57 protein-coding genes (1 of these 57 running past the window's edge) are annotated in these 57,671 nt (G+C 39.6%); 24 read left to right on the top strand and 33 right to left on the bottom strand.

The window, feature by feature from the left end:
- The 5 genes in view from miaB to lnt are tightly spaced (at most 51 nt apart) and all read left to right on the top strand, a layout consistent with a single transcriptional unit that may run on beyond the window.
- Positions 1-227: the 3' portion of a tRNA (N6-isopentenyl adenosine(37)-C2)-methylthiotransferase MiaB gene (miaB, locus tag I6F53_RS11535; RefSeq protein ID WP_165728902.1), read on the top strand. 1,222 nt of this gene lie to the left of the window's left edge; 227 of the gene's 1,449 nt are visible here — the last part of the coding sequence; its start codon lies beyond the left edge, outside the window; the stop codon is at positions 225-227.
- A 51-nt stretch (positions 228-278) separates the two neighbouring features.
- On the top strand, positions 279-1,337 hold the full coding sequence (locus I6F53_RS11530; RefSeq protein ID WP_197239651.1) for a PhoH family protein: 1,059 nt from the start codon (positions 279-281) through the stop codon (positions 1,335-1,337).
- A gap of 4 nt (positions 1,338-1,341) precedes the next feature.
- Positions 1,342-1,800: an rRNA maturation RNase YbeY gene (gene ybeY / locus I6F53_RS11525; protein ID WP_002958542.1), complete on the top strand. Its 459-nt coding sequence runs from the start codon at positions 1,342-1,344 to the stop codon at positions 1,798-1,800.
- A 22-nt stretch (positions 1,801-1,822) separates the two neighbouring features.
- The gene (gene corC / locus I6F53_RS11520; protein ID WP_165728904.1) at positions 1,823-2,707 is read left to right on the top strand and encodes a CNNM family magnesium/cobalt transport protein CorC; all 885 of its coding nucleotides are present in this window, start codon (positions 1,823-1,825) and stop codon (positions 2,705-2,707) included.
- The gene (gene lnt / locus I6F53_RS11515) at positions 2,688-4,253 is read left to right on the top strand and encodes an apolipoprotein N-acyltransferase (RefSeq protein ID WP_197119584.1); all 1,566 of its coding nucleotides are present in this window, start codon (positions 2,688-2,690) and stop codon (positions 4,251-4,253) included. The genes corC and lnt overlap by 20 nt, the downstream gene beginning before the upstream one ends.
- 23 nt (positions 4,254-4,276) lie before the next feature.
- Here the strand turns inward: lnt and I6F53_RS11510 are convergent, their stop codons facing one another.
- The 3 genes from I6F53_RS11510 to I6F53_RS11500 all read right to left on the bottom strand — a co-directional run bounded on the left by I6F53_RS11510 (position 4,277) and on the right by I6F53_RS11500 (position 7,217).
- A complete protein-coding gene (locus I6F53_RS11510; RefSeq protein WP_197239650.1) occupies positions 4,277-5,026 on the bottom strand; it encodes a hypothetical protein in 750 nt (249 codons plus the stop codon).
- The gene (locus I6F53_RS11505; protein ID WP_231615225.1) at positions 5,019-6,131 is read right to left on the bottom strand and encodes an AAA family ATPase; all 1,113 of its coding nucleotides are present in this window, start codon (positions 6,129-6,131) and stop codon (positions 5,019-5,021) included. Before I6F53_RS11505 ends, I6F53_RS11510 begins: the two co-directional genes overlap by 8 nt.
- Positions 6,132-6,233: 102 nt before the next feature.
- Complete coding sequence (locus I6F53_RS11500) at positions 6,234-7,217, bottom strand: RDD family protein (protein ID WP_197119587.1); 984 nt, start codon at positions 7,215-7,217, stop codon at positions 6,234-6,236.
- A 157-nt stretch (positions 7,218-7,374) separates the two neighbouring features.
- On the opposite strand from I6F53_RS11500, the gene I6F53_RS11495 reads away from it, so the two are divergent.
- On the top strand, positions 7,375-8,157 hold the full coding sequence (locus tag I6F53_RS11495) for a hypothetical protein (protein ID WP_197119588.1): 783 nt from the start codon (positions 7,375-7,377) through the stop codon (positions 8,155-8,157).
- A 67-nt stretch (positions 8,158-8,224) separates the two neighbouring features.
- Positions 8,225-8,749: a CIA30 family protein gene (locus I6F53_RS11490; protein ID WP_197239649.1), complete on the top strand. Its 525-nt coding sequence runs from the start codon at positions 8,225-8,227 to the stop codon at positions 8,747-8,749.
- A gap of 21 nt (positions 8,750-8,770) precedes the next feature.
- Here I6F53_RS11490 and I6F53_RS11485 read toward each other — a convergent pair whose 3' ends face one another.
- The 4 genes from I6F53_RS11485 to I6F53_RS11470 all read right to left on the bottom strand — a co-directional run bounded on the left by I6F53_RS11485 (position 8,771) and on the right by I6F53_RS11470 (position 12,904).
- The gene (locus I6F53_RS11485) at positions 8,771-9,307 is read right to left on the bottom strand and encodes a hypothetical protein (RefSeq protein ID WP_197119590.1); all 537 of its coding nucleotides are present in this window, start codon (positions 9,305-9,307) and stop codon (positions 8,771-8,773) included.
- 143 nt (positions 9,308-9,450) lie between these two features.
- Positions 9,451-9,927 (bottom strand): FKBP-type peptidyl-prolyl cis-trans isomerase, encoded by a 477-nt coding sequence (locus I6F53_RS11480; RefSeq protein ID WP_197160109.1) that lies wholly within the window; start codon positions 9,925-9,927, stop codon positions 9,451-9,453.
- Between the two features lie 20 nt (positions 9,928-9,947).
- Complete coding sequence (locus I6F53_RS11475) at positions 9,948-12,368, bottom strand: Lon protease family protein (protein WP_231611901.1); 2,421 nt, start codon at positions 12,366-12,368, stop codon at positions 9,948-9,950.
- A 77-nt stretch (positions 12,369-12,445) separates the two neighbouring features.
- Positions 12,446-12,904 carry a zinc ribbon-containing protein gene (locus I6F53_RS11470; protein WP_007585575.1) on the bottom strand — a complete coding sequence of 153 codons (459 nt, stop codon included), beginning with the start codon at positions 12,902-12,904 and terminating at the stop codon, positions 12,446-12,448.
- 196 nt (positions 12,905-13,100) lie between these two features.
- On the opposite strand from I6F53_RS11470, the gene leuS reads away from it, so the two are divergent.
- From leuS to I6F53_RS11400, 14 genes are all read left to right on the top strand, one after another.
- Entirely contained in the window at positions 13,101-15,689 is a 2,589-nt protein-coding gene (leuS, locus tag I6F53_RS11465) for a leucine--tRNA ligase (RefSeq protein WP_197239648.1), read from the top strand.
- Position 15,690: 1 nt separating this feature from the next.
- Positions 15,691-16,182 (top strand): LPS-assembly lipoprotein LptE, encoded by a 492-nt coding sequence (locus I6F53_RS11460; protein WP_165744033.1) that lies wholly within the window; start codon positions 15,691-15,693, stop codon positions 16,180-16,182.
- Positions 16,182-17,219 (top strand): DNA polymerase III subunit delta, encoded by a 1,038-nt coding sequence (gene holA / locus I6F53_RS11455; RefSeq protein ID WP_197119593.1) that lies wholly within the window; start codon positions 16,182-16,184, stop codon positions 17,217-17,219. The genes I6F53_RS11460 and holA overlap by 1 nt, the downstream gene beginning before the upstream one ends.
- Positions 17,220-17,240: 21 nt before the next feature.
- Positions 17,241-17,876 carry a nicotinate-nucleotide adenylyltransferase gene (nadD, locus tag I6F53_RS11450; protein WP_197119594.1) on the top strand — a complete coding sequence of 212 codons (636 nt, stop codon included), beginning with the start codon at positions 17,241-17,243 and terminating at the stop codon, positions 17,874-17,876.
- Positions 17,877-17,931: 55 nt separating this feature from the next.
- Entirely contained in the window at positions 17,932-18,249 is a 318-nt protein-coding gene (gene rsfS, locus I6F53_RS11445) for a ribosome silencing factor (RefSeq protein WP_165728920.1), read from the top strand.
- A gap of 37 nt (positions 18,250-18,286) precedes the next feature.
- Positions 18,287-18,757: a 23S rRNA (pseudouridine(1915)-N(3))-methyltransferase RlmH gene (gene rlmH, locus I6F53_RS11440; RefSeq protein ID WP_007585562.1), complete on the top strand. Its 471-nt coding sequence runs from the start codon at positions 18,287-18,289 to the stop codon at positions 18,755-18,757.
- 9 nt (positions 18,758-18,766) lie between these two features.
- Positions 18,767-20,635: a penicillin-binding protein 2 gene (gene mrdA, locus I6F53_RS11435; RefSeq protein ID WP_197119596.1), complete on the top strand. Its 1,869-nt coding sequence runs from the start codon at positions 18,767-18,769 to the stop codon at positions 20,633-20,635.
- The gene (gene rodA, locus I6F53_RS11430; RefSeq protein ID WP_197119597.1) at positions 20,632-21,738 is read left to right on the top strand and encodes a rod shape-determining protein RodA; all 1,107 of its coding nucleotides are present in this window, start codon (positions 20,632-20,634) and stop codon (positions 21,736-21,738) included. The genes mrdA and rodA overlap by 4 nt, the downstream gene beginning before the upstream one ends.
- Positions 21,738-22,502 carry a septal ring lytic transglycosylase RlpA family protein gene (locus tag I6F53_RS11425; protein ID WP_197119598.1) on the top strand — a complete coding sequence of 255 codons (765 nt, stop codon included), beginning with the start codon at positions 21,738-21,740 and terminating at the stop codon, positions 22,500-22,502. The genes rodA and I6F53_RS11425 overlap by 1 nt, the downstream gene beginning before the upstream one ends.
- 99 nt (positions 22,503-22,601) lie before the next feature.
- Complete coding sequence (locus I6F53_RS11420) at positions 22,602-23,765, top strand: serine hydrolase (protein WP_165728924.1); 1,164 nt, start codon at positions 22,602-22,604, stop codon at positions 23,763-23,765.
- Positions 23,766-23,940: 175 nt separating this feature from the next.
- Positions 23,941-24,219 carry a DUF493 family protein YbeD gene (ybeD, locus tag I6F53_RS11415; RefSeq protein WP_002958517.1) on the top strand — a complete coding sequence of 93 codons (279 nt, stop codon included), beginning with the start codon at positions 23,941-23,943 and terminating at the stop codon, positions 24,217-24,219.
- 19 nt (positions 24,220-24,238) lie between these two features.
- Positions 24,239-24,892, top strand: coding sequence for a lipoyl(octanoyl) transferase LipB (gene lipB / locus I6F53_RS11410; RefSeq protein WP_165728925.1), 654 nt, complete (start codon positions 24,239-24,241; stop codon positions 24,890-24,892).
- Positions 24,889-25,854, top strand: a complete 966-nt coding sequence (gene lipA, locus I6F53_RS11405; protein ID WP_002958515.1) for a lipoyl synthase — start codon at positions 24,889-24,891, stop codon at positions 25,852-25,854. The genes lipB and lipA overlap by 4 nt, the downstream gene beginning before the upstream one ends.
- A 170-nt stretch (positions 25,855-26,024) precedes the next feature.
- The gene (locus I6F53_RS11400; protein ID WP_197239647.1) at positions 26,025-26,264 is read left to right on the top strand and encodes an RNA recognition motif domain-containing protein; all 240 of its coding nucleotides are present in this window, start codon (positions 26,025-26,027) and stop codon (positions 26,262-26,264) included.
- Between the two features lie 69 nt (positions 26,265-26,333).
- Here I6F53_RS11400 and I6F53_RS11395 read toward each other — a convergent pair whose 3' ends face one another.
- The gene (locus I6F53_RS11395; protein ID WP_197239646.1) at positions 26,334-26,927 is read right to left on the bottom strand and encodes a TetR/AcrR family transcriptional regulator; all 594 of its coding nucleotides are present in this window, start codon (positions 26,925-26,927) and stop codon (positions 26,334-26,336) included.
- 122 nt (positions 26,928-27,049) lie between these two features.
- On the opposite strand from I6F53_RS11395, the gene I6F53_RS11390 reads away from it, so the two are divergent.
- On the top strand, positions 27,050-28,144 hold the full coding sequence (locus I6F53_RS11390) for an MBL fold metallo-hydrolase (RefSeq protein ID WP_197239645.1): 1,095 nt from the start codon (positions 27,050-27,052) through the stop codon (positions 28,142-28,144).
- 13 nt (positions 28,145-28,157) lie between these two features.
- On the opposite strand, the gene I6F53_RS11385 is transcribed toward I6F53_RS11390, so the two are convergent.
- Positions 28,158-28,307, bottom strand: a complete 150-nt coding sequence (locus I6F53_RS11385; protein WP_007585545.1) for a hypothetical protein — start codon at positions 28,305-28,307, stop codon at positions 28,158-28,160.
- Between the two features lie 142 nt (positions 28,308-28,449).
- Between I6F53_RS11385 and I6F53_RS11380 the strand changes: the two genes are divergently transcribed.
- A complete protein-coding gene (locus tag I6F53_RS11380) occupies positions 28,450-30,066 on the top strand; it encodes a M28 family metallopeptidase (RefSeq protein WP_197239644.1) in 1,617 nt (538 codons plus the stop codon).
- A gap of 32 nt (positions 30,067-30,098) precedes the next feature.
- Here I6F53_RS11380 and I6F53_RS11375 read toward each other — a convergent pair whose 3' ends face one another.
- From I6F53_RS11375 to I6F53_RS11340, 8 genes are all read right to left on the bottom strand, one after another.
- Positions 30,099-31,046 (bottom strand): PDC sensor domain-containing protein, encoded by a 948-nt coding sequence (locus tag I6F53_RS11375; RefSeq protein ID WP_197239643.1) that lies wholly within the window; start codon positions 31,044-31,046, stop codon positions 30,099-30,101.
- A gap of 234 nt (positions 31,047-31,280) precedes the next feature.
- Entirely contained in the window at positions 31,281-31,496 is a 216-nt protein-coding gene (locus tag I6F53_RS11370) for an EF-hand domain-containing protein (protein ID WP_197239642.1), read from the bottom strand.
- A 95-nt stretch (positions 31,497-31,591) separates the two neighbouring features.
- The gene (locus I6F53_RS11365; RefSeq protein ID WP_197176537.1) at positions 31,592-31,798 is read right to left on the bottom strand and encodes a calmodulin; all 207 of its coding nucleotides are present in this window, start codon (positions 31,796-31,798) and stop codon (positions 31,592-31,594) included.
- Between the two features lie 169 nt (positions 31,799-31,967).
- Positions 31,968-32,180, bottom strand: coding sequence for a calmodulin (locus I6F53_RS11360; protein WP_007585535.1), 213 nt, complete (start codon positions 32,178-32,180; stop codon positions 31,968-31,970).
- A gap of 617 nt (positions 32,181-32,797) precedes the next feature.
- Positions 32,798-33,013: a TIGR02450 family Trp-rich protein gene (locus I6F53_RS11355; RefSeq protein ID WP_002958506.1), complete on the bottom strand. Its 216-nt coding sequence runs from the start codon at positions 33,011-33,013 to the stop codon at positions 32,798-32,800.
- A 75-nt stretch (positions 33,014-33,088) separates the two neighbouring features.
- Positions 33,089-33,442, bottom strand: a complete 354-nt coding sequence (locus tag I6F53_RS11350) for a cupredoxin domain-containing protein (RefSeq protein ID WP_197239641.1) — start codon at positions 33,440-33,442, stop codon at positions 33,089-33,091.
- Between the two features lie 20 nt (positions 33,443-33,462).
- Positions 33,463-35,709, bottom strand: a complete 2,247-nt coding sequence (locus I6F53_RS11345) for a heavy metal translocating P-type ATPase (RefSeq protein ID WP_197239640.1) — start codon at positions 35,707-35,709, stop codon at positions 33,463-33,465.
- Positions 35,699-36,142 (bottom strand): MerR family transcriptional regulator, encoded by a 444-nt coding sequence (locus tag I6F53_RS11340; RefSeq protein ID WP_165741484.1) that lies wholly within the window; start codon positions 36,140-36,142, stop codon positions 35,699-35,701. The genes I6F53_RS11345 and I6F53_RS11340 overlap by 11 nt, the downstream gene beginning before the upstream one ends.
- A 320-nt stretch (positions 36,143-36,462) precedes the next feature.
- Between I6F53_RS11340 and I6F53_RS11335 the strand changes: the two genes are divergently transcribed.
- On the top strand, positions 36,463-39,105 hold the full coding sequence (locus I6F53_RS11335) for an EAL domain-containing protein (RefSeq protein WP_197239639.1): 2,643 nt from the start codon (positions 36,463-36,465) through the stop codon (positions 39,103-39,105).
- 21 nt (positions 39,106-39,126) lie between these two features.
- Here I6F53_RS11335 and I6F53_RS11330 read toward each other — a convergent pair whose 3' ends face one another.
- From I6F53_RS11330 to rimP, 16 genes are all read right to left on the bottom strand, one after another.
- The gene (locus I6F53_RS11330; RefSeq protein ID WP_197239637.1) at positions 39,127-39,627 is read right to left on the bottom strand and encodes a DUF2059 domain-containing protein; all 501 of its coding nucleotides are present in this window, start codon (positions 39,625-39,627) and stop codon (positions 39,127-39,129) included.
- Between the two features lie 129 nt (positions 39,628-39,756).
- Positions 39,757-40,089, bottom strand: coding sequence for a Na+/H+ antiporter subunit G (locus tag I6F53_RS11325; protein WP_197239636.1), 333 nt, complete (start codon positions 40,087-40,089; stop codon positions 39,757-39,759).
- 9 nt (positions 40,090-40,098) lie between these two features.
- On the bottom strand, positions 40,099-40,368 hold the full coding sequence (locus tag I6F53_RS11320) for a K+/H+ antiporter subunit F (RefSeq protein WP_007378493.1): 270 nt from the start codon (positions 40,366-40,368) through the stop codon (positions 40,099-40,101).
- Complete coding sequence (locus I6F53_RS11315) at positions 40,362-40,898, bottom strand: Na+/H+ antiporter subunit E (protein WP_197178201.1); 537 nt, start codon at positions 40,896-40,898, stop codon at positions 40,362-40,364. Before I6F53_RS11315 ends, I6F53_RS11320 begins: the two co-directional genes overlap by 7 nt.
- The gene (locus tag I6F53_RS11310) at positions 40,898-42,415 is read right to left on the bottom strand and encodes a monovalent cation/H+ antiporter subunit D (RefSeq protein ID WP_197239634.1); all 1,518 of its coding nucleotides are present in this window, start codon (positions 42,413-42,415) and stop codon (positions 40,898-40,900) included. The genes I6F53_RS11315 and I6F53_RS11310 overlap by 1 nt, the downstream gene beginning before the upstream one ends.
- Positions 42,412-42,765, bottom strand: a complete 354-nt coding sequence (locus I6F53_RS11305; RefSeq protein WP_149594532.1) for a Na+/H+ antiporter subunit C — start codon at positions 42,763-42,765, stop codon at positions 42,412-42,414. Before I6F53_RS11305 ends, I6F53_RS11310 begins: the two co-directional genes overlap by 4 nt.
- Positions 42,765-45,557, bottom strand: a complete 2,793-nt coding sequence (locus I6F53_RS11300; RefSeq protein ID WP_197239633.1) for a monovalent cation/H+ antiporter subunit A — start codon at positions 45,555-45,557, stop codon at positions 42,765-42,767. The genes I6F53_RS11305 and I6F53_RS11300 overlap by 1 nt, the downstream gene beginning before the upstream one ends.
- Before the next feature lie 217 nt (positions 45,558-45,774).
- Positions 45,775-46,950: a hypothetical protein gene (locus tag I6F53_RS11295; RefSeq protein WP_197239631.1), complete on the bottom strand. Its 1,176-nt coding sequence runs from the start codon at positions 46,948-46,950 to the stop codon at positions 45,775-45,777.
- Entirely contained in the window at positions 46,937-47,815 is an 879-nt protein-coding gene (nlpI, locus tag I6F53_RS11290) for a lipoprotein NlpI (RefSeq protein WP_166419162.1), read from the bottom strand. The genes I6F53_RS11295 and nlpI overlap by 14 nt, the downstream gene beginning before the upstream one ends.
- Before the next feature lie 141 nt (positions 47,816-47,956).
- Positions 47,957-50,071: a polyribonucleotide nucleotidyltransferase gene (gene pnp, locus I6F53_RS11285; RefSeq protein ID WP_197239630.1), complete on the bottom strand. Its 2,115-nt coding sequence runs from the start codon at positions 50,069-50,071 to the stop codon at positions 47,957-47,959.
- A gap of 553 nt (positions 50,072-50,624) precedes the next feature.
- The gene (rpsO, locus tag I6F53_RS11280; RefSeq protein WP_007585509.1) at positions 50,625-50,894 is read right to left on the bottom strand and encodes a 30S ribosomal protein S15; all 270 of its coding nucleotides are present in this window, start codon (positions 50,892-50,894) and stop codon (positions 50,625-50,627) included.
- Between the two features lie 153 nt (positions 50,895-51,047).
- Positions 51,048-52,007: a tRNA pseudouridine(55) synthase TruB gene (gene truB, locus I6F53_RS11275; RefSeq protein ID WP_197239628.1), complete on the bottom strand. Its 960-nt coding sequence runs from the start codon at positions 52,005-52,007 to the stop codon at positions 51,048-51,050.
- Positions 51,991-52,476: a 30S ribosome-binding factor RbfA gene (rbfA, locus tag I6F53_RS11270; RefSeq protein WP_197239627.1), complete on the bottom strand. Its 486-nt coding sequence runs from the start codon at positions 52,474-52,476 to the stop codon at positions 51,991-51,993. Before rbfA ends, truB begins: the two co-directional genes overlap by 17 nt.
- 158 nt (positions 52,477-52,634) lie before the next feature.
- Positions 52,635-55,295, bottom strand: coding sequence for a translation initiation factor IF-2 (gene infB, locus I6F53_RS11265; protein ID WP_166419165.1), 2,661 nt, complete (start codon positions 55,293-55,295; stop codon positions 52,635-52,637).
- 25 nt (positions 55,296-55,320) lie between these two features.
- Positions 55,321-56,820: a transcription termination factor NusA gene (gene nusA, locus I6F53_RS11260; RefSeq protein ID WP_166419166.1), complete on the bottom strand. Its 1,500-nt coding sequence runs from the start codon at positions 56,818-56,820 to the stop codon at positions 55,321-55,323.
- Between the two features lie 39 nt (positions 56,821-56,859).
- Positions 56,860-57,315, bottom strand: a complete 456-nt coding sequence (gene rimP / locus I6F53_RS11255) for a ribosome maturation factor RimP (protein ID WP_149594524.1) — start codon at positions 57,313-57,315, stop codon at positions 56,860-56,862.
- Positions 57,316-57,671 lie beyond the last annotated feature (356 nt).

The raw sequence follows: 57,671 nt of genomic DNA, 5'->3' as shown, positions 1-57,671 counted from the left end.
ACCGTGTAGTAAATTTTGTTGGCCCACACACAGTGATCGGACAGTTTGTTGACGTACGTATTACCGAAGCACTACCTAATTCTTTACGTGGTGACTTAATTCGTACAGAATCAGAAATGAACTTACGACGTGAAATCGCGCCTTCAGCTATTTTAACTAAAGCTGCAGCTGCAGAGCCAAAACCAGACACTGTTAACGAAATTGGCGTAGCTACTTTCGTTCCTTAGTCAAAATTATTAGCGCCAGTTAACACTGGCGCAGTACTATAGGAAGCAATTTTGAGTAATCAGTTAAAAACGTTAGAGATTTATTTAGAACCTGCCGATAACAAACGCCTTTCTTCTTTATGTGGCCCGTTTGACGAAAACATCAAACAAATTGAACGCCATCTGGCTGTTGAAATAATTCACCGTGACAACTTTTTTAAAGTAACCGGCAAATTACACAACTGCGCCGGCGCTTTAGAAATCTTAAAAAACCTTTATGTTGATACTCAGCCAGTTCGTGGTGTGTTAGGCGAAATAGAACCCGACGCCGTTCATTTAGCTATTACCGAATCAAAAGCCTTAGAGCAAGACGCATCAAGCAGCGCTTATGGCAAAGAAATGGTGATTAAAACGCGCCGTGGTGTTATTAAACCACGTAACGATAACCAAGGTGTTTATGTGGCTAATATTTTAAACCACGACATTACCTTTGGTATTGGCCCTGCTGGTACTGGTAAAACCTACCTTGCCGTTGCTGCCGCCGTTGATGCCCTTGAGCGCCAAGAAATACGCCGTATATTACTAACGCGTCCTGCTGTAGAAGCCGGCGAAAAGCTTGGCTTTTTACCTGGCGATTTAAGTCAAAAAATAGACCCATACCTGCGTCCTCTTTACGACGCGCTTTTTGAAATGCTAGGTTTTGAAAAAGTAGAAAAGCTCATCGAAAAAAATATCATTGAAGTCGCTCCGCTTGCTTACATGCGCGGACGTACTTTAAACGATGCCTTTATTATTTTAGATGAAAGCCAAAATACCACCGCCGAGCAAATGAAAATGTTTTTAACTCGCATAGGGTTTAACTCAAAAGCGGTTATTACAGGCGATATTACACAGGTTGATTTACCACGTGGTACACGCTCAGGCCTTCGCCATGCAATGGAAGTACTTGATGGTGTAAACGAAATTAGCTTTAACTACTTTAAAGCCCAAGACGTAGTACGCCACCCTGTTGTAGCACGCATAGTTGAAGCCTACGAGCGTAACGACGAAAGCGAGCGACTAAAGCGCATTGAAAAGCAAAATGCAAAAGACGCACTTGCTGCTCTTCAACAGCCTACTACTAAAGAGTAATACTTTGACAACCGAACTTGATTTACAAATAGCGTGTGAGTTTGACAACCTCCCAAGCGAAGAGCAATTTGCACTGTGGGCCGACAAAGCCCTTAGCCAATATCGTGATGAGTCAGAGCTCAGTATTGTTATTAGTGACGAAGCGCAATCGCAACAGCTTAATAACGACTATCGTGGTAAAAATAAACCGACCAACGTACTGTCGTTCGAATTTGAAGCACCACCAGGAATAGATATTCCCTTGGTTGGTGATTTAATTATTTGCCCAGCCATTGTATTAGCTGAAGCAATTGAGCAAGAGAAGTCATTTCATGACCACTTTGCTCACATGGTTATTCACGGATGCTTGCATTTGCTTGGATTTGACCATATAAAGAGTGACGATGCTTTAGAGATGGAAAGCATAGAAAAGCAATTACTTGCAGAGCTGAACATAGCAGACCCATACCGGGACGATATTTAAATTAACGGAGCAATTAGACGCAATGAGCGACGGTAACTCGCAATCTAGCCAGGGTTCTTCTGGCAAAACGTGGTTGGGCAGAATAGCTCAAATGTTGCAAGGGGAACCCCAGAATAGAGAAGAGCTGGTCGAAGTTATTGCCGATGCGCAAGAACGAGACGTAATCGATCCAGAAACAAAAGAGATGATAGAAGGTGTGCTTGGCGTGTCTGAGCTTAAAGTGCGAGACATAATGGTTCCGCGCTCACAAATGATCACTCTTGAGATCGACAAACCGCTTGAAGAGCTAATTCCAATGATGGTTGACTCAACTCACTCACGCTTTCCGGTGGTGATTGAAGATAAAGATCATGTAGAAGGTTTTTTGCTCGCTAAAGATTTATTGCCACTGATCTTAAATAAAGACGAGCACTTACCATCAATACGCGATTATTTACGCCCAGCAATGGTAGTACCTGAAAGCAAACGTGTTGATACACTGCTAAACGAATTTCGTCAGCAACGCTACCATATGGCTGTTGTTATTGACGAATACGGCGGCGTATCGGGCTTAGTAACGATTGAAGATATTCTTGAAATAATTGTTGGCGAAATCGAAGATGAGCACGACGAAGAAGAAGAACATCAAGATATTCGTCGACTTGCTAAACATGTTCACGTAGTGCAAGCACTCACACCTGTAGATGACTTTAACGAGCATTTTAAAACAGGTTACAGCACAGACGAAGCCGATACTATTGGTGGAACTGTACTGCACGCATTTGGCCACATGCCAAGCCGTGGTGAAACGATTGACATAGAAGGTTACCAATTTAAAGTAACCAACGCCGACAATCGTCGTATTTTGCAACTGCAAGTCACCGTTCCTAAGGATGATGATAACGACAGTGAAGAAACTGCTAACTAGACTTACCCTATTAGCAAAAGATAAAAAAGCATGGCTCGCACTGGTTGCGGGCCTTGTTTTAACTTTTGGCTATGCCCCCTTTGAAATTTGGCCCATTGTATTTATTAGCCTTGGTGCCATAATTTTTTGCATTAACCCTAATAATACCGGTAAAGCACACGCAAAAACCGCTGCTAAATATGGCTTTATATTTGGTCTAGGTTGGTTTGGTGCAGGTATAAGCTGGGTCCATGTTTCTATTGCCACCTTTGGCGGAATGCCGCTTATAGCGTCACTCTCATTAATGGCTTTTTTGTGCGCCTACTTAGCGTTATTTCCCGCACTTGCCTTTTGGGCAACCACACGCTTTGCCACTGGCCCTAAAAGCTTTGGTGCATTACTCATTGCTTGCTTTGCAATTAGTGAATATTTACGCGGAACAGTACTTACAGGTTTTCCGTGGCTAAGTTTTGGCTACACACAAACCGACGGCCCACTAAGACTGCTTGCCCCTTATATTGGCGAGTTTGGCTTAACCCTCGTGTGTATAGCAATTGGTTTTGCACTTTATCGCTTAACCCAAAAAGATTTTAAAACCCCTGTTGTTACGGCCACTGCTGTTGCGCTTATTTTTACAGGCGCAAATACCACAGGCAGTATTAATTACACAGATAAAAACATGTCGGTATTACTCGTTCAAGGGAACATACAACAACACCTGCGTTTTGAGCCAAGTGAGTTTTGGACCACCATGAGTAAATATCAAGACATGACACGCCCACATTGGGATGCCGACTTAATAGTTTGGCCCGAAGCCGCAGTGCCTGAAATAGAAATGCTTGCCGACTCGTACCTAGCTAACTTAGACAGTGCAGCATCATTTAATAAAACCGCCCTTGTAACCGGTATTGTTGACTACCAACGCGATACTAAAAACATATTCAATACACTTATTGTGGTCGGTAATAAAGAACGCGACGACGAGCACGGGCATTACCATTACCTAGATAAAAACCGCTATCAAAAACACCAGCTATTACCCATTGGCGAATTTGTACCGTTTCAAGATTTACTGCGCCCTATTGCCCCGTTATTCGATTTACCTATGTCGTCGTTTACGCGTGGCGACAAAGTGCAAAACAACTTACGCGCCAATGGCTTTAACCTACTACCCGCTATTTGCTACGAAATTGTTTTTGCCGACTTAGTACGCGGTAATTACAAAAGCGACTCCGACCTACTCTTTACTGTAAGTAACGATGCCTGGTTTGGCGACTCCATTGGGCCTTTGCAACATATGCAAATAGCCCGTATGCGCGCGCTCGAACTACAACGCCCTCTAGTGCGTGTTACTAACAATGGTGTAAGCGCCGTATACGACCCTATAAGCCACACACAACAAACCATGCCTCAGTTTGAAGCTACTACATTAAAAGCCAACATTAAGCTTATAAAAGGCGACAGCGTGTACAGCCAATACGGCAATGTGTTTGTATGGGGATTTGTGTTGTTGCTGGGTGTTGTTGGGTTTGGGGCTAGGTTTAAAGTAAAAGACAAATCATTATAAAAAAGCTTCTTTTTTATAATGATTTAATCAAAATGTTCCATCAAACTTTTCCCATAATAATCATGTAGCATCAATGGGAAAGAGGATATTACTGCGACATTATTCTGCTCAAAATGCTTATCTTGTTGTTTGGAAAAAATCAAATCTTGCTTTAAAACAGACTCAGGTAACGTCAATGTGTCATTTACTAAAAAGTTTGCACGAGCCAAATGCTGCTTTATAATTTCAACCCATATTTGAGAGTCATATAGACCCCAATTATGATATTTTTTATCTAATTCACGTTCTTTTTTAACCCAGTTTTTATAGCTGTTTAGTTGACTCCTTGGATATAGTTCCTCTTGATAATCTGTATTTTTTTGATGTCTTATAGCTTCAACCATTGGGTAACTCACACATAATAATCCAAAGTCTTGCGGGTCATTAAATGTTTCAAGCATCTGTGCTAATTTTACATCATCAGCATTACTACAATGACAGTCATAGTCTAAAAATAAGTAAATATCACTTATTTTACTTGGATCATCTATGTCTAATACTTTAATTTCCTCAGGCCTTAAGTTCTCTCTAACTTTTAACTGTTCGACAATAATTCCATAAGTATCGAAATATTCATCTTTAGATATTTCTTTATGTAATTGGTATAAATTAAATCCGTAGGATGCACGAAGAATGACTTTATCATCTTCATTTAAAATATATTTACAAAGATTATTAGCAATATTTTGCTCTGTTACTTTTCCTTCAAAAATAAAGAGTACATAACTACTCATCAAAAGCTCCCGAACGGTACATTTTCTCTAAGTTATGAGCTTTTCTAATTTCTCTATCCGTTAGTTTATATAGTGGCTTCAAACTATTATCCTCCAAAACAAAGTAGCAATCGGGGCGTAAAATGCTATTAGACATTAAAGTACTATTATGCGTTGTTATGATAGTTTGGCACGAAGTGCTAGAAATAAGCTCGACAACTTGTCGTGACAGAGCGAAATGATAGTAAGCATCAAACTCATCTATGTAAGCAAAAGAAATGTCTCCCGATGTTAATTTAAGAAACCAATAATAAAAATTACCTAATGATATTGTGCCTGTTGAAGCTGCTTGAGAAAATTCAATACTTCGATTACCAAAGTCAAACTCAATTATTTCTTCACCTTTAGAGCCTGATTTTTTTAGTTTACATTCTACACCTGATTTATTTAGGAAACGCTCAAAATCATTAAGCTTACCTAGCTCTATTATTGCTTGTGATACACGTTGAGGAGTCACAGGTTGCCCATAAAACTCTTGTGATTTAGTAAGCGTTCTAAAGAAAACCATGCCATCAACAAACGTAATGAATTTTTCAAATATTAAGTTAATTGAATTTGAAGCTAGAAGAGCATTTGATTTTAGGAATTTTACAGGTGAAATGTTTTTACCCGTAAAGTCATTTTTTAAAGTTTCAGAGCCAATAAGGTGAAAGTCTGCAAATGGCGAACTTCTTCGATCAAATGATACAACTTCATTACCGTCGATGATTAGTTTTTCAAAAATAGTGAGGTCACACTTTTCTTTCCCATACTGATATATAACCTGTTTATTCTCTATTTCAAACTCATAAGTAAACTCTGCAAGTTCCTCTTTTGAGCTCGCATTTAGGTAATTCAGCTTCAACCCACTACTGGGGCTATTGTCAGTTAAATGATTAGTAATATCGAGCAGAGCAAGACCTAAATTTGACTTACCTCCGCCATTAACACCGTATATGACCCCATGCTCTACGATATCATTTTTAATAGCATGATTATTAAACTCGTAAGAGCGATTACTTCTAAGATCTATCTCAAATTGTTCTTTAAAATTTCGAAAGTTTTTTACTGTTAGTTTTACGAGCATATTGAACATCCCATCTACTTGCCTAAGTGAACTATAACATACGCAATTATTTGCCGTAAAAAAAATACGGCTCTACTGACAAAAAGTATAATTCTAAATTACTCATAAATACTCTATATGATTCAAGTTACCTTTAATAACCACTGTCGCTGATATTTTATCTTGAATAGCTTGTCTGTTTGGGTCCCAATATATCTGTAAAAACCCTAATAAGCCCGTTGCAAAGCCTGCGCCGTAGCCGCCGTAGCGACCAAAACAATCTAATAATCCTAATGGCTCACCGCTTAAGGCAACCACACGAATATTACATACCTTTTTACCCGGTGTTTGGCCGCGCCAAAGTAACGAGAACAACGTAAAGTAAACTGCAGCCCAGCCAAAACCTAAGCCCAAGTCTTGAATAATGCCTTTGCTCCACTGCAAAATACTATTTGTGCTTGTTTGTGCAGGTTTTTCTTCTATTAACTGTGCAGGCTTTATTTCGTTATTTTCACTGAGTACTAATAGTTGTAAAAGTACGGTAGCAAGTTGTGGGCTTTGTAGGTCGTCCATTTCTGCTAATTTGGGAACTTGCCCTATTAAATTATCAAGCGCGCTTTGTTGGCAAGGTTGCTCACAGCTGTCATCGGCTGTTTGCGCTAAATAAGTATTTACGCGTTGTTTTTCTGTGGCGGTAAGCTGTATTTCATCTTGTATTTTTACGCCCTGAACAGCTAAAGCTTGATCAGCGTTATCGCCTTCTAGGTAATCTATGCCAATTGAAAGCACAGTAAGTGCGCTTACAAATAAAAAACTTGCTGCAAAAATTTTTAGGGTTCTTCGCCAAAACGACGACATTTTAGGTAAGTACTGTTGCGCCGTACCTTTATAAAAAGCCATTGCAGCGACAAATGCTATTAAAGCCGCGCTGAGTTTGGCGGCTAAAAATATAAGTGCAACATCAATTATTATCGCTAATGCACGCCTACTTGGTGTAGCCAAAGGCAAGCCTAGTAAAGCACTGTCAATTTTAAAAGCGTAGGGTGTAATAACTTCTCGGGTTTCAGAATTTGATAATTCTAATTGTTCTATCTCTTTGGCTTTCATTTATATTCTTGTTATTAAAATAGGTAACCCGGTTAACTTACGCGTTTTTTATTTTTTGCTCAAGGTAAAGTAAATAAACTGATAACAACCCCTAACTATATGTGAACTAAATGCATTTTATTAACTCATAACATAGCTATTACGTTGAGGAATAAGTGTGAATAAAGGGAATGCATGGCCGTGGGCTATATCGTTATGTATACATGCTGTATTGCTGTACTTATTACTTTCGCAAAAAATAAAGGTTGAAGAGCCTCAAACAAAAAAAGATATCGTAATAAACGCTTATGTAATGGTTAACTTGTCAACACTGCCTAAGTTAAGCACCGTTAACACCACCACTAACGCACCGATCGTTGAGCCTACAAAGTTAGAGGTAAAAAAAGCACCTGAACTAGCTTCAGAACCTGTAAGCATTAATAAAGTATCTACAACTCAAACACAGACTATTAAAGCACCCAAACAACGTGACGAAAAACCAGTTGAGGTAGCAGAATCTACTATTACAAATAAACCTCAACCCACTCCCCAAACTATTGATACAAACACGCAGACGTTTAAAAAACTTAACCCGTATGCGCCTATTTATGGCGCGCCTATAAATAACTTAACACGTAAAAAAATGGTCACCTTTGGCGAAGCTGACAACTCAGATAGTACTGATGATGCAATAGCTGCCACGCCCACAATTAAATCACCGGTTAAATCATCGGTTAAATCATCGGTTAAATCACAAAAATCGGAAGTTATTAGCCAAAATACAATAGGCACACGACGATTAGAAAAATTTAACGGTAAATGCTATTTAATTGATACTTCAACCGTATTTGGTAGTAATGGCATGCCTCAAGGTAGCGGTAAACCCTGCCCTGAGGATAAAACTGATAAAGAAATTATGTTTGAAAAAATCATGAAAAAATGGAGCCGTAAAAATAATTAGCTTTAAATAAGTGAACAAATAATATGTTTATCCGTATTGATAAACTTAAAGTACTTAGGAGTAAGCCATGACCACCAAACAACTATCATCACTTTTTGTATTTAATTTATTAGTTGTAAGTGCACAAGCTAATGCAAACCAGCGCTGGTACGTTGTTAACGACTCAGTAATGGGTGGGGTATCAAATAGCCAAGTAAACCAAACTGCTAAAAGTTTAATATTTGAAGGCAATGTTTCGCTTGATAATAACGGCGGTTTTGCATCAATACGTACAGAGCTAAATACACAAAGCCAAAATATTAAAGCTATAGCGCTGCGTGTTAAGGGTGACGGGCAAACTTATCATCTTAGGCTCAGAACAACTAATTCTCTTGATGGCGCAGCGTACACTCATTCATTTAAAACAGTAAAAAATGAATGGGTAGATATAAACTTTGCTCCAAGTGATTTTACTTTAACGTATCGCGGTCGCATGCTTGAGCAACAACCAACTATTGATTTTGATGATATTAAACAACTAGGCTTTATGATTGCAGGCAAGCAAGAAGGTAAGTTTAAACTTGAAGTGGGTGAAATTGAGTTTAAAAGCTAGCCCACCAGCATGTTGGTGGCGCTAAATAGTATAGTCGTCGCCCCGTCTCTTCATTTCACTAATAACCAACTCAACCATTTGTTGCTTTACTGCCGCTTGCTCTGATTTCAACTCTCCAAGTTGCAGCTCTAGCATGTCTATTTGCTCTTGTTGTTGCGTATTTTTATATTTTTTAGAGCCTAGGTGCTCTGCATCTAAAGTTAAATTGGCATCACTTTTATTTATCTCATTGGCGCTGCTATCGATGGTTAAACTTCGCTGTGCTGGGCTTTGTTTAAGTTTGTTAATTTGTTCTTGCAGCGCAATAACTCGCCCAGTGAAGTGCTTGTATACTTTTTCGAGGTTTTTATATTGATTGCTAAACGTAGCGTTATCTTCACTGTATTCTTGCGCTTTGGTATCTAGAAACTTAGATAACACATATTTTGGCTCTTCCTCATTCTCTTCCCCGCTCTTTTCTTCACTCGCTTTTTCAACAGGTAGTTTATCTGATTGCGCTAAAGGTTGAGTATTAGAGCTGTTTACTTGGTATGGAATGGGAGTCGGTGAAATCTTCATTATTTTATCCCTAAAATAGCTCTGTAACTATTATAGGTATCGACCTCGTATTAAAATCCTTGAGTAAATTTTATTGTTAGCTAAAAGCAAAAAGCCCCACTTTATTAAAGTAGGGCTTTAGCAATTAATTACTTTGAATTAAATTACGACTCAATTGCCAGTAACTCTACTTCAAAAATAAGTACTGAGGCAGGAGGAATACTCCCTACCCGTTTTTCGCCGTACGCTAATTGATGCGGTACGTATAACGTGTATTTGTCGCCTGGGCTCATCAGTTGTAAGCCTTCAGTCCAGCCTTTAATAACTTGGTGCAAACCAAAGCTAATCGGTGTTTTACGCTCTACTGAGCTGTCAAACACAGTGCCGTCGATTAGTGTGCCGTGGTAATGCACGTTAACCATACTTTTTGGGGTTGGTGTGTTTTCACTATCGCTTTTATGGATTACTTTATACTGTAGGCCAGATGCGGTTTCGACCACGCCCTCTACTTTTGCGTTAGCCGCTAAGTAATCTGCCCCTATTTGTGCATTTATGCCTGCTTGTTGTTTTGCTTTTTTACTATTTTGAAATATTAAAAAACAAAAAATGGCGATAACTACCGCCAAAATTATATTGATCATCATTAACCTTTTTCGTTGTTTTACTTTTCGTTATCTGGCTCTTCGTCTTTTTCGTCGTCATCATCGCCATTAACTATATCGGCAATTTCTTTAAGACGAGCAAGCGCAATGCCATTTACTGAGTTTTCTGGATACTGGTCATCAATAATATCGCCAGCTTCTATATCCATTAACAAGTTAAGCGCTTGGTCTACGGTTTCTACTGCATAAATATTAAATTTACCCGCTTCAACCGCATTAAGTATTTCGTCATCAAGCACTAAGTTAACTTGGTTAGATTTAGGAATGATAACGCCTTGCGAACCTGTTAAACCACGCATTTTACATAGTTTAAAAAAGCCTTCTATTTTTTCGTTTACGCCACCAATGGCTTGTACATCGCCGTGTTGGTTAATAGAGCCTGTAAGCGCAATAGATTGGCTAATAGGTAGGCTTGTAATAGACGAAATAAGCGCACACAACTCTGCTAAAGATGCGCTATCGCCATCTATGTAACCATAGCTTTGCTCAATAGCAATATTAGCGCTAAGCGTTAGGCTAAAGTGCTGCGCATATTTATTACCAAGGTAGCCGGTAAGTAGCATAACGCCTTTTGAGTGAATTGCTTTACCAAGTTCGGCTTCGCGCTCTACATCTATTACGCCATCGGCGCCGGCATAAACGGTTGCGGTAATACGTGCTGGTGTACCAAACGAGGTATCGCCAATGTGTAATACGGTTAAGCCATTTACTTTACCAATGGCTTGGCCGTCGGTTGCAATAAGTGTGTGACCTTCTTTTATGTCACTGAGCATATTTTCGCTAATTTGGCCGGTACGGTATTGCTTACCTTCAATGGCTTCGTCAATATGGTGCGCGTCAATAACGGTTAATTTATCTTGTTTTGCGTAGTAACTCGCTTCTGCAATAAGCTCAAGTACATCAGCAAAACGCGCTGACAATTTATTTTGATGCTCTGCTTGGCGGTAACTAAATTTAAGTAAACGCACCATAGCAGCCTGCGTTGCAGTGCACTTTAATGTTTGCTCACAATACTCGGTTACTTTAGTAATAAACTGGTATTGCAATTTGTCGCTACTTGGCAAGTAGTAATCAAAGTCGGCTAATACTCTAAATAGCTCTGCAAATTCTTCGTCGTATTCACCTATGGTGTAGTACAACTCACGCGAACCTAATAAAATAATTTTAACATCAAGCGGTATAAGCTGCGGGCGAAGTGTAAAGCTCGTCCCTACTGTGCTGTCTTGGTACGGTAAATCGTTTTTAATTTGGTGTGTTTTTAACGCGAGCTTTAAACCATCCCACACTTGTGGGTTTGCCATGATTTTTTCAGCGTCCATAATTAAATAGCCGCCATTAGCACGGTGCAATGCACCTGCCTGAATTGAGCGATAACAAGTAATTAAAGAGCCTTGCGATGTTGAGTACTCAATTTTGCCAAATATATTGCCAAACGTTGGGTTAGGCTCGTACACAACCGGTGCTGCGTCGTCTTCTTTAAACTCAACTAAAATGTTAGGTGCAAAAAAGTCGGTAAGCATGCCTTTGCGGTCAAAGTCTTCTTTGCTTTCTTCACTTTCATCTTCGTCATCTAGCCATTCAAGTACCGCGTCTATAATTTCGACGCGAATATCTTTTAAATAACGCAGTACGCCAATATGAGTTGCGTATTTATGTTCTAAGTCTTTTAAAAGTGGTTTAGTGGCTTGCTCTGCTGTCGACTTTTTAAGGTTGCGTTGTTTTTCTTTTGATTCGCGTTTCCAACGTGGCAGCTCTATTAACGCTTCTATTAATGCATCTTCTAGCTTTTCAATTTTTTCAAAAAACTCTTCACGTAACGTTTCTTCAAGTTCGCCAAATTCGCTGTCGCTTAATTGTTTACCATCTACAAGTGGTGCAAACCCGACTGAATTTTTTTCTTCTACTAATGCAACGCTTTGCTCAAATGCTGCAATTTCTACTGCGGTAATAGCACTGTCGTAGGCGTCGTTAAATTCACGGTCGATTGATTTTTTCTTACGCTGATACGCTGGGTTATCAAATGCAGCAGGAAAAGTGTCGAGCACTTCATCTAAAAATGAATCTATGTCGTCACTAAGTTGCTTGCTTTGCCCTGGTTGCATAAACAATGCAATGGGCTCTCTGTGATCATCATAATTATTTACGTATAACCATTCGTTTGGCGTTGAGCGGTCTTTTGCGTGTTGCTTAAGTTTATCTTTAACAAGCGTAAAACGCCCGTGAGCGGCCTCGCCCATTACATAAACGTTGTAACCCGGCAGTTCCATCCCTAATGAAAAATCTAAAGCACTTTGGGCGCGTTGTTGGCCTATAAACGTAAGTTGCTCTGGGTATGGATTGCTCATGCACGTGTTTACGTGATTAGTAGATATACTAGGTGCGAGCTTTGAAACAGATAGTGGCAGCAATTTTTTCGTCATTCTAACTTCTTTTTTTACCAGCATATTCGCTGGCCTTTGGGCGTATTAAGTGGCCCGCAGCCACTTAATACTTATATTTAAGGGTGCAGTGCCTTACGACTAAAATAGATTCCATCACATTCAATACACGGTGTAATTTGTGTAGCGTGATAAACATCGTAACTATGGGTGCAATTCTTACATACTAATGTGCCCATGGCTATCCATTCGCCTGCGTGATACACACCATTGTGCTTAAAATCTTGACTTAAAGATTGCCACTCAAGCTGGGTTTTATCTTCTATATGCGAAAGTTCAAACCAAAGAGACTCTTTAAGCTCTTGCCATGCAAGCGAATTATAGTGTGATTCGTTCTCTACTATATGTTCAATATCATTCTTTAAATAGCTTTTATAGAGCTCATATCTTTCTTGACTTAAATCTTTAAGCGCCTGCTCAGATTCAACAAACCCAGAAACCACATCTTTTAAACCATGCTCTTTCACATCTTTTATCCAATGGGTAAAACTGCTAAGCCATGTTTTGTAATCAGTCATTTTTTACTCCTTCAAAATTGCTGTTAAATCAGTCTGTAACTTATGTCTTTAGCTAACCACACTATAAAAAAGCAGGTTAACCCGCACTGAAAGTTACAATTTAATAAAAGCATGTTTTTGACGCTGTGAATAGTGTTTTATTTGGGGTATCCTAACGGCAATTTTTTATTAGTTTGCAAGAAGTCTGGAACCATAGATGCAAGAGCAATATAACCCGCAAGATATAGAGTCAAAAGTACAAAGCTACTGGGAAGAAAACCAGGTATTTAAAGTCACTGAAGATGAGAGCAAAGAAAAGTATTACTGCCTTTCTATGTTCCCTTATCCGAGTGGTCGACTGCATATGGGTCATGTACGTAACTACACCATTGGTGATGTTGTTTCTCGTTTCCAGCGCCTGCAAGGCAAAAACGTAATGCAACCTATGGGTTGGGATGCGTTTGGTTTACCTGCAGAAAACGCTGCTATTAAAAACAAAACAGCACCCGCTAAGTGGACTTACGAAAATATTGATTACATGCGTACCCAACTTAAGCAATTAGGTTTTGGTTATGACTGGGATCGCGAAATTGCGACGTGTCATCCAGAATACTACAAGTGGGAGCAGTGGTTTTTCACTAAGCTTTACGAAAAAGGCCTAGTGTATAAAAAAATGTCGACGGTTAACTGGGATCCAGTGGATCAAACAGTACTCGCTAACGAGCAAGTTATTGACGGTCGCGGTTGGCGTTCAGGCGCTGTAGTTGAGCAAAAAGAAATTCCACAGTGGTTTATTAAAATTACCGACTACGCACAAGAGCTACTTGACGATTTAGACAAGTTAGAAGATTGGCCAGAGCAAGTTAAAACAATGCAGCGTAACTGGATTGGCCGCTCTGAAGGGTGTGATATTGAATTTAAACGCACCGATAACGACGAAACATTTAGCGTATACACAACACGTCCAGATACCTTTATGGGTGTTACGTATGTTGCTGTTGCCGGTGGTCACCCTATTGCACAAGAAGCCGCTAAAAATAGCGATGCTATTGCAATGTTTGTTGAAGAATGCAAAAACACCAAAGTTGCCGAAGCAGACATGGCAACAATGGAGAAAAAAGGCATAGCAACAGGCTTTTACGCCACTCACCCATTAACGGGCGAGCAAGTACCAATATGGGTCGCTAACTTTGTGTTAATGCATTATGGCTCAGGCGCTGTAATGGCAGTACCTGCACACGACCAACGTGATTTTGAGTTTGCAACGGCGTACGGCCTAGATATAAAACAAGTTATTGCACCTGCTGAGGGTTCAGACCTTGAAGTAAACCTAAAAGAAGAAGCGTTTACTGATAAAGGCGTACTTGTAAATTCGGGTGAATTTAATGGCCTTGATTTTGAAGCAGGTTTTAAAGCCATTGCCGACAAATTAGAAGCACTAGGCGTTGGTGAGCGTAAAGTAAACTTCCGCCTGCGTGACTGGGGTGTGAGCCGTCAGCGCTATTGGGGTTCTCCAATTCCAATGCTTAGCGATGAAGATGGTAAAGAACTTGCCGCAACAGAAGATATGCTACCTGTTCGACTACCAGAAGATGTAGTTATGAACGGTGTAACGTCACCGCTTAAAGCAGACCCAGAGTGGGCTAAAACAACCGTAAATGGCGCACCTGCGTTTCACGAAACTGATACGTTTGACACCTTTATGGAATCGTCTTGGTACTACGCACGCTACTGTAGCCCACGCTACGACGAAGGCATGCTAGATCCTGCGGCTGCTAACTACTGGTTACCAGTAAACCAATACATTGGTGGTATTGAGCATGCAATTTTACATTTATTGTACTCACGCTTTTTCCATAAATTATTACGTGACTTTGGTTTAGTTAATTCAGACGAGCCGTTTGACCGCTTACTTTGTCAAGGAATGGTACTTGCTGAAACATTTTATCGTAAAGATGAAAAAGGCGGCGATATTTGGATTTCGCCAACTGATGTAAACACCGAAACCGACGAAAAAGGCCGCGTTACTAAAGCATGGCACAAAGAAGATGGCGAACCGGTATTCTCATCAGGCATGAGCAAAATGTCTAAGTCTAAAAACAACGGTATAGACCCACAACATGTAATTGCCCAGTATGGTGCAGATACAGTGCGTTTATTCATGATGTTTACAGCACCACCAGAGCAAACGCTTGAATGGTCGGACTCGGGCGTAGAAGGCGCACACCGTTTCTTAAAACGTGTATGGAAATACGCGGTAGACGTTAAAACAGTAGGTTACCAAGCACTTGATAAATCAGCGCTAACAAACCCACAAAAAGTACTACGTCGCGACTTACACAAAGCAATTGCTAAAGTGACTGATGATGTTGAACGTCGTCAAACCTTTAACACCGCTATTGCCGCTATTATGGAGCTTTCTAATAAGTTATTAAAAGCACCATTAAACGACAAGCAAGATGTAGCCATTGCCAATGAAGCACTTGAAGCATTAGTTATTATGCTTGCACCTATTACTCCGCATTTATCGCATGAGCTTTGGAAAGAGCTTGGTAAAGAAGGCGAGATTTTAGATGCTGCGTGGCCAAAAGTTGACGAGTCGGCACTTGTTGAAGATGAAAAATTAATCATCGTACAAGTAAATGGCAAACTTCGCGCTAAGTTAACTGTTGCTGCTGGTGCAACTCAAGAGCAAGTAGAAGCCCTTGCGTTTGCTGAGTCTAACGTCACTAAATTTACTGATGGCGCAACTATTCGTAAAGTTATTTACGTACCAGGCAAACTACTTAACGTGGTAGCTAACTAATATGGCTGCATTTAACGCCATTAAAAATGGACTAGCCTTAGTGCTAGTCTGTTTTTTGTTATCAAGCTGTGGCTTTCATTTAAAAAAAGCCTCTAGCTTGCCTGATAACTTAAAACAGCTAACACTTGTAGGCGATGACGAAAAATCGACTTTATTCACTGAGCTTAAAAAAGAGCTTAAAGCGAGTAACGTAGAGCTAGTATCGTCAGCTAAAGATAAAGCTCAATTGTATTTACGTAAAGAAACTATCGAACGCCAAACTCTTTCGCTATTTCAAAATGGTCAGGTTGCTGAATACGAACTCGCTTATGGCGTATCGTATGTAGTTAAACGACCAGGCGAAAAAGCGATAGAAAAACGTTTTGAGCTTTACCGTAATTACCAAGACGATCCGGATCATGCATTAGCAAAAGCAAAAGAGCTTGAGCTACTCATTAGCGAAATTCGTGAGCAAGCCAGTCGTCGTATTGTTAGAGAGCTGTCGCAACTATAATGCGCTGCTACGCTAATCAACTACCGAGTGAACTAAATAAAGGGCTAAAGCCCTTTTATTTAGTGTTTGGGGAAGAGCCTTTTCAAGAAGCGCAATGCGTACAGCAAATTCGTGACGTTGCTAAGCAACAAGGGTTTGATGAGGTAATTAAGTTTACTTTAATGCAAGGATTCGATTGGCAAGAAATTATATCTCAATACCAAAGCATGTCGCTGTTTAGTGCGCGCACTATTATTGAGCTTGATTTAAACCAACAAAAGCCAGGCGTTATTGGCAGCAACACCTTTAAAAAAGTAGTTGAGCTGGTTAATCCCGATACTATTTTAATTGTTAAAGGCGCTAAAGCCAGCCAAGAAGTACAACGTGGTGCATGGTTTAAAGCCCTTGATAAACTAGGCGTATTTGTTCCTTGTTACCCGCTTACAGGCACGCATGTAAAACGATGGCTTGACGATCAATGCCAACGTTTATCGCTCAATGTACAAAACGACGCCAAAGTAAGCTTAATTAATGCCACTGAAGGTAACTTATTAGCGTGTTTTCAGGAGCTTGAAAAACTCTCACTACTGCACGGCAATGCTTTAATTACTCAGCAATTAGTAATGCAAGGTCTGTTGAACCAAGCCAAGTTTGATATTTTTGATTTAAGCGATGCGCTATTAAATGGTCACGCTAAACAAGCTATAAAAGTATTAAACAAACTTGCGAGCGACAACACAGAAGTGGTGAGTATTTTGTGGGCTATAACCAAAGAGCTTAATACACTAATAAGTGTGCAACTTGGTTTACTAAATGGCGAATCTATCGCTAATTTATTTAAACAAAAGGCTATTTGGAAAAACCAACAAGGCCCAGTTCAAAATGCTATTAACCGGTTAAACATGCACACACTAGAACAAATAAATAGTGATGTAGCGTTGTTTGATGCCAGTTACAAGCAAGGTAAGTTAATAGCACCTTACCAAGCGCTTGCACATATTTGCATTAAATTTTGCCAGCCGCTTAACATTCCTATGCCGTGCCACACGGCTAATTAATAAATAGCTAATGGGTGTTAAATGATCGCAATTTTTGGTGGTACCTTTGACCCAGTTCATTTAGGTCATATAAATATGGCGCAGCAATGCGTTAATGCGTTTAATTTAGATACACTTTATTTTATGCCGTGTGCACTCCCTGCACATAAAGCTGCGCCGGGTATTAGTACGCAGCACCGAATTAATATGCTAAACGCAGCTACTGCACCTTATCCTCATTTTGAACTCGATTTAAGAGAACTTAACCGAACAGGTCCATCGTACTCGTTACTGAGCTTGCAAGAACTTCGTAAGGAGCACCCTACTACACCTATTTTATTTTTAATTGGTATGGACTCTTTTAACAATCTGGATAAATGGTTTGAGTGGCAAGCAATAACCCAACTTTGTCATATTGTGGTCTACCAGCGCCCTGCTCAACATTGCACTGTTAATGGTGAGCTAAAAAGCTATATGCAGCACGCAAATGTAGACGAAGCAGCAACACTTAAACAGTCACTTGCCGGTAAACTTTATTTTTTACCGGGCGAAATGCTCGATGCTGCCTCAAGCACCATTCGCGAACAACTGAAAAAAAGTAATAAAAAGAATGAACTATTGCCCGATGCAGTGAGTCATTACATACAAATGCATCAGCTCTATCAAATTGATGCTTAAAAACTCCTAGCGTGTTAAAATGCGCGCCATTAAATTTTTAAATTGAGACAAAACCTTGGATTCAAAACAACTACTCGCCTTTGCAATGGATAAAATTGACGATATGAAAGCGCGTGACATCGTTCATATTGACGTAACTAAGACATCAGATATCACAGATTACATGGTAATTTGTTCTGGTACTTCTAAACGTCACGTACAGTCAATTGCTGATCACTTAGCAAAAGAAGCGCGTCATGCAGATTCAGAACCACTAGGTTATGAAGGTGAAGGCGACGGCGAATGGGCACTGGTTGATTTAGGTGATGTGGTTGTACACGTGATGCAAAGCGAAGCACGTATCTATTACGATCTAGAAAAACTGTGGGGCTAAACGCTCACTTATTTTAGACAATGCTTGGAAGTAATACGTGAAAATACAAATGATTGCTGTTGGCACCAAAATGCCAGCATGGGTAGAAACGGGATTTGCAGAATATCAGCGCCGTTTCCCTAAAGATATGGCCCTTGAGTTAATTGAAATTCAAGCCGGAAAACGTGGTAAAAATGCAGATATAAAGCGTATTTTACACATTGAAGGTGAAAAAACATTAGCGGCTATTCCAAAAGGCAATCGTATTGTAACGTTAGAGGTAACAGGGAAAGCGCTGGATACTCACCAACTTGCTAAAAATATGGAAAAATGGCAACTCGACGGCCGCGATGTAAGTTTACTTATTGGCGGACCTGAAGGACTAGCTCCAGAGTGCATTGCAGCTTCTGAGCAAAAATGGTCGTTATCTAATTTAACATTGCCGCACCCATTGGTGCGTATTATTGTTGCAGAGAGCCTTTACCGAGGCTGGAGCTTAAATAACAATCATCCTTATCATCGCGAGTAACGCCTTGCCATGCTAAAACATAGACCCACTATTCGTGACCACTCCGCAGAGGCAAACTTATTTGCTAGGCGAGCATTCGTGGGTTTTGTTTTTGTATTAGGATTAGTCGCTGTATTGCTTTCTAATCTTTACACTATTCAGGTAGAAGATCACCAAGATTACCAAACTCGCTCTAACGACAACCGCATTAAAGTTATTCCTATTGCACCCAATCGTGGTTTAATTTACGACCGTAACGGTGTACTACTTGCTGAAAACAAACCGGTTTACAATCTTGAAGTCATCCCCGAAGAAGTAGACGACCTTGACGAATCGCTTAATCAAATAAGTAAAATAATTGCGATTACAGAGCAAGATAAACAAGATTTTTTAAAAGATATAAAACACACCCGCCGTTTTAAATCACAAGTATTAAAAGCCCGCTTAGACGAAACAGAAGTGGCGAAATTTTCGGTTAATCAACATAAATTCCCAGGTTTTAGTATTGAGGCTCGCCTTGCTCGCTACTACCCATTTGGCGATACGCTAACGCATGCGCTTGGATATGTTGCAAAGCTTAATAGAAAAGAGCTAAACCAATTAGAACAAGAAGACCGAGCAACCAATTACCGCGCTACGTATGATATTGGTAAACTCGGATTAGAAAAATACTATGAAGAAACATTGCACGGTAAAGTGGGCTCACAACGAGTAGAAGTTAATAACCGTGGCCGCGTAATTCGTACCCTAAGCATGACCCAGCCACAACCGGGTAGCGATTTAGTATTGACCTTAGACATTGGCTTACAACAAATCGCACAGCATGGGCTTAAAGATATGCGTGGCGCTGTGGTAGTTATGGACGCCAAAGATGGTGGCGTGCTTGCGCTTTATTCAAACCCAAGTTACGACCCAAACTTATTTGTTCACGGTATTAGCAGCAAAAATTATAAAGCACTGCTTAATCAAGATCGCCCATTAATAAACCGTACTACGCAAGGTCGTTACGCCCCTGCCTCTACAGTAAAACCGTTAATGGCTGTATTAGCCCTTGAAGAAAACATAGTAAATGAATCAACATCGATATGGGATCCTGGCTTTTTTCAAATTCCAAACGTTGAACACAAATGGCGAGACTGGAAACGGTGGGGTCATGGTCATGTTGATGTATACAAAGCGATTGAAGAGTCGTGCGATACTTATTTTTACGATGCGGCTTATCGATTAGGTATAACTAAAATAAGCGACTTTATGGCGCGTTTTGGTTATGGCGATTTATCAGGTATTGATATTCACGAAGAAACCACTGCTATTCTACCTTCAAAAGAATGGAAAGAAGGTCGCTTTAAAGAATCTTGGTGGCGCGGTGATACTATTTCGGTAGGTATTGGACAGGGTTATTGGACTGCTACACCAATTCAAATTGCAAACGCAACTAACATATTGGTTAATCGTGGTATTAATCACCCGCCTCATTTAGTGCAAGTGGTTAAAAAAGATAGCGATGTAACGCAAATAAATAACGAAGAAAAACCCCCTGTTATTTTAAAAGATCCACGTCATTGGCAGGTATCGTTAGATGCTATGCATAACACGGTCCAAAAAATATCTGGCACAGCGCACAAAGCATTTAAAGGCACTAACTACGACTCGGCGGGTAAAACCGGTACCGCGCAAGTAGTAAGTATTGCACAAGGTGAACGTTACGATGCTAAATCGCTTAAAGAGCGCCAACGTGACAACACTATTTATGTAGGTTTTGCACCTTATAACGATCCAAAAATTGTGGTTTCTGTTGTATTAGAAAACAACCACGGCGGTATTCAAATTGCTCGCCAACTTATGGATTATTACTTTGCAGCCAATCCAGTTAATCTTGCAAGGAACGATACACCATGACCGACTTGCACGATAAGCGCTCTATTTGGATGCGTATGCACCTAGACCTACCACTGCTTATTGCATTACTCATAATGATGGCTGGTAGCATAATGGTTGTTTACAGCGCAAGCGGGCAAGACTCTTCAATGATGATTAGGCACATGACTCGTATGGGCGGTGCGATTGTTGCTATGGTTGTTTTAGCCCAGTTTTCGCCTGCCACATTAAAGCGGTTAGTAATCCCACTTTATTGTGTTGGTTTATTAATGCTAGTGGGTGTACTTTTGTTTGGTGTAAGTTCAAAAGGCGCACAGCGCTGGCTTGATTTAGGCGTTACACGGTTTCAACCTGCTGAACTAATGAAATTAGCAGTACCGATGATGGTTGCTTGGTATATAGGGCGTAATCACCTACCTCCTCGTCCATTGCACTTAATTATTGGTTTTATGATTGTAATGCTCCCTACATTATTAATTAAAGAACAGCCCGATTTAGGTACCGCCATACTTATTGCTAGTTCAGGTATATTTGTATTGTTTTTGTCGGGCTTAAGTTGGCGTTTAATCGGCTTTTTAAGCTCAATTGTAGCGCTTGCCGCATGGCCATTTTGGCACTACGGTATGCACGATTACCAAAAACAACGTGTACTTACCTTTTTAGACCCTGAGAGCGATCCGCTTGGTTCGGGTTATCATATTATTCAATCTAAAATTGCTATTGGATCAGGTGGGATAGAAGGTAAAGGCTGGCTGCTTGGCACGCAATCGCAATTAGAATTTTTACCCGAGCGCCATACTGACTTTATATTTTCGGTTTTAAGCGAAGAGTTTGGTTTATTTGGTGTATGTGTTTTACTTAGCCTTTATTTATTTATTATTGGCCGTGGTTTATACATTGCTGTTAATGCACAAGATGCATTTGGTAAATTGCTTGCAGGCGCACTCACCCTCACCTTCTTTGTATATGTATTTGTTAACATAGGCATGGTATCGGGTTTATTACCTGTTGTTGGCGTACCTTTACCACTTATAAGTTATGGTGGCACCTCAATGGTGACGCTCATGGCAGGATTTGGCATTATTATGTCAATTGCGACAGATAAAAGGATGCTTTTAAAATAATGCGACACACTAATCAGCTTATATTTACTACATTATTAATTTTACTTTTAAGTGCTTGTAGCAGTGGCTCTGGTAGCCGTTATAGCATGCGCCACGATGCAGCACCACTTAGAGCTCCTACTACGCTTGAAATGCAAGACGCGATAGTAACCGAAACCACTAAAAGTGCCAGCGCAAGCCGCCCGTACACAGTGCTTGGTAAAAGCTATTCCCCTATGCTTGACGAAACAGGTTATTCTGAGGAAGGTATTGCCTCGTGGTATGGTCGAAAATTTCATGGTTATCACACTTCAAATGGTGAAACCTACGATATGTTTGCCATGACCGCAGCGCATAAAACGCTGCCATTACCTAGCTTTGTTAAAGTAACCAATACAGCAAATGGTAAATCGGTAATAGTGCGCGTAAACGACCGGGGTCCGTTTCATGACGATAGAGTGATTGACCTTTCGTATGCTGCCGCTTATAAGCTTGGCTATTACACTCATGGTACAGCAAAGGTTAAGCTAGAGGCCGTTACCCTTGCCGGCGCAACTGCGCGTCAAACCTATATTCAAGTAGCTGCAGGTAGTACACTTGCCAATATTGAAGCGCTTGCCAGTACATTGCGAGAGCAATACAAATTACCAACAAATATCGTTCAAAAAGACGATATTTACAGACTGCATTTAGGGCCAATAAAAGACACCCCTCATGCAGACGAAGTATTAAAAAAATTAAAACAAAATCAATTTCAAAACGCGTTCTTGCTTTACACTCAGTAAGACTAATACCCAAACCAGCCCAAGATGCTCGCATCTCGGGCTGGTTTGGGTATAAAATAGCGTAACGCGAATCTTTAACTTTAACCATTAATGAGTATGATGAAATCTATTAAACATAAAATCCTCAAAGGTGTATGCGGCCTCGTTTGTACAGCCGCCGTATTCTCAGCCAGCGCCCAAATTATTCCGGCACCACCTCAAGTTAATGCAAAAGGTTATTTTTTAGTCGACTTTACAACTGGTAAAGTAATTGCTGAAGGTGAAGCTGACACACAGCTAGCACCAGCAAGTTTAACTAAAATGATGACCAGTTATGTAATTGGTACTGAAATTAAAGCCGGTAACATTGCCAATACCGATATGGTAACGGTAAGCGAAAAAGCATGGGCTAAAAACTTCCCTGAATCTTCTAAAATGTTTATTGAAGTAGGTAAGCAAATTAGTGTTGATCAGCTTAACCACGGTATTATTATTCAATCTGGTAATGATGCATGTGTTGCAATGGCTGAGCATATTGCTGGAAGCGAAAGCGCATTTGCTGATTTAATGAATGCACATGCTGCTAAATTAGGTATGAGCAACAGCCACTTTATCAACAGCCACGGCCTTGATACTGACGAGCACTTCACAACTCCGCGCGATATGGCGACACTTGGTGCTGCACTTATTCGTGATGTGCCAGACGAATACGCACTTTATAAGCAAAAGTCATTTACTTATAACGGCATTAAGCAATATAACCGTAACTCATTATTGTGGGACGAAAGCTTAGATGTTGACGGTATTAAAACTGGCCATACATCAGAAGCAGGCTACAGCCTAGTTACCTCAGCAACTAAAAACGATATGCGTTTAATTGCTGTTGTTATGGGTACTACCAGCGAACGTGCTCGTAAAGTAGAAAGTAAAAAGCTACTTAACTATGGTTTTCGTTTTTATGAAACAATTACTCCGTACAAAGCAGGCGACAGCTTTGCAGAACAACGTATTTGGATGGGTAACAAAGAAAATGTATCTTTAGGTATTTTAGAAGATACACCGATTACTATCCCACGTGGTCAGCATAAAAACCTTAAAGCTAACTTTGAGCTAGATAACACGCTTGAAGCACCACTTGCTAAAGGTACTAAAGTAGGTACGTTATTCTTACAACTAGAGGGCGAAGATATTGCTCAATACCCGCTAGTAACACTTGAAGAAGTGGAAGAAGGCAGCTTCTTTAGCAAAATTTATGATTACTTACGTTTACAGATAATGCAGTAATTTACAGTTGCCCTACTAACGTGGGTAACTAATTTAAACGTCTCCACTGTGAGGCGTTTTTTTTTGCTTGAAAAATGTTAGAATGCGCCCCATATAAGCAAGACTGCTAATTGCCTATCTGTATTAAGCTTCGAGCTTGCATAGAGTCCACACTTTTGTATGAGGAGTCACCGTCGTGGTTCAACCTGTTAAAGATACTAAATTTGATGAGTACCTAGAGTATCCTTGCCCATTTACATTCAGAATAATGGGTTTAGCTAATGTAAACTTAACTGATCAAATTTTAGCTAAGTTACAACCAATAGCACCTGGCGATTACGCCCCTAAAGTAAAACCAAGCAGCAAAGGTAATTACGAGTCAGTAAGCCTTGTAGCAACAGTTACTAGTGGCAAACACATTGAAGAAATTTACAACGTGATCAGCAATATTGATGACGTACGCCACATGCTTTAATCCATAGTTGAGATTTGTTGTGAACGAAAACACTTTGATCGTACGCCAACTGGGTCGCCAGCGTTATATGCCAATTTGGCAAAAAATGCAGGACTTTACCGACACCCGTGATGAAAATACGCCAGATGAAATTTGGCTTGTAGAGCACGAGAGTGTATTCACCCAAGGTCAGGCTGGTAAGGACGAACACTTGCTTGCTCCTGGCGACATTGAGGTGATTAAAGTTGACCGTGGCGGACAAGTAACTTATCACGGTCCAGGCCAACAAATGATGTATGTATTATTTAATCTACGTCGTTTAAAAATTGGTGTACGTGAGCTGGTTACGTGGCTTGAAGAGTGCATTATTGAATCACTCGCCGAGTACGGTATCCAAGCGTATGCTAAAGCGGATGCACCAGGTGTTTACGTTAACGACAGCAAAATTGCATCTCTTGGGTTAAGAGTTCGTCGTGGTTGCTCGTTTCATGGCTTAGCATTAAATGTTAATATGGATCTAAGTCCATTTTTACGCATTAACCCATGTGGTTATGCGGGCATGAATATGGTGCAAACTAAAGAATTAGATGGTCCTCAAAACCTAGAAAGTGCGGGTGAAGGATTGGTAAAACACATGATCAATAAGCTTAATGCAACACAGGTTAAGCATACTGAAGGGTTTGAAAACGAATGAATAAACCAGTCAAAATGGAACCAGGTGTAAAACTACGCGACGCAGAAAAAATGGCGTTGATCCCAGTAAAAGTTTTACCTACAGAAAAAACTGAAATGTTACGTAAGCCAGAATGGTTAAAAATTCGCTTACCTAAATCAACAGATCGCATTGACGGCATTAAAAAAGCGCTACGTAAACATGGCTTACACTCGGTATGTGAAGAGGCTTCGTGCCCTAACCTATCAGAATGTTTTAACCACGGTACAGCTACTTTTATGATTTTAGGTGCAATATGTACTCGCCGTTGCCCATTTTGTGATGTTGCCCATGGTCGCCCATTAAAACCTGATGCCACTGAACCTGAAAAGCTAGCACTTACGATTAAAGATATGAAGCTAAGCTACGTTGTAATCACTTCGGTTGACCGTGATGATTTACGTGATGGTGGTGCACAGCATTTTGCCGATTGTATTCGCGAGATTCGTAAGCACAATCCAACAATCACTATCGAAATTCTAGTACCAGATTTTCGCGGTCGTATGGACCGTGCACTAGAGATATTAATCGAGACGCCACCTGATGTGTTTAACCACAATCTTGAAACTGCGCCACGTTTATACAAACTAGCTCGTCCAGGTGCTGACTACAAATGGTCGTTAGAGTTACTACGTCGCTTTAAAGAAGCTCACCCAGAAGTAAAAACTAAATCAGGCCTAATGGTTGGTTTAGGTGAAGAGATTAGCGAAATTGAAGAAGTACTTCGCGATTTACGTGCTCACAACGTTGACATGCTAACTGTAGGCCAATACCTACAACCTTCTAAGCATCACTTACCGGTTAAGCGCTACGTGCCACCAGTAGAGTTTGATGGCTTAAAAGCGTATGCAGACGAAATTGGCTTTACTCACGCGGCTTCAGGCCCGTTTGTACGCTCAAGCTACCACGCAGATCAACAAGCCGCTGGTAAAGAAGTGAAATAAATAAACTTAAGTATTAAACTACTTTTATAGTAAAAAATGCCGTTAGTTAATAAATTAAACTAACGGCATTTTTGTATGTGATAAATTTTTTTTACCATTTATCAAATAAAATTAGGTTAAACCCATCTAAGTTGAGATAATTAGTACTGACATAATTATTTAGGTTCATTATGAAACTATTAGTTCGTAACTTGTCTCGTGCTACCACTGAGCATGAGCTTCGTACTTTATTTGCAGAGCACGGTAAAGTGACTACCTGTAACTTAGTACTTGATAAAGAAACTGGCCAATCTAAAGGTTTTGCCTTTGTAGAAATGCCAAACGACATAGAAAGTAAAAGCGCTATTAAAGCACTTAACCAATCTACTGTTGATAAAAGTAAGATCCGCGTAAAACTTGCAGACGCTTAAAGCTAACTGCAACTTATGCTAAAAAACCAGCTAATGCTGGTTTTTTGCTTTTAGTGCACAGTATTGCATTTAGGCTTTATATTTAGCTAAAAACAAACTAACTGTTTGCTCTATTACTTTATTATTTTTCTGCTCTTCAGCTTTTTCAAACCCATAAAGCAACGGATAAAATACAAAAGACTTTAACTGATACACAAACTGTTTTGCTGCAATGCTTAAGTCATCAACTTTTAAAGTATTAGCCTTTGTAGCCTCTTTTAAAAAACCTTCAAAGTAGCTCATACATCCCATTGTATTATTGCTCAAAGATTTAGCTAACTGTGGCTCTTGTAGCATTTGCATAAAAGCTATTTTAGCAATGCGTAAAAAATCGGGGGAAGTGAGCATCCCTACTTCTTGCTCTGCAATAGCGCTAAGTTGCTGCTCAATAGGCTTGCTTTTATCAAAGGGAATAACATCACCATGATTAATTTTAGCCAGCATCGTTGATAATATAGCCTGAAACAGTTCGTCTTTAGTCATAAAATGGTTATACACAGTACGCTTTGATGCACCCGCTTTAGCAGCAATTTGATCCATACTGGTATGCTCTACACCATTTTCATAAAATAATTGCTCTGCAGCTTCTAATATATCTATGCGTTTTTTTTCTGATAATTTCATAATGGGATCTTCAATTACTTATACATGTATTTTAACCAAACAATAAAAAAATGCACTAAGTAGTTTACTTTTTATATAAACAATGAAAAACTACACTCACTAGTTTACTTTAAGGTTTAACGATGACATTTTTTAAATGGTTAGTTGTGATCATCGCCGTCATTATTTGTGGAGTGTATAGCGTGAATAAAAGTTTAGTTGCTCATGGGTTAGAAAATACAGCTAATATTAAGCATTTTGACAATGGTAAGTTTCACAACGATGCCAAAGTTGAGCCGACTACATTGAAAAAAACACTGGGACTAATAGCGCGCTATATTAAAGAAAAACGTACCAATATTAGCCCTTCTAGTCCGGTGCCTATGCACTCATTAACAAAAGATATGCTAGATAGATTAAGCAATAATACCATTCACGTAGTTAAATTAGGGCACTCTACGGTGCTATTAAAAGTGCATGGTGAATACTGGCTACTTGATCCCGTATTTAGTGAGCGCGCTTCGCCATTTTCGTTTTTAGGACCAAAACGCTTTTCGCCCACTCCAATTAGCATTACTGATCTACCTGAGATAGATAGAGTGCTTATATCGCATAATCATTACGACCACCTTGATAAAGCAGCTGTAAAACAACTAGCAGCAAAAACAAAACAGTTTTATGTTCCTTTAGGTGTTGAAAATGATTTACAAAAATGGGGGATTGAACCAAGTAAAATATCTTCATTTAATTGGTGGCAAGAACAAAAAACTGAGCATGCATTAGTTGCCTTTACACCTACTCAGCATTTTTCTGGCCGAGGTATTAGTGATACAAATAATACTTTGTGGGGGTCGTGGGTTATTCAATCAAAGGAACAAAGCCTCTTTTTCAGTGGTGACTCAGGCTACTTTGCTGGCTTTAAAGAAATAGGTAACAAGTACGGGCCATTTGATTTAACGCTTATTGAAACCGGTGCTTATGATAAAGACTGGGCCGATATTCATATGACGCCGGAAGAGTCTGTTAAGGCACACTTGGACTTACAAGGTAAAACCATGGTGCCTATTCATAATGGTACATTTGATTTAGCGTTTCATACCTGGATAGACCCACTTGAGCGAGTGACAGCAGCAAGTACAGCTAATAACGTTGCATTAAGTACACCGCAGTTTGGTCAAATATTTACAATAAATGATGCCCCCATACACGATAAGTGGTGGTTGCAATCATTTAAATAAAACTAAGCGGCTATTAAGCCGCTTTTTTTATACTTATAGTGCCCAATATTATAAAAGAAGCTGACAGCACAAAAAATGTCTCCTGCTCAGCTAATATTGCAGCAGCAAAAAATGCAATGCCACTAGCTATAAATAAATACCCACTTTTTTTACATTGGCTCATTATATGCTCCTTTAGGTTGTTCGTTATTTATACACCTTATAAAACTAATCTGCAATTGCCTGAAAAGTTTGCGATAAAAATTCGACATCGCTGCGGTGCTTCCTTTATATTGAAAGCCTAATTAAATAACAATATGAAGACTATGGCATCGACTCTTTTAAAAGGCGCAAGCTTAAGCTTGCTAGTTACCTTATTTGGCTGCTCAGACCCTGTTGATGAGCAAGCCAACCTTGAAAACACACCTGGTGTAAGCCTTAGCAATATTAAACAACATATTAAAACGCTAGCCTCAGATGACTTTGAAGGCCGAGGCCCGCTTACTCATGGCGAAGTAAAAACAGTAGGCTACTTAAGTGAGCAATATAAAGCGCTGGGTTTAACCGGTGCATATAAAGGTAAATACTTGCAGCCTGTAAAAATGGCAATGGTGACGGCTAATCAGGATATGCAGTTAAAGGTAGGTGATTTAAGCTTTGAATCAGGTAAAGACTTTACTGCGCGTACCGAGCAACTTCAGCCATTAATTGATGTACGCAATTCTGACGTTGTATTTGTTGGCTATGGTATTAATGCGCCAGAATATAACTGGAATGATTATAAAAATATTGATGTAACGGGTAAAACAGTGGTTGTGCTAGTTAACGATCCAGGCTTTGCTACTCAAAACGATGCCCTTTTTACTGGTAATGCAATGACCTACTACGGTCGCTGGACTTATAAATATGAAGAAGCCGCTCGCCAAGGTGCAAAGGCTGTATTTATTGTCCACGAAACAGCACCCGCAGCGTACCCTTGGGGCGTAGTTGAAAGTTCAAACACGGGTACTAAATACACGTTAATGGATAACAACTTAAACGCATCAAAATTACCGGTTATGGGCTGGCTAACACTTGATGCGACCGAGCAAATGTTTAATGCTGCAAAGCTAAACTATCAAGATTTAAAGCAAGCAGCATTAAGTGATGACTTTAAAGCGACGCCACTTAACTTAAAAGCAAACCTTGTTTTTAAAAACGAAATATCCCATGCCAAATCGCATAACGTCGTTGCACAAATTACAGGTAGCGAATCACCTGACGAGTACGTGGTTATAAGCGCACATTGGGATCATTTTGGTACGAAGCAAACCGATGCAGGCCCTAAAATTTACAATGGCGCAGTAGATAATGCTTCTGGTACAGCAGCAACCCTTGAAATTGCACGCATCATGAGCGAAATGAACAAGCAACAACCATTTAAACGCTCAATTATTTTTGCTAACTTTACAGCAGAAGAAACGGGATTAATTGGTTCTGAAGAGTTTGCATCGGGCGCGGTTGTACCAACAAAAAAAATGGTCGGTTTATTAAATATTGATGGCATGAACGTGCTTGATGGCACTGACTACATTTTACAATACGGTAAAGACTTATCGACAATGGAAAACTATTTAGCGAAGGCTGCAAAATCACAAGGCCGTGTTGTTAAAATGGATCCTCGCCCGCAAAATGGCTTGTTTTTTAGATCCGATCATTTCTCACTTTCTAAGCAAGGTGTACCAAGCTTATTATTTATGAGCCTGGGCGATACCGACCCTGAGTACATAGCGCATAAATACCATAAAGAAGCAGACGACTACTCAGCTGATTGGTCGTTAGGCGGTGTTAAGCAAGATATAGATCTTATTGTTGATATAGCCACACAGCTTGCAAACAATGGCGATTGGCCAAAGTGGACGAGCGAGTCTGACTTTAAAGCTAAGCGCGCACAAGATAAGTAGTAATAGCTATTACTGAGTAATATAAAACCCTCCTACTTGGAGGGTTTTTGCTTTATACGAGCTTGCATTAATAACGTTTCGGCCTTTGCACCTAAATAAACATAAATAGCCAGTGCAATTAAAAGCCCTACCACTGCCAGCATCATCGCTATTGCAGGCATTAAATATTCCGCCTGCCCAAGTGCTGCCTTAAACATGGTTAACAGCGCCTCAATTGATATAGCAATCAGCACTGTAGATATAAACCGTGTGATGGTACGCCGCGTAGATGAATGCCTAAAAATATCCTTATGCATAAGGATTTCTTCTTCAAGTATTGTTTTACCTAAATCGAATACTGCTAATGCCAAGGTGATATAAATAATAATGCTAAAGGGCTCTAGCGGATCTGAGGAGGTATCTACATGGGTTAATAAAGCGTATATATCGCCAAATACAATGTTTAATAAAAACAGCACTAAGCTAAATAAACACGCAACTATAATTCCGTACCCCGCTTTAAAATAAGGAGACATATTGGCTCGTGCTGTATCCCCCATTATAAACTCAATAAGCTGCGTTAAACTCACATCAACGACCAAGTAATGTTGATTATTAATTGGTTTTTTGAGCTCTTTTATTGCCGATATACATAAATGGTTAGTCGCTATAGAAATGTAGGGATCAGTAAAGCACACTTTATCACTTGCTTTAGCGTTCAAAAAATAGGGTCGCTCACTTAAATCTTGCTGATTACCACTCGCCCCTAACTTTTTTATATAGGCGCGTTTAAAGCAGACATTATTACCCTGCTGTAAACCTTCTGCATTTAAGCAATACTGTAATTCTAAAAATGGATATTGCTTAATAAGATAGCGTGTATCACGCTCTTTGGTCAGTCCATCTTCAATGCTCATTAAAATAGATTCAAGCAAACTGTGTATCACGTGCTCGTACTCATGGTAGCGCTCAACACTACTGATATAACTCATTCTTGCCATACATTTATACTCATAAATTCGCTTTATAAGTAGCTAAGCAAGTTTAAAACCAAGTATTAAACTAAAATAAAATCATTAACTTACAGATTTAATAAATTAAAGGCTGCACTGTTTTGGTGAAAAATAGCTTACTAATATTTTTAATGCACAAAAAAAGCAGCTAAGTATTAAATACTTAGCTGCTTTGTGAGTATGACTGGTAAGGCTTTACGACTAACTTAAATATAGAGCCTGTTATTGAACCTTTGAAAACTCTTCTTTAGATAACTCGCCATTTCCATCTGTATCTAATTGATCAAATAACTGTACTAGTTGCGAGTTTACTTCTGCTTCTGATTTGCTAATTACGCCGTCGCCATCAGTATCAAAAGAATCAAAATCTACCGCAGCAAACGCCGCTGAAGAAGAAGCAAGGGCTACAAGTGCTAGAGTTTTGTGTAATGTTTTCATAATCGTTTCCTTAGGCTTTGAGCCTGATTAGGGGTGACCTGATTAGAGGTAAGAAGTCCTTTTCAAAGATCCTTTAGGAGTAAAGTGTCTATAAACTAATATTCAAAAAAATCATTTTCTGTCGGGCCACCGCTACTTTGAACATTCAGCTCGTCAAATTGCTCTATCACTTGCGCCGATTCTTCAGCTTGGCTAATTAAAGCGTTGTCGTCTGCATCGAGTGTTTCAAAGTGTGTGTTTGCAAATACTACTGACGAGAAAACAATAGCCATAAGTACAAATATTGATTGTAGCTTTTTCATAATTTAATCCTTCAAAAGTATGCGGTGTCCTAAATAAATTTGCTCTATAGTGCTCTCTAGTAACTTCCTAGTTATTCTTTTTAGTAGGCTCCCTTGCCTACTTAGGTTGTCTTTGGCAACTCAGAATTTAGATAACATCACAGAGCATTAACTGTTTAAGGCTTTAATTTTAGGCCTTAGAAAACTCATCTTCAGATAGCTCACCATCTTGGTTTGTATCGAGTTCTTCAAATTTGCTTAAAAGCTCAGCATCTACTGAAGCTTCGGCTTGGCTAATTGCGCCATTACCATCTACGTCTAGCGTATCAAAATCTGTTGCTGCAAAAGCCGCTGATGAAGAAGCTAGCGCCATTAGTACTAATGTTGATTGAAATGTTTTCATAATAGTATTCCTTCATTGGGTTGTTGCGATTAAGGCCTTTGGCTTTCATCACGTTTTGCTTAATACACTCTAGGTATTACAACTTCGGTGCCACTTTTTATTTGTTATTTAAAAACAATGGGTTAAACGATATAAAGCGAGAGAAGCTAAATTTGGGGAGGTGCTTTTGTTGCTTTTTAGCAACAGCCATTTAACTAGGAATAATTAATCAATATAAATCAACAAGTTAACTTTAATTAAAAAGACACACTTTAGCTAAAAAGCCAGTGTCGGGAGCATTTAGGTTCGTCTTCAAAATAAACTGAATATGAACATGGAAGTAACATAGGATTTATTCGCGGCTATTAAAAAATTAATTCATTTATAATTAGTCAGTTACATTATTTTTGAGATTTATTATAAAAATTTTGGAAGGATATTTTGAAATTAACTGTTTTGTTGCCAAATGGCGAATTTATCTAAAAAGGTTGCAGTGTGAAAGCTAAGTTATAGCATTGAGTTCATAACTTAATGCGCCGTAAAATATAGGTTCGCTTGAGTTAAGCAAACCTATATCGTGTGCCAGCCATCCGCAAAAGTACCGCTATTGGAGGGAGGTAAAATTATATAGATTTAAACTACTTCCAACCTTGTAGCCACTTTTGGTTATCTTTTAAATCTCGCCAACTAATTGGATATTGATTTTTTGACATAACAGCCTCGGTAATACACTCAATTACATTGCCGTCTTCATCAAATTCCACCTCAACAATAATAAAGTGCTTTTCTTTATTTATAGCAGGTGTTGCGGTCCATTTACTATTCAATAATTTTTTAGGGTTTAATTTATTCATTTAATATAGCGACTCCTGCTAATATCACAGCTTATATAAAGCAACTATACGACCCCAACACCTACTTAGTTCAGGTTACTGCGCAACTAGCTTACCTTTGTACATTTGCATTTGGCAATGAAAGTCATATTCACCAGCTTCAAGCGCAGGTAGTTTAACTGTATTGCCATCACCCATTGCCAGCGTTTTACTTATATCAAGCTGTGGAAATACCACTGTTTCGGCGCACGGCGCGCTGTCTTTTCTATCAAAGGTAAGTACAACATCTTTGTTGGCTGCCACTTTAATGTGTCCTGGCTTATAAACACCGTTATCAACAACTATCGTTACTTTGTTATCATCACTTTGTGTTTGCTCTGGTTTGTATAGCCAAAACCAATAAATAATTGCGGCTATTAACAGTGCACCACCTATATTAATCATCAACATAATGTACTCCTTAGCTTAAATTACGATTTATTTGGTTTGAAAAAACGTAAGCGATTAGCGTTACTTACCACTGTAAACGATGAAAGTGCCATAGCAGCTCCTGCTACAACGGGGTTAAGTAATATGCCAAAAAATGGATACAACACGCCGGCTGCAATCGGAATACCCGCCACGTTATAAATAAAGGCACCAAATAGGTTTTGTTTAATATTTGAAATAGTTGCATTACTCACGGCAATTGCATCAGCAAGGCCATGTAACGAGCCACGCATTAAGGTAATGTCTGCACTTTCTATTGCTACATCAGTACCTGTACCAATTGCAAAGCCTACATCGGCTTGCGCAAGTGCGGGAGCATCGTTAATACCGTCACCAGTCATACCCACTATTTCACCATTGGCTTGGCGTTTTGTTACTTCGTTTACTTTGTCATCGGGCATTACTTCTGCAATAAAGTCATCAATACCAACTTGCTTAGCAACAGCTTGTGCAGTGGCTTTGTTGTCTCCAGTTAACATAACTAGGTGGATACCTTTCTTTTGCAGGCGCTTAATAGCTTCAACTGAATCCTCTTTAATAGGATCTGCTACTGCAATTAAAGCCATTAGCTTATTATTACTTGCAAAATACATGGGCGTTTTAGCATCACTGGCAAGTGTTTGAGCTTGCTCGGTTGCATCATCAACACTCACATTGTATTTATCCATTAGCGCTTTGTTGCCAAATAACAATGTTTGCCCGTCAACAATGCCGGTTACGCCTTTACCTGTAATGGCATCAAAGTCGGTAACTTTACTCAGTGTTAAGCCATGCTTTTTAGCGTATGCCGTAATTGCTTCAGCCAGTGGATGCTCTGAGCTACTTTCAAGGCTTGCAACACATTGCATTACTGTATTTTCGTCGCTGTTGTTAAATGTAACCACATCGGTAACTTGCGGTGTGCCTTGAGTAATAGTGCCTGTTTTATCTAAAATCATGGTGGTGATTTTAGATGTAGTTTGCAGCGACTCGCCATTTCGAATTAATATTCCCGACTCAGCGGCTTTACCAATACCCACCATAACCGACATAGGGGTTGCGAGTCCCAGCGCACAAGGACAAGCAATAATAAGTACCGTGGTTACAGCAACAACGGCATAAGCAATTGATGGCTCAGGTCCAAAGTTTAACCAAGCGAGGCCCGCAAGTACTGCTATAATCATGACTGTTGGTACAAATATTCCTGATATAACATCAGCTAAGCGCCCTATTGATGGCTTAGAATTTTGTGCACGCTTTACCATATTGATAATATTGGCAAGTGTGGTTTCGCTACCAATGTGCGTGGCTTTAAATAATAAAGTGCCACTTTTATTAATACTTCCGGCAACAACTTTGTCGCCCGTTTTTTTGCGGGCAGGCATTGGCTCACCAGTAAGCATTGACTCATCAACCGTACTGCTACCTTCAATAACGTCGCCATCTACAGGGATTTTTTCACCCGGGCGTACGCGTACTACATCATTTTTTACAACATCACTAATGTCGATGTCTTGCTCTTGATCATCGCGAATTACGCGTGCAGTTTTTGGTTGCAGACCAATTAAGCGTTTAATTGCCTGTGAGGTGCGCCCACGTGCCTTTACTTCAAAAGCGAGCCCTAAACTAATTAAACCGATGATCATCGATGACGCTTCAAAATATACGTGTCTTGCGACTTCTGGTAATAAATTTGGTGCGATTACTACAAACATCGAATACAACCACGCAGTACCTGTACCAAGCGCTATTAATGTATCCATATTTGCCGCATGGTTTTTAAATGCTTGCCATGCGCCGTTGTAAAATTGTTTACCTGATATAGCCATAACTACAAGCGTGACTATACCCACTAAAAACCACGCTATTCGTTGTGTGTCGGTGGTTACACTCATGTCAAAAATAAGCCCGTATATCATTAACGGTGTACCGACTCCTAACGCTAATATCATATTACGCATTAGCTTTTTGTAATGTGCCTCGTCTGACTTTGCTTTTTCATCAAGTGCATCTTGATCAGATTCGTTACTCATTGGCTTAGCTGAATAACCAATGTTTTCGACTGCTTTAATAAGCGTGCTTTCGTCGGCTTTACCTTCTACACGTACAGTACGCTCAGCAAAGTTCATTTCTACGCTTTGCGCACCTTGAACACTATTGAGGGCTTTTTCAATTTTGGCCACACAACTGCCACAATTAGCACCTTCAATAATAAAGTTTTGCGCGGTGTCTTTTGTATTAGTCGTCATTACGCTGCTCCTTATTTGCAGAATCGTTTATTGGATCAACAAAAGATTCTATTAAACTACACACGTCACTGGTATTTGCACCATCGGCTGATGTATCCCATTGCTCCAGAGCTGCATGCATTCTGTTTCGTAATTTTAATGTTTCTTGAAATAGTGCTTCGGTTTCTTCTAGGCGTTTAGTAATGAGTTTACGCGTTAACGGACAAGGACAATTCCCCTGCTCTGACTCGCCTATAATCTGTTGAATATCTTTGAGTGAAAAACCAAGTTGACGAGAGCTAATAATAAACTTTAAACGTTGCTGGTCTCGCTTTGTATATTCTTGATAGCCATTTTCTTCACTGCGTATTGGATTAAGTAACCCAACACGCGTGTAATGACGAACAGTATCGGCAGTCACGCCCATTAACTTGGCGAGTTGTTTAACATACATAATTTAGCTCCGTCATGTTTCAGTAGTTTCATAATAAACCTAGGTGCAACACATAGGTCAATAGCATCATTAAAATGCAATGACTTTTCCCTACAAAAAATATAATAGTATAAACTTAACTCGTATTTTTAATCGAAAGTTGGATATAGTGCAATTAAACGCATACTATAAACTCCCTAACAAATTGATTATTTTATGTTTTGCTAAAATACCTTATCATTTTTATAGGTTGCCTATATAGCAATCTAGGCATAGCAGAAAATGCTAAAAATAATATTCTGATCATTCATTCTTATCATAGTGAGCATGAGTGGACCAGTATGCTTAAAAAAGGATTTGAAGATTCTTTTAAAGAAGAAAAAAGTACGCATTTATTCCATGAATTTATGGATGCTAAGCGCTATCCTCAAGGAAAATTTAAAGAACAATTTTTGACCTACCTCCAACACAAATACATATCTACTAATTTAAGCCTTATTGCTGTAACAGATGACTCTGCACTCGAGTGGGTGACAGGTCACAGGGCTACATTTTTCCCTTCATTACCAATTGTATACAGTGGTATTAACCAAGTTACACCTGAAATTTTAGCAAAAAAAAACATGACAGGTGTTTTCGAAAATAGAAACCTTGCCCAAACAGTATTCGATATAAAGAGAATGACGGGGAAAGAACAGTTAATTGTTATTTCCGACAGCAGTATAACCGGTAAAATAAACTTAAATAAAATTAGAGCAATTAATAAGGACCCAAAAGCACCTAAACATATTTATGAGGTCATCGATTTAAATGAAATAGATATTGCAACAACACTTACCCCATACTCTAAAAACATTCCAATACTGGTGATCGGACAACTCATTAATCCCAATCAAAGAAATGAACTTATTCGCTGGAGCGAGAGTAGCTCTTTACTAGCTAAGCATACTACTAGACCCATATTCACTATTGCAAAAGTTACGTTAAATAATGGCGCAACTGGCGCACACGAACTTGACGGTATTCAGCACGCAATGCAGACGAGTCAGCTCATTAAGAAAATATTAAATGGTACTGAGGCTTCACTGTTACAGCCTATTTTACAGGCGCAAAGCATATGGGTTTTAGATGTTGGAAAATTAGAAGAAATTGGTATTAATTTAGCTTTAACCCCCACACCTAAAGTTCTTATTAATCAAAAAACAAGCTTTTATAAAAAGTACAAAACCTACGTTTGGCTTACTATTACAGCATTTAGCACAGCACTGTGCATCATTATATTAATGGCTGAAATAATTCGACGTACAAAGCAAAACCAAAAAATATTAAATATAAATCAACAGCGTTATAAAGACTTAGCTCAAGCTGGCGCAAATGTATTTTGGGAAACAAATCAATTAGGTGAACTTTGCTATATTTCTGGTAATACAACGTTATTTTTTAATTTATCTCAGCAAAAAATGCTTAATCATACCTTTGAGTCATTATTGAAAAATAACAATAATATTGAGTTTCCTTGGGAAAATTATAAAGTAGCTACTGAGAAAAAAAATAAAATAAAAAACCTAATTATAAAAATAAAATTATCCAGTAAAGATCTTAAAATTTTAATGCTCGTGGCTAAGCCAACCTTTGATCAAAACAGTAATTTTTCGGGTTACCGCGGAATAATTAAGGATATCACACAGCAACATCAGCTTTCGGAACGAGTCGTATATCAAGCAAGCTATGACCAACTTACTGGGCTTATAAATCGCCAAACCTTTAATGAAAAACTGAAAGCTTACTTATCTAATAAGCAAAATAATCAAGCTCCACGCTTTTTATGTATACTCGATTTAGACCGCTTCAAATTAGTTAATGACAGCGCAGGTCACCTAGTTGGTGATGCCATGTTATGTGAAGTCGCGACACTTATAAAGCAAAGCATTACTAATAAAGACTTACTTGCACGTTTAGGCGGGGACGAATTTGCTTTATTAGTTAATGATTCAACTTTAGAGCAAGCTCAGCTCACCTGTGAAAAAATAATTAGTACGATTAGAAGCTATAAGTTTATATGGAATGAACGAATTTTTGACTCAGGTATTAGTATAGGTATGGTGCCTATAACATATGGACTAAATGCGACAGAGTTACTTAGTAAAGCAGATCTAGCGTGCTATAAAGCTAAAGAACTAGGCCGAGGTCGTGTTTATATTACCGATCACGGTAACAATAGTTTATACAACGAAGCACTTCAAATAGGCTATATTGCGAATATTAGCCAAGCTATTACTAATAATCAGTTTTTTTTAGTTAAACAGCAAATAGCTCCACTAAGCTCTTCAATAAGTGAACAAGCCCACTACGAAATTTTAATTCGCTTTAAAGCGCTTGATAATAAACTAATTCCCCCTGATTTATTTATTCCAGCTGCAGAAAAAAATGGCTTAATAACATTAATAGATCAATGGGTAGTGAGTACTTTATTAGCGAGATATAGAGAGTTTTTCCCTGATAATAATACCCTTGTATCTATTAACTTATCTGGGATTAGCCTAAGTAATGAGGCGTTTGTACAACACATAATTAAACTCATAAAAAAAAGTGATATCAATGCTAAGAATATTTGTTTTGAAATCACCGAAACAGCTGCTATATCTCAGATAACTAAAGTTCAAAATTTTATAAGAGAGATGAAAGTACTTGGTATTAAGTTCGCAATCGATGATTTTGGCAGTGGCGCGTCTACTTACGAATATTTAAAAAACCTACCAGCTGATTATCTTAAAATAGATGGCAGTTTAATTAAAAATATTGAACGCAGCCAAGTAGATCAACAAATAGTCAAATCTATTAATGAAATAGCCCATATGATGGGAATGCAGACCATTGCAGAGTTTGTAGAGAATGAACAGATTAACCAAATACTTGAGACTATCGGTGTTAACTATGTACAGGGCTACCATATTGGTAAACCCTGCCCATGTGATGAAAAATAAAAGTTTAGATAAATATCAGCCTTACTTATTTTCACCCTCGCGAGATACTTTTAATTCGTCACTTAGTTGCTGCGCTAAAGCTTGTATTTTAGGCATTGCATCTTGCATTAAGCTTTGTGACATTTGCATAGATTCTTGCATTACAACTGGCATTTTAGCGAGTATTTTTTGCCCAGTATCTGTTTTATAAAAAGCTAACATATCGGCAATTTCTTGTTCATTAAAATGCTTGTCGTACACGTTAACCATCATTGGCTGCATTTTAGCCCAGCTCATTTGCGTTTTTAATACTGCTGTCATATCTGCGTAGTATTTATCAAAAGTTGGCTGCTCAGAAGGTTTAACGCCCATTTGATCAGACATGCCTTTCATCATGCCTTCAACTTGACCATACATAGAATCAACCATCGCATCCATGTTCATTACATTAATTAGTTCATCTATTTTTTGCTGCTTAGTCGCTTCATCTGCGTATAAACTGCTAGAGAAAATCAGTAATGATAAAAGTAATGCCTTACCCATAATAGTATCCTTTAAAATAAATAATCGATTTATAGTCACATGATTTATTAGTATTGTAAAGGGTACAAGCAATGACTAAAAAAGCCGAATAAAATGAATTTATTCGGCTTTTTATAAATTTACTACGTATTAGTCATCTTCTACATTATCCAAGCCTTTAGTGCCTTCTTTAGCTTTAAGCTTATAATGTATTGCGGACTTTATTAGCATGTAGCCACTAATAGGTGCCGTAATTAATAAAAATATAGTGATCAGTATTTCTTTAACACTTAGTCCATGCTCTGAATTTGCAAAATAAATCATAGCAGCAATTAACATGCTTGCCATACCCAACGTGGTTGCTTTAGTTGGCCCGTGTAAACGCATAAAAAAGTCTGGTAGTTTGATTAAGCCTATTGAGCCAATTAAAATAAACGTACCACCAAATAACAATAATATTGATACAACCCATTCGCTGATCATGTTTTCACCTTATTCAATTATATCGCCACGTAGTAAATACTTACATACTGCAACTGTACTTATAAAACCTAGCATAGCAATAAGCAGTGCTGCTTCAAAATAAAGCCCGGTGTCCATACTAATGCTGTACAAAATAATCAACGCGATTACATTTATGTACATTGTATCGAGCGCTAAAACACGATCTGGCACTGATGGGCCAATAATAAGTCGCCATAAATTAAGTAATAGCGATAATCCAATCATTGAAAAAACAATGAGTAATACAGTGTCTAACATTGAAATATCTCCTTTAGTGGAGCTTCGTAGCGTTGTTTAATCTGCTTAATAAGTGCTTCTTCATCTTTTAAATCGAGCACATGTATTAATAAATAGCGTTGAGTTGGTTCTTCCCCTTCCGCGAGTGATTCTGGAATAGGGTAAACCTCGGCGCTAACCGTACCAGGTGTTAATGAAACACAGCTAGCGAGTATGGTAATTGGCATATCATGCATTAAATCTATAGGGACTTTTACAAATGCAGGGCGTAACTTTTTTGCAGGCCCCATTATTAATAAAGCAACTTGTAAATTAGCCACAACAATATCGTAAAGCACTATAATCAACTGCTTGAACGCTAAACCAGGCTTTAAAATAAGTGGCTGAGGGTCGCGTAGCGAAAAACTTAGTAGCGGTATAAATATGGCAAAAAAAGTTGCCAGCACTAAGTGCCCTGCCGATACGCTATTATTTAGTAATAACCATATTACAAATAAAAATACACTTCTAAACGGTGTAGGTAACCAACGATAACGGGCTTGTAATCTCATTACGCACCTCCTCTAATTACAGCGTTAATACCACCGCTTATATCATGCAACTGCGTAGCTGCATCAAGCATGTATTCGCTTATTGGACCGCCGAAAATAACTAATAATGGCGAGCAAGCGAGTAATCCAATAATGACTATTACTTGCAGTGGATGCGCATTTACGCCATCTGAATTTTCATTTTTTCTGTCTTTACGTTCCCAAAACAAGCTAGTACCCGCGCGCGAAAGCGCAATGAGTAATACAAAGCTCATAATTAAATAAACAGGCCAAAACAACTGGGCTTGCTCACTATTTAAAGTGGTTTTAAGAATCCATATTTTGCCTATAAAACCCGATAGAGGCGGCATGCCAGCTACGGTTAACGCAGCAATAATAAAGCATCCTCCCAACAGGAATGGCTGATTTACCATACGTCCACCAACGAGTCTGTCGGCAGCTTTGCCTCGCTGAGTTGCAATTAAATCGGCTAATAAAAAGAGCGCCGCACATACAAGCGTTGAATGTACTAAATAGTATAAAAGCGCAGCTGTTGCATTTATGTTTTGCAATGCGACAAGAGCAACCAAAGTACCTACCGATACCACAACCAAATTTGCGGTGAGCTTACGAAGGTCTTGCGCTGCCACAACGCCTATAGCGCCTACAATAATAGTCGCAATTGCTAAGCCCCATAACCAAGGCTGGGCCATGTGCTCAAGCGAACCCGCTTGCTCACCAAATATTACGGTATATACACGTAACATGGCATAAACGCCTACCTTAGTCATAATTGCAAACAGCGCAGCGACAACAGGCTTTGCGCTTGCATAAGTATTTGGCAGCCATAAGTGTAGTGGTAATAGTGCGCTCTTAAGTGCAAATACAACTAACAGTAATAAACCACCTGCTTTAGCTAAATATACGTCATCACCGGTTAATAATGAGACTTTTTGAGCCATATCTGCAATATTTAATGTACCAAGTACACCGTATAAAATACCCAAGCCAATTAAAAATACGCTTGAACCAACTAAGTTTAATATTACATATTGCAGTGCCGCGCGTGTATTTTGTTTATCGCCTGCATGCATAAGTAGTGAATAAGACGCTATGAGTAATACTTCAAAAAATACAAATACGTTAAATAAATCACCGGTCAAAAAAGCGCCGTTAACGCCTAACACTAAAAAGTGAACAAGTGGGTGAAAAAAGTTCCCCTTAGCATCATCACCAGCACAGCTATATAAAATAACACCTAGGCCAAGTAACGATGTAAGTGCAACCAAAAGTGTAGAAAGCATGTCGGCTACAAGCACAATACCAAATGGTGCTGACCAGTTACCGATGGCATAAACGTTAATACCCGTATTATGTACGTGTATTAAAAGAAGCACGCTAATAGCAAATGTGATAATTGCCATAATGGACGACGCAATACGACGAATATGTAAACTTTTTCCACATGGTGGTAGCAGTAAAATAACGGCTGCTAACATAGGCAGTAAAATAGGGAGAGAAGCTAAATGTTGAATCATTTTTGCTCCTTACTTTCAGCTGCACTTTTTACTAAATGGCCGTCAACATGGTCACTGCCTAAATCGGCACGCCCACGTATTGCTAAAATAACCACAAAGGCGGTCATTGCAAAGCCAATTACTATTGCAGTAAGTACTAAGGCTTGTGGCAAAGGATCGGCATAATCTGTACCAGTACCCAATACCACCGCTTTATTTATAGTAAGACGACCCGCTGAAAACAAAAATAAGTTAACAGCGTATGAAATCATAGTAAGCCCAAGTACAACAGGAAACGTACGAGCTCTTAGCAGTAAAAATATACCGCAACTGACCAATACTCCAACGCAAGATGCGTACAATAATTCCATTAAATATTTACCTCTTTTTTCTGGGTATCTGCTGTCATATTACCTAAGCTTGCTAAAATCATTAACGTAGCACCTACCACGGTTAAGTAAACACCTAGGTCAAATACAATGGCACTGGCAAGCTCTGTTTTACCTATAAATGGAATATCAAAATAATCAAACCATGTGGTTAAAAATGGCTTATCAAAGAACCAACTTCCTACCCCAGTAAATAGTGCGATACCAATACCTGACGCAATAATTTTTCGATAGTTAACACCAAAACGTTCGCTGATCCACGCCGAACCATGTGCCATATATTGTAAAATAAAGGCAATAGACGTCACCAAGCCAGCTATAAAGCCACCGCCCGGAAGGTTGTGCCCACGTAAGAAAATATAAGCCGATACCAACAATGCAAGTGGTAATAAGCTGTGTGAAATACTGGCTAACAAAATAGGATGGCGCTCTCGTGCCCAAGGTCTACCCTCTCCATCACTGGCTGGCATAAATAGTGGGATTCTCGAAAGTACTTTAAATATACCCAGTGCAGCAATACCTAAAACGGTAATTTCTCCAAGCGTATCAAAGCCCCTAAAATCAACCAAAATAACGTTTACCACATTGGTACCACCACCGCCTGTTTTAGCGTTAGCAATAAAGAAGTCAGAAATTGAATCAAGCGGGCGAGTAAGCAATGCATAGCAAATACTTGCAATAACAACACCTAATGTTGAGGCAATGCCTAAGTCGCGCAATACACGTAATGAGCTTGACTCTTTTGGGGTGTGTTGCGGTAAAAAGAATAGCGCCAACATAAGTAAAATAACGGTAGCAACTTCTACTGTTAATTGAGTCAGGGCTAAATCAGGGGCCGAAAAACGTGTAAACGCCACCGATACCATTAACCCCACTATTGAAATCATTAGCAGCGCAACGACTCGCGAACGATGCCAAATAACGGTCGCTATTGCACCTATTATTAATAAACCTGCGCCAATTGCATTATGAACATCTACCGGTGTGCGCGGCATAGTACCTGCCAGTTCTCGCATTTCAAATAATGGCCAACCTGCACACAGTAATACAACGCCCAACATAATAACTAAGTAACGTTGTAGAGAGCCATTTTCAATGTGACTAATTCTTGATTGGCACCACGCGACCATCGATAAAACAGCGCGCTCAAAGGTTTTTTTAGCGTTGAGTGGCGGTAACGAAGCTTGGAACTGAAATAAATATCGACGATTAATATAAATAAACAAACCGCCTGCCACAGCCATGGCACTCATCAGTAGCGGTAAGTTAAAGCCATGCCATAAAGCCACTACATAATCGGGCATTGCTTTGCCTAATACAGCTGAAGATGCAGCAGATAAAATACCGCCGACAATAAAGTGCGGGAACATACCCACAAGCAAGCAAATTACAACGAGGATTTCTATCGGTACACGCATGTAACGCGGAGGTTCATGAGGAGTACGCGGTAAATCAATTGGGTCGCCATTAAAAAACACATCATGGATAAAGCGAGCAGAATACGCGACCGAAAATGCACCCGCAATCGTAGCCAATACCGGTATTAACCAGGACATAGAGCCGAGTACTTGCTGATGCAGCGTTTCTGCAAAAAACATTTCTTTAGATAAAAAGCCGTTAAGTAAAGGCACGCCTGCCATTGATGCAGCCGCGACCATTGCAAGTGTTGCTGTATAGGGTAAAAATCGCCACATACCGTTAAGTTTGCGCATGTCTCGGGTGCCTGTTTCATGGTCAATAATACCCACAGCCATAAATAGCGACGCTTTAAAGGTTGCATGGTTAATTATATGAAAAATAGCGGCAACAGTCGCAAGCTCAGTATCAAGCCCTAATAGTAGCGTTATTAAACCTAAATGGCTTATTGTTGAATAGGCTAGCAGCCCTTTTAAATCGTGTTTAAATAAGGCTATATAAGCACCAAACAACAATGTAGCTAAACCTGTTAATCCAACAAGAATAAACCACGTGTCTGTGCCTGCCAGTGCAGGATAAAAACGCGCTAATAAAAATATACCGGCTTTCACCATGGTTGCAGAATGTAAATACGCACTCACTGGCGTAGGTGCTGCCATTGCATGTGGTAGCCAAAAGTGGAATGGGAATTGTGCCGACTTTGTAAACGCACCGAGTAATACAAGTACCAAGGCAAGTTCGTATAAATCGTGAGATTGAATTATTGCTTTGCTTGCTAAAATTACATCTAAGTCGTAACTACCAACAATATCACCTAAGAGCATCAAGCCTGCAAGTAATGCTAAACCGCCTGCCCCGGTAACCGCCAGAGCCATACGCGCGCCCTTGCGTGCTTCTGACTTATGCCACCAAAAACTAATTAATAAAAATGAACTGATACTAGTTAATTCCCAAAACAACCAAAGTTGAATAACGTTGTTAGACATAACAATGCCGAGCATTGCGGTCATAAACAACATTAAATAACTGTATAGCTTAGCCATTGAGTCGTTAGCGCTGAGGTAGTAACGGGTGTATAAAATAACGAGCAAGCCTATGCCTAAAATCATAAACATAAACAATAAACTGAGGCCATCTAAGCGCAGGGATAAATCGAGTCCTAATGACGGGATCCATGATAAAGAGTAACGAATGGTTTCGCCCGCTAAAACTGCAGGTGCATGATATAAAGTAATACCCAAAGCAATCAAAGGGGCAACAGCCGTTAGGCCTGCGCTTTGATTACGAGATAACTTACCGGTGCATGCAGAAATAACACTGCCAATTAAGGATAACAAGGGTATCCAGAGCAAAGTCATAGTGTAGGGCCTTTTATAATTATAAGTTTATCAGGGCATCCCTATTTTGGTGACTAGGAGATGCTTTTACTGCCTGTTTTTAAACGACATTAATGACTATAGTTATACTGAAAAACACTGATTTTGTCTATAAAAAGCGACTCCATATGGCTGATTTTCATACAACTTCAAACATTTTATTTAGCTCATAAGAACAATTAATTAATACTGATAACACTTAATTTAGTGTAGCCTTATTTGCAAATATAAGCGCGCTGGGGTGACGATAAGGATTACCATTGGTCATATCTAAATGCTTTATCCAAAGCTTCCTATACTGCACCGAGAGCCCTAGCTGCTGATACTGCATAATAGACCACTTTTCACTAGGCTTATAAGCAATACCACCTAGCTGACAACTCTTTGCTCTATGCCAACCGGCTGGCGGCGACTCACCATGGGAAATAAATAAGTTAGGTGCTACAAAACCACTTTGTGCACACAGCCATGCTTGTTTAGTTTTAGGCAATGCATATTCATCTTCAAAACCGTTAAAGTGCATTAGCTCATGCAAAAATACACTGTAATTTGCTTTTGAGTTTATTAACATTGTTCCCTTAGTAACATTAGCCGTTCCCTCTTTGGGCATCATCACTATAAAATCAAAACCTTCCGGTAGCTGATCATTGAGTTTAGACGATTGCCAATCACATTTTGCTACCTGATTAACATTACTTTTGCACTCGAGTGTACCCGCTACATAAACTGGTTTTGAAAAGCAAAAAATATTATCGCGAGGCTCTGGTTGTTTGTTATAAGCATTAATAAACTCAGTAAGTTTATATAAGCCACTACGGTGGTCGCTCATAGTCAACACGTTGAACATACATTGCGTATTAGGCTTACTTATATTTTTTAAAGATGAAAAACCAAGATCATGAATAAACGCGGTAGATATTTTACTCTGTGGTGTTTTTAATTGAAGTTTAAGATGATTTAGCACATCCCCTGCTGGTAATTTATTTTTACTAGCAAGTAGTTTTAAGTCGCTCCAACGTGATTGTTCAAGCAACTTTGCTGCTAATATTTTACGCTCTGAAATTGTTAACTCATTTATACCTGAGAGCCAAAATTGTTTTGCAGTATCACTCTGATCTTTTTTAATAAGCCTAAGAGAATACATATATTGTGCTGAGGAAATTTGATTGCGAGCGAGTACAGCTAAAGAGGTATTTGGTAACTGCTCTAAATGAGCTGAGAAATAAACGGGTGAATTCCAGTAACTTTGTAGCACATTGGCTTTTGCATTTAAAACATGCCAAAAGCCAATAGCGCCAAGATGATTACTCGAGCCTGTAATTAACAAACAACAAAGTAATACACCTACTAATTTTAAACGCTTAACTTGCGTCAACACCTTCCATCAACTCAAGTTCTAAACGCGCATATTTGTATTCAATAAACTCGTGCACGTTAGTCGCAAGCGCAAGCCTAAAATAATCGGATGCTAAATACAGTTCACCCGCTGCTTGATGCATTTTAGCTAGGTAAAAATAAGCTTCACATAAACGCTGCGCATACTCTTGCTCAGTCCTAACACCATCACTAATGCCTGATAAAAACGCATGCTCAGTCATATCGCCCGTATAAAGAGAGATTAACTGATATGCCCATTGCGATTCATCAAGTGCCGTTGCATTCGTTTTAAGTGACTCAATTGCTGCTACTTTATCTTCTTGTGCACTTGCTAAATAAACCCATAACACACGGTATGGATCATTTGGAGAGCGCGCTAAAAATTCATCAAAGTCGTTTTTAGCAAGGCTTGGTCTATCACCGTAATAAAGGGCTATACCTCTATTTAAATAAGCATATTCATGCTCTTCATCAAGCTCAAGAGCTGAATCAAAAAACTCATAGGCTTTTTCGAACTGCTGCATTAGCGTGTGTTGAATACCTAAAAAATTATACACTTCGGCTAAGTCAGGTTTGAGTTTTACTGCACGATTAAAATCAATACGCGAAAGAGTAGTCATACCTAGGCTATCAAAAAGTACACCTCGGTCGTAATAAAGCTTAGCTTGTTGTTCTTCGCTCAAGTCGGCTCTGTTTAATAATTCAGAGTAACGAGCAATAGCAATTTCACTTCTAAAGTCAGAAGCTAACGGTGCTGTAAAAGGCACATTAACAATCGGGGTTGGTTCTGATTCTGTTGTAGTTTGACAAGCGCTTAAAGACAAAATAGCAAAAGATGCCAAAGCTAAATGTTTGAGTATCATTAAAATCCTTAATACCAAGATATATCGCGATTAATATAAGACAGACCTTGTCTAATAAGGTTTCATTAAAGCATAAAAAAAGGGGCTAAACAGCCCCTTTTTTACTATCTAGCTAATATAACTAGATTAATAAGTTAGCAATTACGCGTCAGCTGCAGGTGCTGCTGATTCCATTGCTTCTTTAATACTTAGACGTACACGGCCTTGGCGATCTACTTCTAGTACTTTAACTTTAACTTCTTGACCTTCAGAAAGGTGATCAGCAACGTTGTTAACGCGCTCTGTACTAATTTGAGAAATATGTACTAGACCATCTTTACCAGGAAGAATGTTTACAAACGCACCAAAATCTACGATACGTACAACTTTACCTTCGTAGATAGTACCTACTTCAAGTTCAGCTGTTAATTGCTCAATACGGCTAATTGCATTAGCTGCACTTTCGCCATCTGTAGCGGCAATTTTAATTGTACCGTCATCACCGATTTCAATCGTTGTACCTGTTTCTTCAGTAAGTTGACGAATAGTTGCGCCACCTTTACCGATAACTTCAGCGATTTTCTTCTGTGGGATCTTCATTGTGTAGATACGAGGAGCAAACATTGATAGCTCTTCAGAAGGAGCAGAAATCGCTTCGTCCATCACTTCTAAGATATGTAAACGTGCAGCTTTTGCTTGTTTAAGCGCAATTTGCATGATTTCTTGAGTGATACCTTCGATTTTGATATCCATTTGAAGTGCTGTAATACCAGCAGCCGTACCAGCAACTTTAAAGTCCATGTCACCTAAGTGATCTTCATCACCTAAGATGTCAGAAAGAACAACGAATTTATCGTCTTCTTTAACTAGACCCATCGCGATACCCGCAACAGACGCTTTAATTGGAACGCCAGCATTCATAAGTGCAAGTGAAGTACCACATACAGAAGCCATTGAAGATGAACCGTTTGATTCAGTAATTTCAGATACTACACGGATTGAATATGGAAATTCAGTCAATGTTGGCATTACTGCTTTTATACCACGCTTAGCAAGGTTACCATGGCCGATTTCACGACGCTTTGGAGAACCAACAAAACCAGTTTCACCTACACAGAATGGAGGGAAGTTGTAGTTAAGCATAAAGTGGTTTTTATGAGTACCCGTTAAATCGTCGATTAACTGTGAATCACGTTCTGTACCAAGTGTAGCTGTTACTAACGCTTGAGTTTCGCCACGAGTAAAGATAGCAGAACCGTGAGTACGCGGTAATACGCCAGTCATTACGTCTAGTGCACGAATCATATCTGGTTCACGACCATCAATACGTTTTTCGCCAGAAGCGATACGGCCACGAACGATTTTCTTCTCAAGTGAACCGAAGATTTTACCAATTTCTTGCTTATCTAAAGACTCGCCTTCAGCAAGTTCAGCAGTTAATACTGTAACAACTTCATCTTTAGCTACGCTAAGTGCTTCTTTACGCGCTACTTTATCAGTAATTAAGTAAGCTGCGCCTACTTTATCAGCGGCAATTGCTGCTACTTTATCTTCAAGTGCAACATTTTTAGCTGGTGCAGTCCAATCCCAAGTAGGCTTGCCTGCTTCTGCTTTAAATTCTTCAATTGCAGTGATGATCGCTTGAGATTGCTCATGACCATATACAACAGCGCCAAGCATTACGTCTTCTGCAAGTACGTTAGCTTCTGATTCAACCATAAGTACAGCTTTATCAGTACCGGCTACCACTAAATCAAGTTGGCTTTCTTCAAGCTCTTTTAATGTAGGGTTAAGTACGTATTCGCCGTTGATGTAACCAACGCGAGATGCACCAATTGGACCACTGAACGGGATACCAGAGATAGCAAGTGCTGCTGAAGTACCGATCATCGCAACCATATCAGGTTGAATTTCAGGGTTAACAGAAACAACAGTAGCAATAACTTGTACTTCGTTTACAAAACCGCTTGGGAAAAGTGGACGAATTGGACGGTCAATAAGACGTGCAATAAGTGTTTCGCCATCGTTAGGACGACCTTCACGCTTTAAGAAACCACCTGGGATACGACCAGCAGCGTACATACGCTCTTGGTAGTTAACTGTTAGTGGGAAAAAGTCTTGGCCAGGTTGTGCTTCACGCTTACCAACAACAGTTACTAAAACTGAAGTGTCGCCAATGCTTGCAAGTACAGCGCCGTCTGCTTGACGAGCGATTGCACCAGTTTCTAGAGTCACTGTATGTTGACCTAGTTTGAATTCTTTAATAATTGCTTGCACTTAAAATATTCCTTAAATGTATTCTAATAAGTTGTCATCAAAGTACCAATTACAGTACTTAATTGTATTCAGTTGGAAATCAATTAAGTACTACAATTGGCAATGATGTGAATAAGCGTAGATAAACCTTTTTACCTACGCGCATAGTATATACCAAAGCTGCTTCAAAATGCGAGTCTAGGGTGTGTTGATCTTTATGGATTGAAATTTGTTCAACCTAGCCACTAGATTTAAGCTGGGCTAATTAGCGGATAAATACAACAGCTACTGGTAGGCAATGAAATGGGGGTTATACCAATCTGCTTATGTATGGGGTCTATTTAACGTTAAGGAAATTACGCTAGAACTAGGCAAAAATTTTTGTATCTAGTTGTTCTAAATAAAAATTTTTAACAACGCTATAGTACAATTTAATTCGTTAAATTGATCAAAGATTTATGCAGGTTGGTATTATATTGCAATTCAATAGGTTTAAGAATTTTCTTAATTTGAAAACACAAATTTCAGGCACAAAAAAAGGAGCTAAAAAGCTCCTTTTTCTATAATCTAGTTCTTAGCGACGTAGGCCAAGTTCTTTGATTAACGCAGTATAACTAGTGATGTCTTTACCTTTAAGGTAATCAAGTAGTTTACGGCGAGTGCTTACTTTACGAAGCAGACCACGACGTGAGTGGAAGTCATGCTTGTGATCAGCAAAGTGACCTTGAAGCTTGTTGATGTCAAAAGTAAGTAATGCTACTTGTACTTCTGATGAACCTGTATCGCCTTCTGCACGTGCAAATTTAGCAATGATATCGATTTTTTCTTGATTGCTTAGTGACATAGTAACTCCAAAAATTAAATTTAAAAGGTGTCTTAGCCGATCACTAATTCAGCCAAAACGATTAAGCGGGCGTATTCTACCAACTGTAGGAATAACTACAAGCTAATTATCCCCAACTACAACTAATAAGCCACGGTTAGGCACATTAGTTGCTTATTCAGGCTTTACGTAATCGTCTTGCTGACTAGCAAGACCACGTTTAACCTTTAAATGACCGTTTGAGTTGCGCTCACCAGTACCAATAAACACACCATCTGCAACAACTTTAATTGCACCATCAGGTAAAGCGATTGATAATTCTACAGCTTGCCCGTGACTAAAAATCCCCCCTTGTTCTTTTGTAATTTCAACAACGGGTAAATCAGTTAAAGCAGTATCAATTGGTAGCAATAGCGAGTCTAAATAAGTTGAAGGCGCAAGCTCTTCTTCTTTCGCTTTAGCAAGCAACGCTTCAATCTCATCAAGCGAGACCATTTTATCTGCCGGATACTGACCAACAGCGGTTCTGTGGAGCATAATAACGTGTGCGCCACAGCCTAGGTTTTCGCCTAAATCATCAACGATTGTGCGAATGTAGGTCCCTTTAGATACATGGGCCGTCATTTGTAATACGTTGCTTTGTTCATCAAATTCGTCAAACGATAAGCTAAACACGTTTATTTTTCTGCATTTACGAGGTACTTCAATACCTTCTCGCGCGTACTTATATAACGGTCTACCTTGGTACTTAAGAGCTGAGTACATTGACGGATATTGTTCAGACTCACCAACAAAAGCAGCTATTTCTTTTGTTAGCTGTTCACGCGTTACGTTCACTTCTTTAGTGCTAACAATTTCGCCGTCAGAATCTGATGTTGTTGTACGTTCACCCAGCTGTGCACGAACGATATAGGTTTTATCAGTATCGAGTAAAAACTGCGTAAACTTAGTCGCTTCACCAAAACAAATTGGTAGCATACCTGTAGCAAGTGGATCTAAAGCACCTGTATGCCCAGCTTTTTGCGCAAAATAAACACTCTTTGCTTGCTGTAATGCTTTATTTGATGAAATGCCTTCAGGTTTGTTTAACAACAAAATACCGTCAACTGCACGGCCTTTACTGCGCTTTGCCATCTGTATCAGTGCCTTCTTCGCTATCTGTATCGTCTACGTGCTCAGTACCTTCTTCGCTATCTAAAACATCAGCAGCATCAACACTTTCTACGTCTTCATCAACATGCTTTGCGTTATCTTCGCGGATAATAGAATCCACTAAGTTAGAAATACGCATACCTTCCATTAATGAGTTATCAACTACAAACTTCAACTCAGGCATTATACGTGCACGGATACGCTTACCAAGTAACGAGCGAATATAGCCCGTTGCTTCATTAAGTACTTTTGCGCTTTGCTTTGCTGCGTCTTCATCTTGTGTGTTAAACACCGTGATGAAAATTTTGGCATAAGATAAATCGCGCGATACTTCTACCGCTGACACTGTCACCATACCTAAGCGTGGATCTTTAATTTCGCGTTGTAAAATTACAGCTATTTCTTTCTGAATTTGCTGTGCAACACGATCAGTGCGAGAAAATTCTCTCATTATACTTGTCCTAAAATAATAACTTATTGAATTTTAATAATAAGTTAACTAAATAATGGATATGCAAATGGGGGCTAAGCCCCCATTTAAAATCTTAGCGTAGAGCGTGTAGAACGTTCGGGCGTTAACCTTAAGCGTTCAATACACCCTAGTAACAATTATAGAGTACGTTGTACTTCAACTGTTTCAAATACTTCGATTTGGTCACCAACACGTACGTCATTGTAGTTCTTAACGCCGATACCACATTCCATGCCGTTACGAACATCAGCAACATCGTCTTTAAAGCGACGAAGTGACTCAAGTTCACCTTCATAGATAACCACGTTTTCACGTAGTACACGGATTGGAGCGCTACGTTTAATAACACCTTCAGTAACCATACAACCAGCGATTGCGCCAATTTTTGGAGACTTGAATACGTCACGTACTTGAGCAAGACCAATGATTTCTTGTTTAAACTCTGGCGCTAGCATACCTGACATTGCTTGTTTAACTTCGTCAATCAAGCTGTAGATTACGCTGTAGTAACGCAGGTCTAAGTTCTCAGTCTCGATAACTTTACGAGCTGAAGCATCCGCACGAACGTTAAAGCCAACTACAATTGCGTTAGACGCTGCAGCTAGTGTTGCATCAGTTTCGGTAATACCACCAACACCTGAACCAACAATCTTCACTTTCACTTCATCAGTAGAAAGTTTAGTTAGTGAATCAGAGATTGCTTCAATAGAACCTTGAACGTCTGCTTTAAGTACCACGTTAACTTCAGAAACATCGCCTTCAGTCATGTTAGTAAACATGTTTTCAAGCTTAGCTTTTTGTTGACGTGCTAGTTTAACATCGCGGAACTTACCTTGACGGTATAAAGCAACTTCACGCGCTTTACGCTCATCTTTAACTACAGTCGCTTCGTCGCCTGCAGCAGGAATACCAGAAAGACCTAAAATCTCAACTGGAATAGATGGACCAGCAGACTTAATGTCTTTACCGTTTTCATCGCGCATTGCACGAACACGGCCATACTCAAGACCACATAATACAATGTCACCTTGGTTAAGCGTACCAGATTGAACAAGTACTGATGCTACTGGACCACGGCCTTTATCAAGACGAGATTCAATAACAACACCAGCCGCCATACCTACAGTAGGTGCCGAAAGCTCTAAAAGCTCAGATTGGTTCAATACTGCTTCAAGAAGGTCGTCAATACCTAAGCCAGTTTTAGCTGAGATATGAACGTACTGCGTATCGCCGCCCCATTCTTCTGGAATAACATCTAGTACAGCAAGTTCGTTTTTAACACGATCTGGATCTGCGCCTTCTTTATCCATTTTGTTTACAGCAATAATTAAAGGAACGCCAGCTGCACGAGCATGCTGTACCGCTTCTTTAGTTTGTGGCATAACACCATCATCTGCTGCAACCACTAGGATTACGATATCAGTCGCTTTAGCACCACGAGCACGCATTGATGTAAATGCAGCATGTCCTGGTGTATCTAAGAACGTGATCATGTGACCGTTCACATCAACATGGTATGCACCAATATGCTGTGTAATACCACCGGCTTCGCCAGAAGCAACCTTCGCAGAACGAATGTAATCAAGAGTAGATGTTTTACCATGGTCAACGTGACCCATTACAGTTACTACTGGAGCACGAGGCTCTGACTTACCATCTTCATGGCGGTCATTAAGTACTGTTTGCTCTAATTCGTTTTCTTTAACAATGATAACTTTGTGACCCATTTCTTCTGCAACTAGTTGTGCAGCTTCTTGGTCAATCACTTGGTTAATAGTAACCATGTCACCCATTTTCATCATTGTTTTAACAACTTCAGCGCCTTTAACGGCCATGCGTGATGCAAGCTCGGCTACTGTAATTGTTTCGCTAATACGCACTTCATTTTTAACATCAACAGTTGGTTTTTGGAAACCATGTTGTAATGATGCTGGTGCTTTTAGCTTAGACTTATTACGGCCTCTTGACGCTGCAAATTTATCTTTTGCTGGCGCTTTTTTCTTTTTCTTAGCACGGCGTGTACCTTGCTCATCACGAGCATCGGCAACATCTTCTGCTTCACGTGCATAAGTAGAAGTCGTAAGATGGTGATCCGCTGTTTCTTCGCGTTTCTTACGTTCTTCTTCTTCTTTCTTCCAGCGTGCTGAGTTCTCTTCAGCTAGCTTTCTTGCTTCTTCTGCTTGACGTTTCGCTTCTTCTTCAGCTTTCTTCAATGCGGCCTCTTCTGCTTCTTTTTGCAGACGCTCAGCTTCTATGCGATCTTTCTCAGACTTAGCACTTTGCTCTGGGGTCATCTGCTTTTGTTTCGCTTTACGCTCTGCATCAGCTTTGCGTTTAGCTTCTTCTTTGGCTTTACGGTCAGCGTCTTCTTTCGCTTTGCGTTCTGCCTCTTGTTTCGCTTTTAATTCTGCGGCTTCTTGGTCAGCTTTTTGCTGCTCTTCAAGGCGCACTTTTTCTTCAGCAGCTAAGCGAGCTTGCTCTTGCTCTTGTTCCATTGCGCTTTTCTTCACGTAAGTACGTGTTTTGCGAACTTCAACTTGAACATCTTTTGCTTTACCCGTAGAGCCAGTCACACTTAGCGTGCTTTTGCTCTTACGTTGTAAAGTCATGCGCGCAGGGCCATCTGAACCTGTACCGCCATGATGCTTACTTAAATGATCAAGTAACGTTGCTTTTTCAGCTTCTGTTACATTATCAGTTGCTTGCTTAGTGATACCTGCTTGTGAAAACTGCTGTAGCAATTTATCAACAGTCGTACCTATATCGCCGGCTAGTTTTTCAACATTTACTTCTGCCATAGTGTGTAATACCTCCGTTAATAAATTACTCGTCTGCAAACCAACAAATGTTTCGTGCAGCCATAATCAGTTCACCCGCTTTTTCAGATGAAACTTCTGTGATATCAACTAATTCGTCAATACCTTGTTCTGCCAAGTCTTCAAGTGTAACAACACCCTTGCTTGCCATCACAAATGCTAAGTGACGCTCTAAGCCTTCAAGCGCAAGTAAGTCTTCAGCTGGCTCTGCGCCATCTAAGCTTTCTTCCGTTTTAAGTGCTTTAGTTGTCAATGCATCTTTTGCGCGTGAACGCAGTAAATCTACAGTCTCTTCATCAAGACCATCAATTTCTAAAAATTCAGACGCTGGTACATACGCCACTTCTTCAAGTGTCGAGAAACCTTCGTTAATAAGTAATGATGCAAACTCATCATCAATTTCTAAATTTTCAGTGAATAAGTTAAGTAACTTATCAGATTCAGCTTCATTTTTAGTACGCATGTCTTCAACAGTCATTACGTTTAGTTCCCAGCCAGTTAACTGGCTTGCTAAACGAACGTTTTGACCATTACGACCAATTGCTTGCGCTAGGTTATCAGCTTCTACAGCGATATCCATTGAGTGAGTGTCTTCATCCATTACGATTGAAGCAACTTCTGCTGGCGCCATTGCGTTAATAACAAATTGTGCTGGGTTGTCATCGTAAAGTACGATATCAACACGCTCACCGCCAAGTTCTGACGATACAGCCTGAACTCGTGCGCCACGCATACCAACACATGCACCAATTGGGTCAATGCGTTTGTCGTTAGATTTAACAGCAATTTTAGCGCGTGAACCTGGATCACGTGCTGCGGCACGTAACTCAATCATCTCTTCGCCGATTTCTGGCACCTCAATGCGGAATAATTCCATTAGCATTTCAGGTTTAGAGCGCGTTACAAATAATTGTGCACCGCGTGCTTCAGGCTTAACTTCATATAAAAGGCCACGAATACGGTCACCCGGGCGGAAGTTTTCACGTGGTAACATGTCATCACGGTAAATTACTGCTTCTGCGTTATTGCCTAAATCAAGAACAATAGAGTCACGCGTTGCTTTTTTAACTACACCTGTTACTAACTCGCCTACTTGATCTTTGTATGCATCAACAACTAAAGCACGCTCAGCTTCACGTACTTTTTGTACGATAACTTGCTTAGCCATTTGTGTTGTAATACGGTCAAATTTGATTGAGTCGATTTGTTCTTCAACATAATCACCCATTTGCAAATCAGGTTCTTCAACCTGTGCTGCTTCTAGAGTGATTTCGCTGTATGGATTCTCTAAAGAACCATCTTCTAATACAGCGGCAATCTGCCAACGACGGAACGTATCGTAATCACCGGTTTTACGGTCAATTGCTACACGTACTTCAATTTCGCCATCGTGTTTTTTCTTTGTCGCTGTCGCTAGAGCGAACTCTAGAGCTTCAAAAATCTTTTCTTTTGGAACCGCTTTCTCATTGGAAACGGCTTCAGCAACCAATAATATCTCTTTTGCCATGGGTAATGCCTCGCTTGCCCTATTCCTTCGCACTCGAATTTAAAACTTCGCGATTAAATTCGCACGTTCGATGTTACTAAGCATGATCAGATGCTCTTCACCATCGCTAGATAGTGTGATCATATCGTTGCTAACTGCTACTAAGTCGCCTTTAAAATTACGACGACCATCCTGTGGAAGTTTAGTACGCACGCGTACTTCCTCTCCTTGCGCCTGCTCGTAGTGATCTTGTTTGAATAATAGACGATCAACACCAGGAGACGACACTTCCAAATCATATTCATTTGTAATTGGGTCTTCGACGTCTAAAATCGCACTAATTTGGCGACTTGCATCCGCACAGTTATCAACTGAGATCCCATCCTCATGAGCAATATATACTCTTAAGGTAGAATGGCGACCCGCTTGCACAAATTCAAGACCATGCAACTCAAAGCCTAACATTTCTACCGCAGGCGTTAACATGGTTACTAAATCTTGTTCAAGTTTTGTCACGAAAATCCTCCATACAAACAAAAAAAGGGCTTATAGCCCTAAAATACTAAGTTTAAATTTTAATTTGATGACAATTGCCACAAATCGTAAGGTGCAGATACAACAACGCCCCGAACCAAGCGGGGCGTCACACCAATAAAGCATAAAACTGTGTGGCCTAGGGCCAAGCTTGGTTGCGAGTCAGTAAACTGACCTAATTAAACTACAATAGCCTAAAACGCAAAACGCGCATTACTTAGAATGCGCGATATAAATTAGTAAGGTAATACTTACTAGTAGAATTGGTTGCGGGAGCCGGATTTGAACCGACGACCTTCGGGTTATGAGCCCGACGAGCTACCAGACTGCTCCATCCC

Source organism: Pseudoalteromonas sp. SWN29, assembly GCF_015864465.1.
Classification (GTDB): domain Bacteria; phylum Pseudomonadota; class Gammaproteobacteria; order Enterobacterales; family Alteromonadaceae; genus Pseudoalteromonas.
Note: the sequence above shows the minus strand (reverse complement) of the source record. Positions and strands in the feature narration are given on the sequence as shown.

Bases quoted from the DNA above. Each gene is read 5' to 3' on its own strand.
- corC (WP_165728904.1), top strand. From the start codon at position 1,823: ATGAGCGACGGTAACTCGCAATCTAGCCAGGGTTCTTCTGGCAAAACG.
- I6F53_RS11510 (WP_197239650.1), bottom strand. From the start codon at position 5,026: ATGAGTAGTTATGTACTCTTTATTTTTGAAGGAAAAGTAACAGAGCAA.
- I6F53_RS11505 (WP_231615225.1), bottom strand. From the start codon at position 6,131: ATGCTCGTAAAACTAACAGTAAAAAACTTTCGAAATTTTAAAGAACAA.
- I6F53_RS11500 (WP_197119587.1), bottom strand. From the start codon at position 7,217: ATGAAAGCCAAAGAGATAGAACAATTAGAATTATCAAATTCTGAAACC.
- I6F53_RS11490 (WP_197239649.1), top strand. From the start codon at position 8,225: ATGACCACCAAACAACTATCATCACTTTTTGTATTTAATTTATTAGTT.
- I6F53_RS11485 (WP_197119590.1), bottom strand. From the start codon at position 9,307: ATGAAGATTTCACCGACTCCCATTCCATACCAAGTAAACAGCTCTAAT.
- I6F53_RS11480 (WP_197160109.1), bottom strand. From the start codon at position 9,927: ATGATCAATATAATTTTGGCGGTAGTTATCGCCATTTTTTGTTTTTTA.
- I6F53_RS11475 (WP_231611901.1), bottom strand. From the start codon at position 12,368: ATGACGAAAAAATTGCTGCCACTATCTGTTTCAAAGCTCGCACCTAGT.
- I6F53_RS11470 (WP_007585575.1), bottom strand. From the start codon at position 12,904: ATGACTGATTACAAAACATGGCTTAGCAGTTTTACCCATTGGATAAAA.
- leuS (WP_197239648.1), top strand. From the start codon at position 13,101: ATGCAAGAGCAATATAACCCGCAAGATATAGAGTCAAAAGTACAAAGC.
- I6F53_RS11460 (WP_165744033.1), top strand. From the start codon at position 15,691: ATGGCTGCATTTAACGCCATTAAAAATGGACTAGCCTTAGTGCTAGTC.
- holA (WP_197119593.1), top strand. From the start codon at position 16,182: ATGCGCTGCTACGCTAATCAACTACCGAGTGAACTAAATAAAGGGCTA.
- nadD (WP_197119594.1), top strand. From the start codon at position 17,241: ATGATCGCAATTTTTGGTGGTACCTTTGACCCAGTTCATTTAGGTCAT.
- mrdA (WP_197119596.1), top strand. From the start codon at position 18,767: ATGCTAAAACATAGACCCACTATTCGTGACCACTCCGCAGAGGCAAAC.
- rodA (WP_197119597.1), top strand. From the start codon at position 20,632: ATGACCGACTTGCACGATAAGCGCTCTATTTGGATGCGTATGCACCTA.
- I6F53_RS11425 (WP_197119598.1), top strand. From the start codon at position 21,738: ATGCGACACACTAATCAGCTTATATTTACTACATTATTAATTTTACTT.
- I6F53_RS11420 (WP_165728924.1), top strand. From the start codon at position 22,602: ATGAAATCTATTAAACATAAAATCCTCAAAGGTGTATGCGGCCTCGTT.
- lipA (WP_002958515.1), top strand. From the start codon at position 24,889: ATGAATAAACCAGTCAAAATGGAACCAGGTGTAAAACTACGCGACGCA.
- I6F53_RS11400 (WP_197239647.1), top strand. From the start codon at position 26,025: ATGAAACTATTAGTTCGTAACTTGTCTCGTGCTACCACTGAGCATGAG.
- I6F53_RS11395 (WP_197239646.1), bottom strand. From the start codon at position 26,927: ATGAAATTATCAGAAAAAAAACGCATAGATATATTAGAAGCTGCAGAG.
- I6F53_RS11390 (WP_197239645.1), top strand. From the start codon at position 27,050: ATGACATTTTTTAAATGGTTAGTTGTGATCATCGCCGTCATTATTTGT.
- I6F53_RS11385 (WP_007585545.1), bottom strand. From the start codon at position 28,307: ATGAGCCAATGTAAAAAAAGTGGGTATTTATTTATAGCTAGTGGCATT.
- I6F53_RS11380 (WP_197239644.1), top strand. From the start codon at position 28,450: ATGGCATCGACTCTTTTAAAAGGCGCAAGCTTAAGCTTGCTAGTTACC.
- I6F53_RS11375 (WP_197239643.1), bottom strand. From the start codon at position 31,046: ATGGCAAGAATGAGTTATATCAGTAGTGTTGAGCGCTACCATGAGTAC.
- I6F53_RS11370 (WP_197239642.1), bottom strand. From the start codon at position 31,496: ATGAAAACATTACACAAAACTCTAGCACTTGTAGCCCTTGCTTCTTCT.
- I6F53_RS11365 (WP_197176537.1), bottom strand. From the start codon at position 31,798: ATGAAAAAGCTACAATCAATATTTGTACTTATGGCTATTGTTTTCTCG.
- I6F53_RS11360 (WP_007585535.1), bottom strand. From the start codon at position 32,180: ATGAAAACATTTCAATCAACATTAGTACTAATGGCGCTAGCTTCTTCA.
- I6F53_RS11355 (WP_002958506.1), bottom strand. From the start codon at position 33,013: ATGAATAAATTAAACCCTAAAAAATTATTGAATAGTAAATGGACCGCA.
- I6F53_RS11350 (WP_197239641.1), bottom strand. From the start codon at position 33,442: ATGTTGATGATTAATATAGGTGGTGCACTGTTAATAGCCGCAATTATT.
- I6F53_RS11345 (WP_197239640.1), bottom strand. From the start codon at position 35,709: ATGACGACTAATACAAAAGACACCGCGCAAAACTTTATTATTGAAGGT.
- I6F53_RS11340 (WP_165741484.1), bottom strand. From the start codon at position 36,142: ATGTATGTTAAACAACTCGCCAAGTTAATGGGCGTGACTGCCGATACT.
- I6F53_RS11335 (WP_197239639.1), top strand. From the start codon at position 36,463: ATGCTTAAAAAAGGATTTGAAGATTCTTTTAAAGAAGAAAAAAGTACG.
- I6F53_RS11330 (WP_197239637.1), bottom strand. From the start codon at position 39,627: ATGGGTAAGGCATTACTTTTATCATTACTGATTTTCTCTAGCAGTTTA.
- I6F53_RS11325 (WP_197239636.1), bottom strand. From the start codon at position 40,089: ATGATCAGCGAATGGGTTGTATCAATATTATTGTTATTTGGTGGTACG.
- I6F53_RS11320 (WP_007378493.1), bottom strand. From the start codon at position 40,368: ATGTTAGACACTGTATTACTCATTGTTTTTTCAATGATTGGATTATCG.
- I6F53_RS11315 (WP_197178201.1), bottom strand. From the start codon at position 40,898: ATGAGATTACAAGCCCGTTATCGTTGGTTACCTACACCGTTTAGAAGT.
- I6F53_RS11310 (WP_197239634.1), bottom strand. From the start codon at position 42,415: ATGATTCAACATTTAGCTTCTCTCCCTATTTTACTGCCTATGTTAGCA.
- I6F53_RS11305 (WP_149594532.1), bottom strand. From the start codon at position 42,765: ATGGAATTATTGTACGCATCTTGCGTTGGAGTATTGGTCAGTTGCGGT.
- I6F53_RS11300 (WP_197239633.1), bottom strand. From the start codon at position 45,557: ATGACTTTGCTCTGGATACCCTTGTTATCCTTAATTGGCAGTGTTATT.
- nlpI (WP_166419162.1), bottom strand. From the start codon at position 47,815: ATGATACTCAAACATTTAGCTTTGGCATCTTTTGCTATTTTGTCTTTA.
- rpsO (WP_007585509.1), bottom strand. From the start codon at position 50,894: ATGTCACTAAGCAATCAAGAAAAAATCGATATCATTGCTAAATTTGCA.
- truB (WP_197239628.1), bottom strand. From the start codon at position 52,007: ATGGCAAAGCGCAGTAAAGGCCGTGCAGTTGACGGTATTTTGTTGTTA.
- rbfA (WP_197239627.1), bottom strand. From the start codon at position 52,476: ATGAGAGAATTTTCTCGCACTGATCGTGTTGCACAGCAAATTCAGAAA.
- infB (WP_166419165.1), bottom strand. From the start codon at position 55,295: ATGGCAGAAGTAAATGTTGAAAAACTAGCCGGCGATATAGGTACGACT.
- nusA (WP_166419166.1), bottom strand. From the start codon at position 56,820: ATGGCAAAAGAGATATTATTGGTTGCTGAAGCCGTTTCCAATGAGAAA.